Origin of the sequence: Nocardia sp. alder85J, from assembly GCF_020176955.2 — a bacterium.
GTDB lineage: Bacteria > Actinomycetota > Actinomycetes > Mycobacteriales > Mycobacteriaceae > Nocardia.
In genome coordinates, this window is record NZ_JAIUCZ020000013.1 from 223,901 (window position 1) to 279,071 (window position 55,171).

Below are 55,171 nucleotides of genomic sequence, written 5' to 3' on the forward strand. Positions count from 1 at the left end.
TGAACCGGTGTCGCGGCCTGCGGGTACGTCCGGGTCCGAGGCGGCGCCGGGCGCGCCGCGGTCCGCTGGTACATCCACGTCGGATGCGGCGTCCAGCGCGCTACCGTCCGCGTCGCTGGTGGCGTCGGGGTGCGCGGCTCGGGGCTGGACCGGGATGCCCAGGGCGACGGGGTCGGCGTGGACCTGGTCGAAACCCCAGGCGGGGGTGGTGTCGACGGCGCAGGTCACCGCGCCGAGCCGGAAGGTCGCGGCATTCAGGTCGAAACCCAGTGCCTGCCAGGACTTCTCGTCACCGGGCAGGCCGATGCGGTCCAGCAGCGGGCTCACAGGGTGGCCGCCACTCGGGTGCCCTGTTCGATGGCGCGTCCGGCATCGAGTTCGGCGGCCAGTTCGGCGCCGCCGATGAGGTGGGTGGTGACGCCGGCGGCTTCCAGGGGGGCCACCAGGTCGCGGACGGATTCCTGTCCGGCGCAGAGGATCACGTTGTCGCAGTCGATCACGCGGGGGCGCTGCCGGCGTTCGCCGAAGCTGATGTGCAGGCCGCGGTCGTCGATGCGTTCGTAGTTGACGCCGCCGAGTTGTTCGACGCCCTTGGCTTTCAACGCGGCTCGGTGTACCCAGCCGGTGGTCTTGCCGAGGCTCTTGCCGAAGGTCGTCGATTTACGTTGCAGCAGGACGACTTCGCGGGCGGCGGGGGCGGGGCGGGGGGTGGTCAGCTGGCCTGGGGCGTCGGGATCGTCGGCGGTGACTCCCCATTCCTCCTTCCACTCGTCGAGTTTCAGGGTGGGGTGGCCCTCGACGGTGAGGAATTCGCTGACGTCGTAACCGATTCCGCCGGCCCCGATCACGGCGACCTTGCGGCCGACCGGTTTCCGCTCGCGGACCAGTTCGGCGTAGGTGAGGACCTTCGGGTGGTCGATGCCGGGGATGTCGGGGATGCGGGGGCGCACGCCGGTGGCGAGGATCACGTGGTCGTAGCGGCCTTCGACCAGTTCGTCGGCGGTGACGCGGCGGTTCAGGAACACCCGGACGCCGGTGACCTCCAGTTTGCGGGTGAAGTAGCGCAGGGTTTCGGCGAACTCCTCCTTGCCGGGGATGCGGCGGGCGATGTCGAACTGGCCGCCGATCTTGTCGTCGGCCTCGAACAGGTCGACCTTGTGGCCGCGTTCGGCCAGGGTGACCGCGGCCGACAGACCGGCGGGGCCGGCGCCTACGACCGCGACGCGCTTGCCGCGGCGGGTGGGCAGCAGCAGGAGTTCGGTTTCGCGGCCGGCTCGGGGGTTGAGCAGGCACGACACCGTCTTGTGCACGAAGGCGTGGTCCAGGCAGGCCTGATTGCAGGCGATGCAGGTGTTGATCTCGTCCTCGCGGGTGGCGAAAGCCTTGTTCGCCCACTCCGGGTCGGCCAGCAGCGGCCGGGCCAGCGACACCAGGGCGGCCTCGCCGCGGGTGAGGATCTCCTCGGCGGTCTCCGGCATGTTGATCCGGTTCGACGCGCACACCGGAATGCTCACTCGCGCGGTGATCTTCGCGGTGAACTCGGTGAACGCGGCGCGTGGCACCGAGGTGACGATGGTCGGCACCCGGGCCTCGTGCCAGCCGATGTCGGTGTTGATGATCGAGACCCCGGCCTGCTCCAATTCGCCTGCCAGCGCCAGGATCTCGGTCTCGGTCTGGCCGTGCTCGACGAATTCGGCCATGGACAGCCGGAATACGATGAGGAAGTCGTCGCCGACGGCGGCGCGGATGCGGCGCACGATCTCCAGCGGGAAGCGGCGGCGGTTCGCCGCGCAGCCGCCCCAGCGGTCGGTGCGCTTGTTGGTGCGGGGCGCGAGGAACTGGTTGATCAGGTAGCCCTCGCCGCCCATCACCTCGACGCCGTCGTAGCCGGCGAACTTCGCCAGCCGGGCGCAGCGTACATAGTCGTCGATGGTGCGTTCGACGCCGCGGTCCGACAGCGCGCGGGGCCGGAAGGGGTTGATCGGCGCCTTGATCGCGGAGGCGGAGACGCTGAACGGCACGTAGGCGTAGCGGCCGGCGTGCAGGATCTGCAAGGCGATGCGGCCGCCCTCGGCGTGCACCGCGCGGGTGACGGCCCGATGCCGGTACGCCTCCGACCGATTGGTGAGTTTGGCGCCGAACGGCAGCAGCCAGCCCTCCCGGTTCGGGGCGTAGCCGCCGGTGATGATCAGGCCGGTGCCGCCGCGCGCGCGTTCGGCGAAATACGCTGCGAGCCGGTGGATGTCCCAGGCCCGGTCCTCCAGGCCGGTGTGCATGGAACCCATCACCACGCGGTTGCGCAGGGTGAGGTGCCCGACCGGCAGCGGCTCGGAGAGGTGTGGATAACGGTTCACTGCTTCACCTTTCGACACGAGGGCCGTCCTGTCGTGATGCCGGGCCCGGCCGTGCGGGGGCGCCCGGCCGCACCGTGGCGCGCGGCCGGACCGCGAGGGTGCGGGACAGGGCGGCGAGGACTTCGTCGCACCATTCCACGAAGCCCGCCTCGACCCGGATACCGCCGCGCAGCACCAGGTATTGGTGCAGGGCGGTGCCGGACAGGGCCGCCGGATCCGGGAAATCCCGCTTCTCGATGAGGCGGTAGACGTCGAGGCGCTGCGCGTGCGACTCGCGGTGCCGGGCCACCTCGGCCCGCAGCGCCGCCTGATCGCCGTGCGCGGCGCCCCGGATCTTGACGCCGAGTTCGCTGCGCAGCGGCCCGAGATCCTCGGAGGGTTCGGCGATCCAGCGGGCCAGCTCCGCGCGCCCGGCCGGGCTGACGGTGTAGACCTTCTTGTCCGGCCGCCCGGACTGGGCCACGGCCTCGCCGCTGACCCAGCCCTGCTCCTCCATGCGCTTGAGCACCCGGTAGATCTGCTGATGGGTGGCGCTCCAGAAGAATCCGATGGACCGATCGAAACGCCGGGCCAGCTCGTAGCCCGAGCCGGCCCGCTCGCTCAGCGACACCAGCAGCGCGTGCTCGAGGGCCATGGCGCCGAGGTTAGCCGACGGTTCCACATGTATGCAACCAGGTGCATAGGGGAGATTGGTAGACGTTCGGTATCATCGGCTCCGGTGCTCGCACCATCTCGGATACGAGGAGGGGCGCCGGACGGATCCGGGAGATCCGTGCGGCGCCCTTCCGCCCGTTCCGGGGTGGTTCAGCGCACGGCGCGCACCGCCAGCGCCGCCGCGGCCAGCACGGTGACGCCGATCGCGGTCGCGGTGACGCCGATGGCGTGGGTCGCCGCGGCGGCGGTCGTCCCGGCCAGCGACAGGAACACCGAGCCGAAACTCGCGACCCCGATCACGATGCCGAGTTGCACGCAGGTCACCAGGATGCCGCTGGCATCCGAGGCCGCCGCCGCCGGCACCTTCGACAGCGCGCGAGTTGTCAAGGGGCTGAACGAGACCGCGAATCCGAGCCCCATCGCCGCGTACACCACCAGCTCCGGCACGCCCATGCCGTGCCGGTCGCCCAGCCGCACGCCGAGGATCACCATGGTGGCGGCGCCGAGCAGCAGCCCGGACACGATCATCGCCGGATGCAGCCGAGCCGGCACCCGCGACCAGGTCATGCTGGCGATCGCGAACACCGTGCCCATCGGCGCTCCGACCAGTCCGGCGTGCAGCGCGCTGTAGTGTAGTGCGCCTTGCAGATACAGCGAGATCACGAACATCCAGCCGCCGAAGGTGCACATCACGACCAGTAGATTGGCCGCGGTCGCGAGCAGGCCGGGCGCGCGCAGCACGGCGTCGGCGAACAACGGCTCGCCGCCGCGCCGGTGCACCCCGCGTTCGACCAGGACGAAGCCCGCGAAGGCCAGCGCCGAGCCGGCCAGCGCCAGCCAGGTCCACAGCGGCCAGTGCTGTTCGTGCCCCAGCACCAGCGGCAACACCAGCAACAGCACGGCCGCGGTGAGCGCGGCCAGGCCCGGCAGATCCAGTCGCCGCCGGGTGCGCACGGTGGCGGGCAGCACCCCGGGCGCCGCCGCCAGCAGTACGAGCCCGATCGGCACGTTCACCAGAAAGACTCCGCGCCAACCGGTTCCGCCGACATCGCCGGTGACGATGAGGCCGCCGACGATCTGCCCGGCCACCACGCCACCGGAGATCACGGCGGCGTAGGCCGACAGCGCGCGGGCCCGCGCCGGACCGGTGAAGGTGCGCTGGATCAGCGTCATCACCTGCGGCACCATCGCCGCGGCGCCGATGCCCTGGAGGAATCGGAACACGATGAGCACGACCGCATTCCAGGCCAGCCCGCAGGCCAGCGAGGCGATCGTGAACCAGATCAGACCGGCCAGGAACATGGTGCGCTGGCCGAACCGGTCGCCGAGACGAGCGCCGGTGACCAGCAGCACCGCGTAGGCGATGACGTAACCGGAGACGATCAGTTGCAGCGCGGAACCGGTGGCGCCGAGCGAGGTACGGATGGACGGGATCGCGACGTTGACGATCGAGGCATCGAGGACGGCCATGAACTGGCCCAGCAGGACCACCGCGAGGACGCCGAGAGTTCGTGTGCGAGTAAGAGGTGAGAGCACGGCCGGGGCCGGTGACGAGGACAGCGTGCGTGTCATGGCAACGACACTGCGCCGCCTCGGATCCCGGTAACAGGAGCCTGCCGATACTGGTAGTACCACCACCTGGCTACCGAACGGATTTTCGATCACGATGGAACCATGGTGGAGATGAGTGCGGGCGCGCGGTCCCGGATGCTGCGTGAAGCGCGTCGCGGGGAGCTGAGCGCCTTCCTCAAGACCCGCCGGGCCCGGATCACACCGGCGGATGTCGGGCTGCCCGCCGGTCCGCGCCGGCGCACCCCCGGCCTGCGGCGCGAGGAGGTCGCGCAGCTGGCCGGGGTCGGGGTCACCTGGTACACCTGGCTCGAGCAGGGGCGCGACATCAATGTCAGCGTGCAGGTGCTCGACGCCATCGCGCGGGCCCTCGCGCTGGACGCCGCCGAGCAGGCGCACCTGTACCGGCTCGCCGATGTGCCGACGGTGCCCACTGCACATCTCGAGGAGTCGATTCCCGAAGAGCTGCAAGTGATTCTGGATCACCTGCTGCCACTGCCCGGAGTGCTGCTGTCGTCGCGCTACGACGTGCTGGCGCACAACGAGGGGTTCGCGGCGCTGTGCCCGCTGTTCCTGTCCGGCGAGCGCAATGTGATCCGTCACGTGTTCCTGACCCCGGCGTGCTGCAACCCGTACGCCGTCGGCGCCCCCGAAAAGCTTTCGCGCATGGTCGGTTTCCTGCGCAGCGCCTATGCGAAGCATCTGCGCGATCCGGAGTGGATGCGATTCATCGAGGATCTGTGCGGCCGCAGCCCGCAGTTCGCGGCGCTGTGGGAACGCAACGACGTCGCGGCGCCGCCGGTCCGCAACCGGGTCATCCGCAATGTCGCCACCGGGGACGTGGAGATGATCCAGACCAGCATGTCGCTGCCGAGTATCGCCGGCGCCTGGGTGCAGATCTTCACCCCTGCCGACGAGGCCGCCTGGGTGCAACTGCGGGCCCTGCTCGCGATGACACCGGAGGAGCGCGCACGGCCCTGGCGTGAGCACCTGGAACGGGATCACGGCCGGGTCAGCGCGTGATGGCGGTGCCCTCGCCTCTCAGCGGTCGGCGGAGCGCCAGGCCGCCATGCCGAGCGCGATCAGCCGGACCCGGCCGACCGTGAGTGTGACGAGCGCGTCCCGGTCGGCGGCGCCCGCGGTGACGAATCCGGCGATGTGCTCGGCGACGGTGTTCACGATGAGACCGGCCGCCAGCTCCAGATCGTCGGTGGACCAGCTGTCCAGCGCGCGGATCCGGGACAGGTCGACCACCAGTTCCCTGGTGATCAGCTGCATCTCGACCGAGATCGCCTCGCGCAGCGCGGCCGAACCGCCGTGCCGTTCCCGGATCAGGAAGCCGTACAACGCTTCCCGGCCCGTCACCTGATCGAAGACGAAGTGCACCGTCTCGGCCAGCCGGGCGTCCGGGGTGCGGCGCAATTGCCTTAGCGCCAAACGCATCTGGCGCACCCCCTCGTCGACGAGGACGGTGCCGAGTTCGTCGAGCGAGGCGAAGTGCCGGTAGAAGGCGGTGGGGACGATGCCGGCCGTGCGGGCGATCTCCCGCAGGCTCAGCGCCGCGAAGCCGCGGTCCGCGGCGAGTGCGAGGGTGCCGTCGAGCAGGGCCTGCCGGGTGCGCTCCTTGCGCTCGCCCCTGGTCTCCACCGCCTCGCTCATGTCGGTGAGCATACATCCGTTCACGAACTGCCTTCCCGCTGGAATGTTGTGCCGGTCACAACCAGGATCGGTTGATTAAAGGGCCGCGATCGGGGCACACTGAGTGAGTGTACAGATGTGCACCGAAATATCGGGCAGTAGCCGCCCGGGTCTCGGTGACACGACCCGGAGACTGGGGGATACCGCATGGTGGGACTCGTCGACCTGGTGCAGACGCTGACCACGCCGCACCCGCTCGATCGCTATCTGGAGCTGATCCGGCCGTCGCTGACGGTGCGTGATCTGCGCGCCGAGATCGTCCGGGTCCGGCACGACGCCAACGGTTCGGTGACGCTGCGGCTGCGGCCGACCCGGCGCTGGGCCGGGCATCGGGCCGGACAGTACGTGTCGGTCTCGGTGGTGATCGACGGGGTCAAACACACCCGGTGCTATTCCCCGGTCACCGTGGAGGGGGCGGGCCGGGAGCTGGAACTCACCGTCCGGGCGCACCCGGACGGGCTGGTGTCGCGACATCTCTGGCGGAATGCCCGCGCGGGTATGGTGCTGGATCTGACGCCGGCGGCCGGAACCTTCGTGCTGCCCTCGCCGCGTCCGGAGCGGATCGTCCTGATCAGCGGCGGCAGCGGCATCACGCCCGTGTTGTCGATGCTGCGCACGCTGGCCGCCGAGGACCATCGCGGCGACGTACTGTTCCTGCACTACGCGCGGTCGCCGGAGTCGGTGCCGCATCGGGTGGAACTGGACGCCGTCGCCCGTGCCCATCCGCGCATGCGCATCGAATTTCGTTATCCGGGTGCGGAATCCGATCGGCACTTCGATCGGGACACGCTCACCGAACTGGCCCCGTGGTTCCCGGCGGCGCAGCTCTACGTGTGCGGCCCGGCCCGGCTGATGACCGCGGTGCGTGCGGTCGCGGCCGCCGAGGGAATCGAGAGTTCGGTGCACACCGAGGAATTCACGCTGTCGAACGCAGCCGTGGATCCCGCCGAGGTGTCCGGCGCCACCAGTTTCTCGGCCAGCGGGGTGCGATCGGAGAACACCGGCATCAGCCTGCTCGAACAGGCCGAATCAGCCGGCCTCACCCCGGAGTACGGCTGTCGCATGGGAATCTGCTTCTCCTGCACCGCGATCCGGCGGTCGGGCTGCACCCGGAATCTGCGCACCGGCGAACTCGACAGCGACCCGGACCAGCGGGTCCAGCTGTGCGTGAACGCCGCCGTCGGCGATGTCGACATCGCCCTCTGAACACCCGAGACATCCACAGGAGATGGGCATGACAACCATCGAACCCACAGTGACCGGACCCGCCGTACTCGCCGAGACCGCGGCCGGGCCGGTGGTGCTCGGCCCGGAGCAGGTCGAGGAGATCGGCCGGTACCTGGACGAACTGCGCGCCCGGATCGCCGCCGATCTCGGTCAGCGCGACCGCGACTACATCTACTCGATCATCAAGGCGCAGCGCGGTTTCGAGGTCGCCGGCCGCGGCCTGCTGTTCCTCGGCTTCCTGCCGCCGTGCTGGCTGGCCGGGGTCGCCGCGCTGAGCCTCGCCAAGATCCTCGACAACATGGAGATCGGCCACAACGTCATGCACGGCCAGTACGACTGGATGCGTGAGCCCGGGCTGAATTCCCGGGTCTTCGAGTGGGACAACGTGTGTCCGGCGGATCAGTGGAAGCACTCGCACAACTACATGCACCACACCTACACCAACATCCACGGCCGCGATCGCGACATCGGGTACGGCGTGCTGCGCATCGACGAGGGCCAGCAGTGGAATCCCTACTACCTGGGCAATCCGCTGTACGCGTTCGCGCTGATGATGTTGTTCGAGTGGGGCGTGATGCTGCACGACCTCGAGTTCGACAACATCGTGCGCGGCGAGCGTTCCTGGGGCGAGGTGCGGCGGCTACTGCGCGGGCAGGCCCGCAAGGCCGGCCGGCAGGTGCTCAAGGACTACCTCGTGTTCCCGCTGCTGAGCGGCCCGATGTTCCTGTCCACCCTGGCCGGGAACGTGACGGCCAATGTGGTGCGCAACATCTGGGCCTATTCGATCATCTTCTGCGGCCACTTCCCCTCCGGAGTACAGACGTTCACCGAAGAGGAGACCGCCGAGGAGACCCGCGGCGAGTGGTACGTGCGGCAGATGCTGGGCTCGGCGAACATCACCGGCAGCACGCTGTTCCACATCTTGTCCGGCAACCTCTCGCATCAGATCGAGCACCATCTGTTTCCCGATCTGCCGGCCAACCGGTATCCGGAGATCGCCCCGGAGGTGCGCGCGCTGTGCGAGAAGTTCGGGCTGCCGTATCACACCGGCCCGCTGCGCAAGCAGATCGGCGGGGTGTGGGCGAAGATTGTGCGGATGGCGTTGCCGCCTTCGCTGTTCCCGTCGAAGTCCGAGCCCGGTGTTATCGTGAGGCGCAAGCGGGAATCGAGCGAAGCGGACGGGTGATGTTCGGAAAATTCGAGCGCAACAAGGATTTGATCCAGGAATTGACATCGTCCGGGGCACGGCATGTCGGCAATATCGCAACGATCATCAGTGGCACCGTCGCCGAGGTCACCCGCGAGATCGGTGAATGGGTCACGGATGCGATCGAAATGCGGGAGGCGGCCGCCGCGGCCGAGGCCGACCGCCGGGCCGCCGCGCCGGTGAACGAGGGGCGCGAGGCCCCCGATGTGCTGATGGACGATCCGGCCCCGCAGACCGACCCGAGCGCGGTGCAGCCCTTCATCGACGCGGAGACCGTGATCATCGACCCGGACGAGCACTGAGCGGTCGGCAGCGGCTCGGAACACCCGGCGGCGCGGGACATCCGCCGCCGGTCCGGCATACCGCGCTCAGAACACCGGCAACCGGCGGCGGCGCTCGATGACGTCGGTGATCAGATCCCGGTAGCCGTCGACGAGTTCGGCGAGGCGCACCCAGTGCAGGCGCGCCTCGCCGTCCACGCCGTGGTGCCCGATCGTCGTCCGGCGCGGCCGGATATCGGTGCGCGGCTCGGGCGGCGGCTCGACCCCGTCCGTCGGCAGTCCCAGGGCCTGTTGGGCCGCAACCCATTTCGCCGCGAGTCGGTCGATCACCGCGCCGAGGGTCTCGGTGTGCAGGGAGGCGCCGGCGCGATGCGCGATGTGCTCGGCCACCCAGCCGTCGATGCGGGCCACCTGCTCCGCACGATCCCGGTCGATGTCGTCGAGCAGTTGGCTGCACCCGGCCACCCGCACATCGGACACGTCCGGCGCGTGCGCGGCCTGCTGGGTGCGCAGCCGCAGTTCGTGGCAGCGGGCCAGCCGCCGGGCGGCATCCAGGACCACATCCTCGGGCCGATATCGATCGCGGGAGGCACGGAAGGCGTGCAATACCTCCGTCGTAGACGGCAGCTCACCGATTCCGGCGCGCACGCCGGGATGCTCGGTCGCCATGATTTCCCACCCTCGCGAGCCAGCGATCGATTGGATACGCCAGGGCCGAGGAGGTTTTCAGGGGAGGGGCGCCCCTCGGCTCCGGCGTAGTCCCGCACGGTCCGGACACAGCGACACCCACACACGCTCACGGTGAGGAAACCGGGAATTCCGCGACGATGCGAGAGACGTTCCGTCATAGCAGGACATAATCAGGAAAGCGCGTCGCACGGGCCCGCGCAACAGCCGACCGGCGGAAAAGCCGAAGCTGCCGGGCAATCGTTATAGTCCATTACGACGCGGTCACATGATCGCCACCATCGGAGATCATCGTCGGGCGAGTCCTCGCAGGATTCCCCGGCACGCCGCCGTCGAAACCCGGTTTCGCTCGGCTCGTCCGCTCCGGCGGTCCGATAGCCTCGATCCTCGTGCCCGCCTACGTGTCCTCGCCGGAATTGAGTTTCGGCTTCCTGTTCGCACTGGAGGATCCGGATCGGATCGCCGAGGTGGTCCGGACTCTGGTGGAACGCCGCACGGTGTCGGTGTTCCGCCTGGCCCACATGTCCGGCGCCGACGGACCGCCCGAGCGCTATGTGGTGAATTGGGCGGCCATCCCGTACATCTCGATCACCACCGTCGCTCCGGCGTCGGAGGAGCTGTCGGCGCGCGGCACCATGCTGGTCAACGCATTCCTGGGGGAGAACGGGGAGATCAGCCTCTACTCCTCGGACGGGCCCGGCGGTCGCTGACTCAGGTGCGGACTCCGGTGGTGCCCGACAGGCGTTGCAGCAGTACCTGTTCCAGCAGCGCCACCAGTACCTGCTTCACCGATTCCCGGCTGCGGGCGTCGCATTCGACCAGGCACAGGTCGTCGTCGAGATCCAGCGCCTCCCGGACCTCGTCGAGATCGAAGCGCGCACCGCCCTCGAACTTGTTGACCGCCACCACGAACGGGGTCTTGCGGTGTTCGAAGAAGTCCAGCACCGGATAGCAGTCCTGCACCCGGGAGGTGTCGACGATGATGACCGCGCCCAGCGCGCCGTCGGCCAGGTCGTCCCAGAGGAATTCGAACCGCTCCTGACCGGGCGTTCCGAACAGGTACAGCACCAGCGTGCGGTCCAGGGTGATCCGGCCGAAGTCCAGCGCGACCGTGGTGGTGGTCTTGTTGGCCAGCATGCCCGGATCGTCGACGCCGACCGACACCTCGGTCATCGCCGCTTCGGTCGCCAGCGGCTCGATCTCCGAGATCGCCCCGATGAAGGTGGTCTTCCCCACACCGAATCCGCCGCTGATGACTATTTTGACCGACGACGTCGTCGGCTGTGGTGGGGGGCTGTCAGAGTGCCCGTACAAGGTCCCTGATCCTCTCGATGGCATCGATGGACAATTCGTCGGCGGCGCTGACCGACACATGTCCGGTGGTCACCAGATCGCTGACCACGACGCGGGCCACACCGATCGGAACGCGGAGCGCCGCGGAGATTTCGGCTATGGAGTGCGGCTGCTGGCACAGTCGCACCACCGTGTGCTGTTCGAACCGCAGCGGCGCCGAGAGCGCGGCGGGGGCGGCCGAGACCATGGTTTCCATCCGCAGCCCGTCGACCAGCGGAATGGTCCGGCCACCCGTCATCAGGAACGGGCGGACCACCGGCCCCTGTTCCCCGGCGCCACGCGCATACTCGTCGTCCTGATCCGAGGCGCCGGACCAGGATTCGGGGTGACCGGGTGGAATCATCCGGGGATCGGACAGCCGGGGTGGCTCGGTCATCTGCGCAGGGACTCCCGCAGCTCGGTGATGAGCGCTGGGGTGAGCAGTGCGCCCGCGCGGTCGGCCAGGACGGCCATCTGATAGCCGATCAGGCCGACATCGCCCGCGCTGTCGGCGATCACGCCGATGCAGCTGCCGTCGGCGATCGCGGACACCAGCAGGAAGCCGCGCCGCATCTCGATCATGATCAGTTTCAGGCCGTCGAACTCGTAACTGCGCGAAGCGCTCCGGCCGAGGCTGACCAAACCGGACACCATCGCCGCCAGGCGATCGGCTCCGGTGCGGTCCAGGCCGTCCGACATGGCCATCAGCAGGCCGTCCGAGGAGACCGCGACCGCGTCGCGGACTCCGGCGGTGGTACGGACGAAATCGGCCAGCAGCCAGTTGAAGGTGTGCGGGCCGGAGTCCTGGAGGTGCGTGGTCACCTGGTTTCCTCCTGGGTCGTCGAAGCAGGAATCCATTGCCGTTCATCGGCATTCGTGTCGGGCGCACCGGTGCGTTCGCCACGTTGGTGACCGGCCCGGAAGTCCGCCAGCATACCTCGAATCTGCTCGGGCGAGCGATCCGCGGCGGGATTCACCGGCGGTCTGGGCGTCCGCACTGTCCGGTCGGTCTGTACGGTATCGCGATTCTTCTTGGCGCGCTTGACGAGACCGTTGCGAGTTCGTTCCACGCCGCCGAGGCCGGGATCACCCGGGTGGCCGTGGGTGAGGTCGACGGCCGGCCAGGAACCGGTACGCATCGATTCGGCCTCGTGCCGCTGGGTGGCGGCGGCTTCCAGAAGATCCTTGAACGGTCCCGCCGGCATGGTCGGGAACGGATCGGGGCGGGGGCCGCGATCCGGATGAGCGTGTCCGTTGGTCACGGGCACGGTGTCCTTCCGTGGTCGGTCCTGCGCTTCCTGGTACGACCGATCCGCCCGCGGCGGTGCATGATCCGGTACGCGGTGGATGGCCTCGTCGTGCACGGTGAATCCGGTGGCGTCGATCACCATAGCCTCGGCGGGCACGGGCGCCGCGGCCTGGGGTTCCGGTGCCGGGGGCGGGGCCGCGGCGGCCGCCGCCTCCGGCACCGGGGATATGCCGACCGGCGGGGGCACCGACCCGCCGAGGGACACCGGGCCCAGCGCGCTCAACGGGCCCAGCGGCTTCACCGGGTCGAGCGGCGGTATGGGGCCGAGCGGAGTCATGGGGATACCGGCGCTCATCGGAACCGGCTCGGGTGCGGGCGGTTTCGGCGTCGCCCGCACCTGTTCCGGCTTGGGCGCGGCCGGCAGCGGCGCGGCCTTGGGCGCGGCCCGTAGCTGTTCCGCCTTGGGCGCGGCCCGCAGTTGTTCCGCCTTCGGCGCCGCCGGCAGCGGCTCGGCCTTCGGCGCCGCCCGCAACTGCTCGGCCTTGGGCTTCGCCTCCGGCATCGCGGCCTGTTCGGCGAGGATCTCGGCGGGCAGCAGCATCCGGGCCACCACGCCGCTGACCGGCGACACCGTCAGCTCCACCTCGACCTTCAGCCGCGCGGCCAGGCGGCCGACGACGTAGTGGCCGAGGTAGCGGGTCGGCGCCAGCAGGAAGTCGGTCTCGCCGCGCAGCCGGGAGTTGGCCGCGGCCAACTGCTCCGGCGGCATGCCGACGCCGTGGTCGACGACGGCGAGCATGTACTGCTTGCCGAGCCGGCGGCCGTAGATCTCCACCTCCAGATCCGGTGGGGAGAAGGCCAGCCCGTTCTCGATGAGCTCGGCGACCATGTGCGCCAGCTCGCTGACCGCCGAGCCCGCGACCGGCACGTCGTCGACGCGGCGCAGGATCACCCGGCGGTAGTCCTCGACCTCGGACAGCGCCGCGCGGATGACGTCGGTGAGCGGAATGGCCTCGGTCCAGCGCCGGGGGCTGGCCTCGCCGACGAGCACCAGCAGGCTTTCGGCGTTGCGGCGCATGCGCGTTGCGAGATGGTCGAGCTCGAACATGTTGGCCAGCGCCTTGGGATCGAGCTCCTCCTGCTCGAACTGGCTGATCAGGCCCAGCTGCCGGCGGACCAGATTCTGGTTGCGCCGTCCCAGATTCGCCAGCGACTCCGAGGTGTTGTGCCGCAGCAGCGCCTGCTGCGAGGCGAGTTCGAAGGCGGTGGTCTGCACCCGGTCCAGCGCCTGTGCCACGGATACGATCTCGGCGCCGGCGCGGTGCTCGGTGCGGATCGGTTCCGGCGGCGCGGGTTCGGAATCGGCCTGCCAGGCGGTGATCAGCGCGGGCAGGCGGCGGCCCGCGACCTCGTCGGCCTCGGTCGCCAGCGCGGTCAGCGGCCGCGCGATCCGCCGGATGGTGGCCACGGTGATCGCGATCTGCGCCAGCAGAGCCAGCAGCGCGGCGACCAGGCAGCCGATGAGCTGGATCTCCGCCTCGTCACGCAGGTGCTCGGCGCGATCGACGGCGTCGGCGGCCACCGACCGCTGCACGTCGCGCTCGGCGTCGATCAGCCCGGTCATGTTGGCCCACCAGATGTTCGGGTCGATGGACCTGGTCAGCGGGCCGTCGGAGGAGGCGATCGCCACGCCCTCCGCGGCGGCGGCGCGGGTGGCGTTCTCGGAGCGGAACACGGTGTCCAGCTGCGTCCGCTGCGCGGAGGTGGCGTCGCGGACGAAGGCGGCCTGGGCGGCCTGCCGCAGCCCGCGGATATCGCTGAACTGGATGTACTCGTTCCCGTCGAATTCGTCCTTGACGAAGATGCCGTTGAGGAAGCCCCGGGTCTGCCCGGTGTACTCCTTCAGATCGCCGAGGGCGTAGAGCGTCTGCAGGTCGCGCCACAGCTCGGGGTCGCGGGCCAGGTCCACGCCTGGCCGCACCCGCTGCACGGCGGTGATGGCGTCGGTGTAGAAGCGGAAGATCCGCCCGGCGTCGATGCGGTGGGTGTCGAGATCGGCGCGGGTGGCGGTGAGGCCGGCGAACTGCTGCAAGGCCGTGCGCACCTCGGCGCTGCCGGGTATGCCGCCGTCCGCGAGGGCGTGGTCCAGGGCGCGGCGGGTGGTGTCGACGGCGCCGCGCTCGGTGATCAGCTGATCGCGCATCGAGCCCTGCCCGTTCGCGACGCCGACCGACAGCCCGCGCTCGCGCTGCGCCTCGTGCACGAAATCCTGCACCGCGGACGCCAATCCGATCGCGCGCACCGTGTCTTCCGAGGCCCGGTACCGGCCGACCACGTCGTAGACGATCACCGCCAGCAGGGCGAGTACCAGCACCACCGAGACCAACAGCATCCGGGTCAGCTGCCCTCGGATGGTGGACGCGCGCCCCCGCCGACGGTCGCCATCGCCCGGCAACAGAGGTGCTCGACGGAATTGCACGTGTTCTCCTTGTTTCCCGCTGACGCACGGCCTCCGGTCGCCCGGTCCGGAGAATCAGAAGCAACCTGACACATGCGGGTCGAATTTGCAAGACAGGCACCTCTCGTACGCCGAAGGCCCATGTGACACACGGAACTCGACACGCCGGTGGGGCGGGGTCCGGCGCGGCGCCGACTGCCGCGCTCCCGGCGTAGTGCCCGGGGAATGCGAAACAATTGATTTTGCACGGGGGTTCGGTATCGGAAACTCCTGGCGGAGTGTGATCCTCCCACCCGGCAACGCCGTCCGACCGATGCGCTTCCGACGTGATCGGGATCCGCCGCGCGCACATCGGCAATGGACCGCCGAGTGGATTGCGGCTATTCCGCACATAGTGGTTCTGTTTTTCCGGCCCGTCGCATAGTTCGCGATCGCCTTCTTCGCGATTCTGTTCACCGGTTCGTCACCCGCGTGGGCTATTCGACTTCGATGTGGGAGTGTGCCGCCGCGGTGTCGGCCGAATGACGGGATTTCCGCGGAGTCGGCGCGTTCCGCGCCCCGGTTCGGCGAGGCACGGTGTGCGGTCGCGGCGGTGGGTTCAGCCGTGGCGCCGGCCCGGCGAGCGCAGCGGGATGCGGGCCGGGCCGGTCGACGGCCGGAAGGGGCGGGGCGTATGCGATCCGGGGTTGCGCGATTCGTAGAGACGCCGCACCACGTCCTCGATGTCGGGCTCCTCGATGGACAGATCGCGGACCTCGGCGCGCGCCGAGACGGCGGTGAGAAGCTGTGCGGCGGTGGTGGCCTGGGCGTCGAACGCCAGCCGCTGCCGGACGCCGCCGCCCTCGGTGGCCAGCAGTTGCGCGCCGGGCAGGCCGTCGAGTTCGGCGGTGGGACCGGCCAGATCGACCACCAGCACCCGGCGCACGCCGACGGTGGCGGCCAGCCCGGTCAGCGAGCCGTCGTAGACCAGCCGGCCGTGGTCGGCCACCAGCACCCGCTCGCACAGCCGCTCGATGTCGCCCATGTCGTGGGTGGTGAGCAGCAGGGTGGTGCCGCGCTGGATCCGCTCGTAGCTGAGGAACTCCCGTAGTCGTTGCTTGGACAGCACGTCCAGTCCGATGGTGGGCTCGTCCAGGATCAACAGCTCCGGTGAATGCAGCAGTGCCGCAGCGATTTCCGCGCGCATGCGCTGCCCCAGCGAGAGCTGGCGGACGGGGGTGTCGAGGGTCTCGGCCATCTCCAGTTGCTCGACCAGTTCGTGGGTGCGCTTGCGAGCGCCGTCGGGTTCGAGCCGATGGATGGCGGCGAGGATGGTGAACGATTCGCGCAGCGGCAGATCCCACCACAGCTGCGAGCGCTGGCCGAACACCACCCCGATCCGGCCCGCCAGCTCGCGTCGCTGCCGCACCGGTTCCAGCCCGCACGTGTGCACGGTGCCGGAGGTGGGCACCAGGATGCCGGTGAGCATCTTGATGGTGGTGGACTTGCCGGCGCCGTTGGCGCCGATGTAGCCGACGGCGGCGCCGGATTCGACGGTGAAGCTCATCCGATCCACGGCCGTGATGGTTTCACGCCGGCGCAGCCGGCGGCCCTCCTCCCTTCGACGCAACACGAATTGTCTGGTGAGTTCGTCGATCTCGATCGCGTTCATCCGCCGCCTCCCTGATAGTGTCGTACACCCAGCTGCCAGAACGTCAGGGCAAGAGCCCAGATCCACAGTGCAGCACCCGGAGTCGCCCACGCCAGTCCCGCGGGCAGCCAATCGGGGCCACCGTGACCCAGTAATGCGATCGTGGGCAGGTAGGCGACGAAGGCGACCGGGACGGCGAAGCCGAACAGTACCTGTAGTGGCAGGCCGAACACCGCGGTCGGCTGCTGCGCGGCGAACGCGCCGCCGTAGGTGAAGCTGTTGGTCAGCTCGGAGCCGTCGATCAGGAAGAATTGCAGGCCCGCGGCCGCCACGAACAGGCCGGCGAAGATCGCCACCCCGGCCGGGAGCGACAGCGCGAGCAAGGCGAATTTGGTTGTGGTCCAATGGATGTTGTTCTCCACCAGGCCGGCGGCCAGCACCGCCGCCGCGACCGCGGCCCGGGTGAGCCGGCGCAGCGAGATATCGCTGGTGATCAGTTGCAGCAGCAGCGGTTGCGGTCGCAGATGGAAGGCGTCCAGAGTGCCCAGCCGGATGTAGGTGGGCAGGGTGTCGGTGTGGCCGACGGCGATCTGCGCGATCGCGAACGTCACGTTGCTCAACCCGAACAGCAGCAGCATGGCGTGCATGTCGAGTCCGCCGAGCACCCGGACGTTGTGGTAGATCACCCACACCTCGGCGAATTCCACGACGCCGACCAGCAGCGAGGAGAGCATGTCCGCGGCGAACGACAGCGGGTAGGCCTGCTGTGAGCGCATCCGGGAACGGAGCACCGCGCGATAGGGCGTGAACCAGTTGCCGTACGGGGCCGCCGCCGATTCAGCCACCCTGCACCTCCAGTTTGCGGCGGCCTGCGCGCAGCAGCGCACGGCCGAGGGCGAGGGCAACGATCACCCAGAATGCCTGCACGGCAAGGATTTGCACGACCTCGCCGCCGGTGGCGTGGCCGGACAGCACGTCGATCGGCCCCTGTAACTGGGAAGGGAACGGGCTGAGGTTTGCCAGTGTACGCAGCCACTCGGGGAACAGGTGCACGGGTACGAAAAGTCCGGCCAGGAAAGTCGCGACGATCTGATAGAGCAGCCGGATGCCGCGGGTCTCCACCAGCCAGAAACCGGCCAGCGCCACCGCGAACAGCAGCAGGAACGAAATAGTCACTGCCAGTACGACACTGACGGCGCCGAGTACATACGGCAACGCCTCGTGTGGTGGCTCCAATTCGAGGAACAGCATGCCCGCTGCCACGCTGGGCAGTCCTCGCAACAGCAGCGTGCATCCGGCCCGGCCGAGATCACCGGCCAGATAGCAGAATTGGATGTCGATCGGGCGCAGGAAGTCGATGGCCACATCGCCGTTACGGATGCGCTCGACCAGATCCAGCGGCGGGCCCATCACGCCGAGGGCACCCAGCAAGCCCTGCGACAGCCAGACGTACGCGCCGATCGAATCGGGGGTGTATCCGCCGAATCCGGCGGAGGTCCGGACCGCGGCCAGCATCACCGAGGCGCGGACCAGCCCGAACACCACATTGGTGAACATGCCGGCGAACATCGCCAGCCGATAGTGCCATTGCCTGCGGAAACCTGCTTCGGCCAACCGGAAGTAGACGTCTGAGCGCGCGCGCACAATCACACCACGCTATGGTGCTCGCCTCTCGTTCACAACCGGTTCCGCGAATCACGAATGTTCCGAAAGTGATACCGAGCGGTTGCCGGGGTGCGATCCTGGCGGTTCGCCGAAACTCTTGTGGGCATGCCCGGTTCGATGTTAGAAACAGGTACATTTCAGATTATTGGGGGCCGGGCCCCGGCTCCCGCTCGGCGAAGGGCCGCCATGACCACAGTCTTCGAAGCACTCGAATCGAACGTGCGCAGTTACTGCCGGGCGTGGCCGACGGTCTTCGACACCGCGCGCGGCGCCTGGTTGCGCGACGAGAACGGCCGGGAATACCTGGACTTTTTCGCCGGAGCCGGTGCGCTGAACTACGGCCACAACAACCCGGTGCTGAAATCGGCCCTGCTGGAGTACCTGTCCGGCGACGGCGTCACCCACGCACTGGACATGTCCACCACCGCCAAACGCGATCTGCTGATCGCGTTGCGCGATCTGGTGCTGGCGCCGCGCGGGCTGGACTACAAGGTGCAGTTCCCGGGACCGACCGGGGCGAACGCGGTCGAGGCGGCACTGAAGCTGGCGCGCAAGGTGACCGGCCGCACCGCGATCTGGAACTTCACCAACTCCTTTCACGGCGTGAGCCTCGGCGCCCTGGCCGTCACCGGCAACGCCGCCAAGCGCGCCGCCGCCGGAGTGCCGCTGGCCCATGCCGTCCCGATGCCCTACGACGGCTACCTCGGCGCCGACCCCGAGGCGGGCCCGGCCTGGATGCGGAGGGTGCTCGACGACGCCGCCTCCGGTCTGGACAAACCCGCCGCGGTGATCGTGGAGACCGTGCAGGGTGAGGGCGGGGTGAATGTGGCCAGTACGCGCTGGCTGCGGGCGCTGGCCGAATTGTGCTCGGCCCGAGGCATTCTGCTGATCGTCGACGATGTGCAGATGGGCTGCGGACGGACCGGCCCGTTCTTCTCGTTCGAGGCGGCCGGGATCACCCCCGACATCGTGACGCTGTCCAAATCCATCGGCGGGTACGGGCTGCCGATGGCGCTGGTGCTGCTGCGGCCGGAATGGGACCAGTGGGCGCCGGGGGAGCACAACGGTACCTTCCGTGGCAACAATCCGGCGTTCGTCACCGCGCGGGCGGCGCTCGAGCATTTCTGGACCGGCGCGGGCCTGACCGCCTCCACCCAGCGGCTGGGGGAACGGGTGCACACCGCGCTCACCGAACTCGCCGGTCGGTACCCTGGCGTGTCGGCGCGCGGCCGCGGCCTGGTGCACGGGCTGGCCTTCGCGGATGTGTCGGTGGCGGGCAAGGTTTCCCGGCTGGCCTTCGAACGGGGGCTGCTCGTCGAGACCTCCGGCTCCGACGAAGAGGTGGTCAAACTGCTGCCGCCGCTGACCGTCACCGACGACGAACTGACCCACGGCCTGACGGTACTCACCGCGGTCGTGGACGAGATCTGCGCAGGCCGATCGGCGGTCACCGAGACCGCCGCGGCGGGGTTCACAGGTGGCAGCTAGGTTCGCCACAGCTGGAAGAGAAGCTGCTCGGGCACAGTCGGCAGGCCGCGGCAGTGTGCCGGGCAACCGCTTCGCATCCGGCTCGGCTGAAGGACTCGCTCTCATGGCCAGATACTCCAATGGTGAATCCGTGCTCTCCCGGCTGGCTCGGTTGTTCGACGCATTCGGACCGGAAACCCGGTCGTCGACGGTGTCGGAGCTGTCCGAGCGCACCGGAATCCCGCTGCCGACGGTGTCCCGCATGGTCGCCGAGCTGGTCGAGCGCGGCTGGTTGCAGCGCGATGCGGAGCGGCGGGTGTGGATCGGCGTGCGGATGTGGGAGATGGTCAGCCGCGCCGCGCCGATGCGGGAGCTGTCCCGGACCGCGATGCCGTTCATGACCGAACTGCACGCCCGCATCGGCCAGCACGTCCACCTCGGCGTCCGCGAGGGGCACGAGGTGCTGATCGTCGAGCAGCTCTCGGCGCCGATCGCGGTGCGCAGCCTGATCTCGACCGCGAGCCGGTTGCCGCTGCACGCCTCGGCGCCCGGTCTGGTGCTGCTCGCCCACGCATCGGCCGATGTGCAGGAATCCGTGCTGGCCGAACCGTTGCGGGGTTACACCCCGCACACCGTCACCGATCCGCGCGCGCTGCGGATGGTGCTGAGCCGGGTGCGCCGGGCCGGCGCGGCGTACTGCCCGGGACTGATCGATCCGATCGCCACCTCGATCGCCGTGCCGTTGCGGGCCGCCGACGGTCAGGTGATGGCGTCGTTGTCGGTGGTATTGCCGAATACCGAGGCCGCCATGGCCGTAATGCCCGCGGTGCGGGCCGCCGGGTTGCGCATCTGCCGGGCGCTGGCCGATCGCCGGGTGTCGGAACTGGCTGTGCTGACGGAGGATCCGCGCCCCCTGCGCACCGGCACATTGTGAGCTGGACCACACTGTTGCATAATTGTGATGTCCGTTTCGGCGTCGGTCGCATATGTTGTTGGCTACAACATAATGGCCGGCGTCACTCCCGTACCCGACGGGCCGGCGTTTCGGTCGCCAGTTCGAAAGGTGCATCTGATGAGGACGAAAGCGCTCGGCGTCGTTGCCGTGGCCCTGGCCGGTCTGCTGACCATGACCGCGTGTGGTTCCAACTCCTCCTCCGGTAGCAGCTCCTCCAGCGGTGGTTCCGGTGGCGGTGGCGGGAACGGCACCGTCGGTGTCATCCTGCCGGAGACGGCGACCTCGGCCCGCTGGGAGGGCTTCGACCGCCCGATGCTGCAGAAGGCGTTCAAGGCACAGGGCTTCGACGCCGACATCCAGAACGCCCAGGGTGATGTGCAGAAGTTCAGCAGCCTCGCCGACGGCATGATCGCCAAGGGCGTGAAGGTCCTCGTCATCGCTTCGATCAACAGCGAGGTCGGCACCGCGGTCGCCAACAAGGCGAAGAAGGCCGGCATCCCGACCATCGACTACGACCGGCTCAACCTCGGCGGCTCCTCGGACTACTACGTGTCCTTCGACAACGTCGGCGTCGGCCAGTTGCAGGGCCAGGGCCTGGCGACCGCGCTGAAGGACAACCGCGGCGCCCAGGTGATCGAGATCGAGGGCGCGCCGACCGACAACAACGCCACCCTGTTCCACGACGGACAGGAAAAGGTGCTCAAGCCGCTCTACGATTCCGGCGCGCTGAAGCTGGTGCACAGCCAGCCGATCGACGAATGGGACAATCAGAAGGGCGGCCAGGTCTTCGAGCAGCTGCTCACCGGTAACGGCGGCAAGGTCGACGGCGTCGTCGCCGCCAACGACGGCCTGGCCGGCGCCATCATCACCGTGCTGAAGAAGAACGGCCTCAACGGCAAGGTGCCGGTCACCGGCCAGGACGCCACCGCCGACGGGCTCAGGGCGATCCTGCGCGGCGACCAGTACATGACGGTGTTCAAGCCGATCCAGGACGAGGCCGACGCGGCCGCGAAACTGGCCGCCGCCCTGGTCAAGGGCGACAAGGCGGGCGCCGACGCGCTGGCCACCGCGGTCAGCAAGGACACCAAGGGCAACCGCGACGTGAAGTCGGTGCTGCTGACCCCGCACCTGGTCACCAAGGCCGAGGTCAAACAGGTCGTCGACCAGGGCTACATCAAGGCCTCCGAGCTGTGCTCCGGGGACGTGTCCGCCGCCTGCGGTCAGCTCGGGATCTCCTGAGCCGCAACGCATCCGGCTTTCGGTATCCCGGCCTCGAGGAAGATCATGAGCGAACCGCTGTTGCAGATCACCGGGCTCAACAAGAGTTTCGGTGCCGTCCACGTCCTGCACGACGTCGAATTCACCGCTCCCGCAGGGGAGGTCACCGCACTGGTGGGTGACAACGGCGCCGGCAAGTCGACCCTGGTGAAATGCATCGCCGGTATCCACCCCGCCGATTCCGGCACCATCCGGTTCAACGGGGCCGAGGTACAGATGCGCGGGCCGAAGGACGCGTCGGCGCTGGGTATCGAGGTCGTCTACCAGGATCTCGCCCTGGCCGACAACCTCGACATCGTGCAGAACATGTTCCTCGGCCGGGAACGCGGCAAGCCGTGGTTCCTGGACGAGGCCAACATGGAGGACGCGGCCCGGCGCACCCTCGCCTCGCTGTCGGTGCGCACGGTGAAATCCGTGCGCACGCCGGTGTCCGCACTGTCGGGCGGACAGCGGCAGACCGTCGCGATCGCGAAAGCGGTGCTGTGGAACAGCAATCTGGTGCTCCTCGACGAACCGACCGCGGCGCTCGGCGTCGCCCAGACCCGGCAGGTGCTGGATCTGGTGCGGCGCCTGGCCGAACAGGGCCTGGGCGTGGTGCTGATCAGCCACAACCTCGCCGACGTGTTCGAGGTCGCCGACCGGATCGCGGTGCTGTACCTGGGACGGATGGCGGCGCAGGTCCGCACCGCCGATGTCACCCAGAACCAGGTCGTGGAACTGATCACCGCGGGACGCTCCGGCGAACTGGGCCTGGCCCGGCCCGAGTCCGCGGTGCTGTAGCAGGAAAGACAGTGTGATGACACAAGTTTCGGCCACGGGCTCGAACACCAACGGAACGCCGGCGGAGCATGCCGGAACCGACCAGGCGATCGCCGATTTCGGCATCGACACCACCACCGTGTCCACGGCGGAGGCCGTGCGCGCCTATCTCGCCCGAGTGAGGGGCGGCGAGATCGGCTCGCTGCCGGCGATTCTGGGGCTGGTGGTGCTGATCGTGCTGTTCAGCCTGCTGTCGGATGTGTTCTTCTCGCTGAACAACATCGCCAACCTGCTGGCACAAGGCGCGGGCCAGACCATCATCGCGATGGGCATCGTGTACGTCCTGCTGCTCGGCGAGATCGACCTGTCCGCCGGCACCGCGTCCGGCGTGGCCGGCGCGGTGCTGGCCATGCACTTCGTCGACAACGGAAATCTGTTGTCTGGCATGGGCAATACCGTCTTCGTCATCTTCAACGCGCTGCTGGTGCTGGCGGCGGTGCTGGCCGGGTGGCTGCGGATCTGGCCGGGTGTGGCGATGTCGCTGCTGGGAATCGTGCTGACCGTGTGCGGATTTCATGCCAATCCGTGGATCGAGATGCTGCTGGCGGTGTGTGTGGGCACCGCGATCGGCTGCATCACCGGCTTCCTGATCGCCCGCATCGGGATGCCGTCGTTCGTGGTGACGCTGGCGCTGTTCCTGGCCTGGCAGGGCGCCATCCTGCAACTGATCGGGCAGGGCGGCGTGCTGGGCATCAGCTCCTCGCACGTGCTGGACGAGGTCGCCAACGGGAATCTGTCGGTGACGGGCAGCTGGGTGTTGTTCGTGGTGGCCGCCGGTGGTTATGCCGCGGTCACCCTGATCGGGCACTTCCGCAGGCGGGCAAAGGGTCTGGTGACGCAGCCGACGGTGCTGGTGGTGGCCAAGGTGTCGGCGGTGGGCGTGCTCGCCGCGGTGGCCACGGCGCTGCTGTCGGTGAATCGCTCACCCAGCGCGCTGATCCGGATCTCCGGGGTGCCGTACGTGGTGCCGATCGTGCTGGTGCTGCTGGTGGTCGGCACATATGTGCTCAACCGCACCACCTACGGCCGTCATCTCTACGCCACCGGCGGCAACAACGAGGCGGCGCGGCGGGCCGGTATCAACGTGGTGCAGTTGCGCGCCAGCGCTTTCGTGATCTGCTCCGGCGTCGCGGCGGTCGGCGCGATCGTCTACTCGTCCAAGGTGGGTTCGGTGGATCCGCAGGCCGGTGGGCTGAACACGCTGTTGTTCGCGGTGGGCGCGGCGGTGATCGGCGGTACCTCGCTGTTCGGCGGCCGCGGCCGGGTGGCCGACGCGGTGATCGGCGGTGCGGTGCTCGCGGTGGTGTCCAACGGGCTCGGGCTGTTGCGGCAGCCGGCGGCGGTGGTCTCGATCGTCACCGGATTGGTGTTGTTGCTGGCGGCCACGGTCGACGCGCTGTCACGACGGCGGGCCGCGGCTGCCGGGCGATGAGGGTGTGGACGGCGGGACGGCCGGATGCGGCGGGCGGCGATTGCCGTACCGTGCCGAATCCGGCCGTCCCGGTCGTTCGGCTGCGTTGTCCCGGTGGTGTTTTCGCTTCCGCGACGGCGCGACGCGACCGGTCGGTTCGGCGCGAAACCGGTGCTCGCGGCGGTGGCGGTGGTGAGATGAGGGGCCCGCAGTGCTATTGATGAGGCCATGACCGTCGCCCGTCCGGACGAGGTGCGCCGTTTCAACCGAGCCAGTCTGCTGCGCCTGTTGCACGTGGACGGCCCGGCGACGCGTGCTGCGCTGGCAACGGAATTGGGCCTGAACCGGTCCACGATCAAGATGCTGGTGGACGGGCTGGCCACCGACGGCGTGGTGGAGGAGCGGGTGCCGCGGCTGGCACAGGGTGCGGGCCGGCCGTCGCTGCTGGTACTGCCGCAGGCGCAGTCGGTGGTGGTGCTCGCCGCCGACGTGCAGGTGGAGCATGCCGGGGTCGCGCTGGTCGGGCTCGGCGGTCAGATCCTCGGCCGCAACAGCTGGAATCTGCACGGGCGGCAACGTGATCCGGAGGAGGTCGTGACCCACGTGGCCGAATCGGCCGCGCTGCTGGTCAGCGACCTGGGTGTGCGGCCGGTGGCCGCGGGCATCTCGGTGCCGGGCGTGGTACGCCGCGCCGACGGGCTGGTGCACGACGCGTCGAATCTCGGCTGGACGGAAGTTCCACTGGGCGAACGGATGCGCACCGCGCTCGGGGTACCGGTGGTGGTGGGCAACGACGCCGAATTCGGCGCGCTGGCCGAATATGTGCGCGGGGTCGGCCGCGGCGCCTCGGACGCGGTGTTCGTCTCCGCCGACGTGGGTGTCGGCGGCGGCATCATCGCGCAGGGCGGGCTGCTGCGTGGTTCGGCCGGCTACCTCGGTGAGATCGGGCATATGACCGTGCATCCCGGGGGCCGGCGCTGCCACTGCGGCAACGAGGGCTGCTGGGAGACCGAGGTCGGCGAGGCGGCGCTGCGGCGCGCGCTCGGCCTGGACGCGGCCGCCCCGCGCGGTGCGATCGTCGCGGAAATGCGGCAGCTGCAACGAGATTCCGACCCGGTCGGGCGGCTCGGCGAATACCTCGACTGGCTGATCCTGGGACTGGTCAACGTGGTCAACATCCTCGGCCCCGAACTGGTGGTGCTCGGCGACCTGTTCACCACCCTGCCCGCCGCCGTCGTGACCCACGCCGAACAGGAAGTGCACCGGCGCAGCATGATCAGCCGGGCCATCGGCGGCGTGCGCATCGAGAAGTCCTCCCTCGGAGCCGATCTCAAGATCCTCGGCGCGGCCGAGGCGGCCTTCGAGGACGTCCTCACCGCGGTGTGAGCCCGCACCTCGTCCGCGAGTCGGCCCGGCTCCCGGCGCCGCCCCGCCACCGCAGCGCCGAACAGCCCTGCGCCACCGGGGCACAGGGCTGTTCGTCGAGGGTCGGCTACTGGCCGGGCGGCGGCGGGCATCCCGGCGGCGGGCCCTGCGGATCACCCGGCGGGGGACCTTGCGGAGCACCGGGTGGGGGACCCTGCGGAGCACCCGGCGGCGGGCCCTGCCCGTCACCGGGTGGCGGCGGGCACTGCCCCTGCGGCGGCGGGCCGCCGGGGCCGGGATCGGCGTTTGCGACAGCGGCGCCGAAGCCCAGCGCACTGAGCAAGACGCCACCGGCGACGACGGTCTTCACCAACTTCGCCTTCACAGCCATATACGTCCTCTCCTCGATCGGACCGGGTCCGAGTCCGCCGGCCGACCACTGTCGACCGGCGAATCCAGTGTGTTAGCGGGATGTCGGCCGATGGTTGGTACCGGCTGTGGACCGGTTATGAGCCCCGGTGAATCCTGTGGCCAGCGGTGCGGGCCGTCCCGGCTGTATGAAACGTGGTGCTGCGAATCAGAACTCGAGTTCGGTCCACGAAATGTCGAGGGGGAAGGGGAAATCGACTGTGATGCCATCGGTATCGGCGCTGCACCACTCGCCCGCGAGGACAGAGAAGGCGGGATGCAGCGGCGTGACTCCGGCAGGCAGATCCTTCGGCCCGTGCCCGAGCGCCCAGGCCCGCACGATCGCGATGCGTCGAGGGTCACGGCCGATCTGGACTTCCCAGTACCCGGTAGTGGTCACCATGACCGCTGGTCACGACGTTTCCGGCTGACGCACCCGTTGCGGTGTGCGGTGCGCCGGTCGATCGCGGACGGGCCGGCTCAGCCGGCGGCCATGGGCTGGCCGCCCGGCGGCAGGGTCTGGCCGTTGCTGTTGAATTGGCCTGGGCCGCCGCCGTTTCGGCCGCCGGGGCCGCCGAATCCGCCCTGGCCGCCCGGCCCGCCTTGCCCGCCGAACCGGCCGCCGGAGTCGGCCAGGCCGCCGGTTCCGGTGCGGCGGCCGGTGCCGCCGCCGGTGGCCGTGCTCTCGGAAATGGTGGTGGCGATGGCCGTATCGCCGGACTGGGTGGCGAGGATACGGACGGTGTCGCCTACCTTGACCGCGGAGGCGCCGGTGGTGGCGGCGACGATCGTATAGGTGTGGGTGTAGTCGTCGGTGCTCTTGGCGGTGATCGAATCGGCGGAGACGGCGGTCACCGTGCCGAGCTGGGTCAGTTCGGTCATGTAGCCGTTGCTGCCGTCGGCGATCGTGAACTGGCCGTGCAGGGCGGCGGCCGGGCCCGCGCCGGCGCGGCCGGTCTCGGCCCGACCGTCGGCGCCCTGCCCGCCGCGCTGGGACTGACCGCCGGGACCGCCGTTCACGGCCATCCCGGGGCCGCCAGCCGGGCGATGCTCGCCGGAGGAGTGGCCGGAGGCGGCGTAGATCACGCCCGCGCCGCCCGCGGCGATCACGGCCGCGATGCCGACGGCGGCCAGGGACTTCCTCGTGGTCCACGGCGAGGGCGCCTGCTGCGGCGCACCCCAGGCCTGCTGGTCGAACGGCGGCGGCGCGGCGATCGGCTCGGTCGGGTGGGTACGGTCGTACTCCGGGGTGCCGGGTCGGGGCTCGGGGCCGGACGGATCGGCCGGAGGCTGGGTCATGATCGGTGTGCTCCCTCGGTTGTCGGACTGTCGCGGCGGCGGCCGCGCTTGGTCCCACCGTCGGGGCCGAAGCTTCGGGGGCGCTGTGCCGGTAGTCCGGGTTGACTGTGCGCGCCTGAGGGTTCGCTGTGCGTGTGGCATTCTGAGCTGAGCTCGATGTCACCACCAGGTATTTCACAGGTTGGGCACAGGTCCGGCCAAGCTGGCGCCGAGCTCGCACATGAAGGATGTCCCGGTGCCCACGAGCAGTACCAACACCCAGACCGAACGAACCGTGATGCGCCGCGCCGACGGTAGCCCGATCAGCGTCCTCGTCGTCGACGACGAGCCCATGCTGGCGGAGATGTTGTGCATGGCCCTGCGGTACGAGGGATGGGAGACCGCGAGCGCCGGAGACGGGCGGTCGGCGATCTCGAAGGCCCGTGACCTGCGGCCGGACGTGGTGGTGCTGGACGTGATGCTGCCGGACATGACCGGCCTGGACGTGTTGCTGCGGCTGCGCAAGCACATCCCGCACCTGCCGGTGCTGCTGCTCACCGCCAAGGATTCCGTCGAGGACCGCATCGCCGGGCTGACCGCCGGTGGCGACGACTACGTCACCAAGCCGTTCAGCATCGAGGAGGTCGTGCTGCGGTTGCGCGCGCTGCTGCGGCGGACCGGCATCAGCGGTCACGACGCCGGTGTCCAACTGGTCGTCGGTGACCTGGTGCTGGACGAGGACAGTCACGAGGTGACCCGCGCCGGCGAGCCGATCCAGCTGACCTCCACCGAATTCGAACTGCTGCGCTTCTTCATGCGCAACCCGAAGCGGGTGCTGAGCAAGGCGCAGATCCTGGACCGGGTGTGGAGCTACGATTTCGGCGGCCGATCCAACATCGTGGAGCTCTACGTGTCCTATCTACGGAAGAAGATCGACAACGGCCGGGAACCGATGATCCACACCTTGCGCGGGTCCGGCTATGTGCTCAAGCCGGCCGGCTGAATCCGGTCGCCGCCGCGGATTCTGGCGGCCGCGGCACTGGTCGCTGCGCCTGCGGCTGCTGGCGGGGCAGGTGCTGCTGCTGGTCGCCGTCGTGACGGGGGTCGGTGCGGTCACCGAGATCGCGTTGCAGCAGTTCCTCGTGCATCAGCTGGACGTCCAGCTCTACGACCTGCAGAACCCGTCGCTGGTGGATGTCGGTGGCGGGCCCCGGCTGGGACCGCGGCCGACCGAGCTGCCCTGGCCGCCGGCTCCCGCCGCCGAAACCCAGACCGCGACGATCCCGCCGGTCGCATCGCCGACCGCGGCGCCGGACACTTCGTCGGAGGGCGCCGAACCGGGGTCGCCGCCGCCGGGTGGCATGCTCCGGCAGCCGCCGATCGGGGGCGAGGATTTCGGCAACGGGCCGCCCGGGCCGCCCGATCCCCCCGGCGGGTGGTCCGGTGACGATCCGCCACTCCAGACGCGCGGCGGTTCGCCGCCGGGCGGCACCGGCGGTGGCAACGGTACGGGTGGCGGCGGTACCGGTCCCGGCGCAGGCGGCGGTGGGACCGGTACTGGTGGCGGTGGTTCCGGCGCCGGCACGGGACCTGGTTCCGGCACCGGGCCGTCCGGGCCGACCGGCTTCGGCACCGGACCAGGACCGGGCGGAGTGGGTCCGGGCCTGGGCGTACCGCACGGGATGCCCGGCGGCGGCATGCGGGGCGCGAGTATGGACTCGATGTTCTCGGCCCGCACCCGGCCCGCGCAACTGTCCCCGGACCCGGAGCCCACCGATCAGCCGTCCTCGCCCCTTGCTTCCACCCCTGCCCCGACTCCGGCTCCCCGGCCCGCGCAGCAGCCGAGGGTCAGCACCGCGGGCCCGTCGTTCCTGCATCGCGGCGGCATCCAGTCCGGTTCGCTGGGCGCGATCATCAACCACGGCGTGGTCACCTCGGCCGGGCGCATCGCTGTCGACGGCACCCAGGCCGACCTGTCGGCGCTGGCGAAACGGCAGCTGGCCGAGGTGCCGGCCGACAGCGTGCCGGTGACCGTCGGTCTCGACGGCGCCGGCCGCTACCGGGTGATCGCCGATCCGACCTGGGACGGCACGGTGGTGGTCACCGGTCTGCCGATGGCGGGTGTGGACGCGATCCTGATGCGCGCGCTGGTGGTGACGGTGGTCGTCACCGCGGTCGCGCTGAGCATCTCGATCACCCTCGGCGTCTGGCTGATCCGCCGTTCGCTCAATCCGCTGACCCGGGTCGCGGTGACCGCCGCGCGGGTCGCGGACCTGCGGCTGGATCGCGGCGAGGTGGCGCTGCCGGTGCGGGTGCCCGCCGGTGATGCCGATCCTGCCACCGAGGTGGGCCGGCTCGGCGAGGCCGTCAACCGGATGCTCGATCACATCGCCGACGCGTTGTCGTCGCGGCACGCCAGCGAGACCCGGGTCCGGCAGTTCCTCGCCGACGCCAGTCACGAACTGCGCACCCCGCTGGCCGCGATCCGCGGCTACACCGAACTCGCCCAGCGCGACCGCCACGACATGTCTGCCCAGGCCGCGGACGCGATGGCCCGCGTCGACGCCGCCGCCCGCCGGATGTCGGCGCTGGTGGAGGACATGCTGCTGCTGGCCCGCCTGGACTCCGGCCGATCCCTGGAACGCGAACCGGTGGACCTGACCCAGCTGACCGTCGACGCCATCAGCGACGCCCACATCGCGGGCCGGGGCCATCGCTGGGATCTGGACCTGCCCGACGAGCCGGTGGTGGTGGCCGGGGACAGCGTCCGCCTGCATCAGGTGCTGTCGAACCTGCTCACCAACGCGCGTGTGCACACCCCGCCCGGCACGACCGTGACGGTGGGTCTCGACTTCGACGGCGACGGCGCGGTCTGGCGGGTGTGCGACGACGGGCCGGGCATCCCGAAGACCCTGCAACACGAGGTGTTCGAGCGTTTCGCCCGCGGTGACACCTCGCGGTCGCGGCAGGCGGGCAGCACCGGGCTGGGCCTGGCGATCGTCGCCGCGGTGGTGAAGGCCCACGACGGCACCATCGACGTGCACAGCGTGCCCGGCGCCACCACCTTCACCGTCCGGTTGCCCGGCCGGGCCGCCCCGGTGGCCGGGTCCTGATCGGGGCCAGGCTCCCAGCCAACACACAGCCCCGGTGCAGGCCGGGCGCATCCAGCGCCAGCAGGATCGGGAATGTGACGACGACTGTATTGGAACCCGTGACCGCGCCCGCCGGCCCGCCGCAGCCGGCCAGGGACCGCTCGGCGGTGTGGCGGCGGCTGTCGCTGGCGGCGCTGCTGGTGGCGACCGCGGCGTTGTATCTGTGGGACCTCGGCGCCGGTGGCTGGGCCAATCAGTTCTACGCCGCGGCCGTGCAGGCCGGGTCGTCGAGCTGGAAGGCGATGCTGTTCGGGTCCAGCGACGCGGCCAACGCCATCACCGTGGACAAGACACCCGGTGCGCTGTGGGTGATGGACCTCTCCGCGCGGATCTTCGGATTCAACGCGTGGAGCCTGCTGGCGCCGCAGGCCCTGGAGGGCGTCGCGGCGGTGGCCGTGCTCTACGCCGCGGTGCGGCGGGTCGGCGGGCACGGCGCCGGGCTGATCGCCGGCGCGGTGCTGGCGTCGACGCCGGTGGCGGCGTTGATGTTCCGCTACGACAACCCGGATGCCCTGCTGGTGCTGATGCTCACCGTGGCGGCCTACTGCGTGCTGCGAGCGATCGAGAAGTACGCCGCCGCCTGGTGGTTGCCGCTGGCGGGCGCCGCGGTCGGCTTCGCCTTCCTGGCCAAGATGATGCAGGCGTTCCTGGTGCTGCCCGCCTTCGCGGTGGCGTATCTGCTTGCGGCGCACGGAAGTTGGGGCAGCAAGCTGCGGCGATCGGCGGCCGCGCTGTTGGCGCTGGTGGTCTCGGCGGGCTGGTTCCTGGCGCTGGTGGCGCTGTGGCCGGCGAGTTCGCGGCCGTACATCGGTGGCTCCCAGCACAACAGCGTGCTCGAATTGGCACTGGGCTACAACGGCGTCGGCCGGATCACCGGCAACGAGACCGGCGGTCTGGGCAACACCAATTTCGATGTCGGCTGGGACCGGCTGTTCGGCGACCAGATGGGTGGTGACATCGCCTGGCTGCTGCCGGCGGCGCTGATCCTGGGCGTGGCCGGGCTGTGGGCGTTGCGCACGGCGCCGCGCACCGATGCGGCACGGGCCGCGCTGGTGCTGTGGCTGGGCTGGCTCGTCGTCACCGGTGCGGTCTTCAGCTACGCCAACGGGATTCTGCATCCCTACTACACCATCGCGCTGGCGCCCGCGATCGGCGGTGCGGCCGGTGTGGGTGCGAGCCTGATGTGGCAGCGGCGCAACGATATTCGTGCCACCGCGGTGCTGTCGGGCACGATGGTGGTGACCGTGATACTCGCCGATGTGCTGTTGCGCCGTACGCCGCAATGGAATTCGTGGCTGGTGCCGGTGGTGACGGTGGCCGGGGTGGTCGCGGCCGTGGCGCTGCTGTTCGCCGGACGGCTGGCCCGGCCGGTGGCCGCGGCGGCGGTGGTACTGGCCGTCGCGGCGGGACTGGCCGGGCCCGTGGCGTATTCGATCGCGACGGCGGCGACCAGCCACGGTGGCGCCATCCCGTCGGCGGGCCCCGGCGGCTTCGGCTTCGGCGGGCACGGGCCGGGTGGCGGTGGTGGTAACCGGAACGGCGGTGGGGCAAAGGGTTCCGGTGGTTGGCGCAACGGCGGGGGAGCGCCAGGTATGCCCGGTGGTGGTAACGCCGGATTCGGCGGCAACACCGGTGCGGGTGGTAACGCGGCGCCGGGTAACCGCGGTGCGGGCGGGACCGGTCGCGTGGGTGGCAATTCCGGTTCCGGAGGTACTGCCGCGCCGGGTAATGCCGGTGCGGGTGGGAACGCTGCGGGTGGAAATGCCGGTCCCGGTGGCGCTTCCGGTCCGGGTGGCAATGGTGGTCCGGGTGGATTCGGCGGGATGTTCGGGGAATCGTCCGCCAGTGCGCAGGTGGTCACCGCGTTGCGGGCCGATGCCGGGAACTACACCTGGGTGGCCGCCACGATCGGCTCCAACAATGCCGCCAACTATCAGCTGGCGACCCGGGATCCGGTGATGGCGATCGGCGGCTACAACGCCACCGACCCCGCGCCCACCCTGGACCAGTTCCGGAACTACGTGGCGCAGCACAAGATCCACTACTTCATCGACGGTTCGGTGATGGGCGGGATGCGAGGCGCCAACAGCGGCGGCAGTACCGCGGCGACGGAGATCTCCGCCTGGGTGAAGGCCGATTTCACCGCGCAGACGATCGACGGCGTCACCGTCTACGACCTCACCACGGGATCCTGACCGGCGGATCGGAACATGCGAGCGGCCCCGGAAGCATCGAGCTTCCGGGGCCGCTGTGTGAGCGGATGACGGGATTCGAACCCGCGACCCTCACCTTGGCAAGGTGATGCGCTACCAACTGCGCTACATCCGCGTGTCGCCTTCTGGCAACGCGAAAGAACAATAACCCACGCCCGCGTGAAACTGCGAATCCCCAGGTCGCGTGGTTCTCAGCGAACTCTCGGCGTGGACAAATCTCCGCTGCAAACGGCGGGCCGACGATGGAGTCAACCCAGGAGAGGACCTGACATGACGCTCATCGAAACCCCCGTCCGGCGGGCTGTTGCCGCCGAGCCGGCGCCGCCGCGGCCGGTGCGGCCCCGCAACCGATGGTGGTTCGGGCCGCCCGATCAACCGCGCTGGGTCCGCCCGTCGTTCTGGGGGCTGATCGTCACCAGCGCCGTGCTGTATCTGGTGGGTTTCACCCGAAATGGTTGGGGCAACGACTATTACGCGGCGGCGGTGCAGGCCGGGACGAAGAGCTGGAAGGCGCTGCTGTTCGGCGCGCTGGACGCCGGCAACTCGATCACCGTGGACAAACCGCCCGCCGCGATGTGGATGATGGGCTTGTCCGGGCGGCTGTTCGGCTTCAGTTCCTTCTCCATGCTGCTGCCCGAGGCGCTGATGGGTATCGCCTCCGTCGCCCTCGTCTACGCCACCGTGCGGCGCTGGAACGGGCCCGCCGCCGGCTTGCTGGCCGGTAGCCTGCTGGCGCTGACTCCGGTGGCCGCCTTGATGTTTCGATTCGACAACCCGGACGCACTGCTGGTGTTCCTGCTGTGCGCGGCCGCCTACTGCACCGTGCGCGCCACCGAGACCGGTAGCGGCCGCTGGCTGACCCTCACCGGGGTGGCGCTGGGCTTCGGCTTCCTGGCGAAGATGATGCAGGCGTTCCTGGTGCTGCCCGCCTTCGGCCTGGTGTTCCTGATCGCCGCGCCGATCGGGCTGTGGAAGCGGCTGGGCAAGCTGGCGCTCGCGACGGTGGCGCTGATCGTCTCCGGGGGCTGGTTCGTCGCCCTGGTCGCGCTCTGGCCGGCGGCCTCCCGGCCCTACATCGGCGGCTCCACCAGCAACAGCCTGTGGGAACTGGCCATGGACTACAACGGTCTCGGCCGGGTGTTCGGCGGGTCCGGCAATCACGGCGGTGGTGGCGGAGGCGGTGGCAGCTTCGGCGGCGGCACCGGCCTGACCCGCCTGTTCGGTGACCAGATCGGCACCGAGATCTCCTGGCTGCTGCCCGCCGCGCTGATCGGCCTGGTGGCCGGACTGTGGTTCACCCGGCGCGCCCCGCGCACCGGACGCACCCGGAGCGCGCTGGTGCTGTGGGGCGGCTGGCTGCTGGTGACCTTCGTGGTGTTCAGCTACATGCAGGGCACGATGCACCCGTACTACACGGTCGCGCTGGCCCCGGCCATCGCCGCGGTGCTGGGTATCAGCCTCACCGAATTGTGGCGTGGCCGTGGCACTATCGCCGCTCGCGTGGTGCTCGGCGTGATGCTCGCCGCCACCGGCATCTGGAACTACGTGCTGCTGGACCGCACCCCGGACTGGTATCCGGCGCTGCGCTGGATCGTGCTGATCGGTGCGATCGTGGTCGCCGCGGTGACGATCGTGGGCCTGCACCAACTGGGCCGGACGACGGTCATCGTGGCCGCGGCCGGGCTGCTGTTCGGGCTGGCGGGGTCGACCGCCTACACGATCGACACGGTGGCCACCGTGCACACCGGTTCCATCCCGTCGTCGGGCCCGAGCACCGGGCACGGTTTCGGCGGCCCCGGCGGCGGTATGGGCGCGCCGGGCGGCGGTTCCGCTGCCGGCGGCACGAAGTCCGCTGCGGGCGGCACGAACTCGGCCTCGGGCGGCGCCGACTCGGCTGCGGGCGGCACGAACTCCGCTGCGGGCACGAACTCTGCCGGGAACGGTACGAATGCGACGGCGGGCACCGCGAATGCGACCGGCTCGGGTGACGCGACCGGCGATACCGCGAACCACGGCGGCGGGTTCGGTGGCCCGGGTGGTAACAGCGACAATGCCGAGGTGCGGCAGTTGCTGACCGATTCCAGCGGGTACCGCTGGGCGGCGGCGGCCGTCGGCGCGCAGTCCACGGCGTCACTGGAGCTGAACACCGGAACCTCGGTGATGGCGATCGGCGGCTTCACCGGCAGCGACCCGTCGCCGACGCCGGCGCAGTTCCAGCAGTACGTGGCCGACGGCGACATCCACTACTTCATCGCCGGTGGTGGCATGGGCCCGGGTGGCGATTCGGGTTCGGCCGCGCAGATCAGCACGTGGGTGCAGCAGCACTACCAGGCCACGACGGTCGGTGGCACCACGGTCTACGACCTGACGGCGCCGATCTCCTGAGCCGCCCGGCCCGAGACGACACGAGGCCCGGTGCTCCGTCGCGGAGCACCGGGCCTCGTGCCGCGGTGGATCAGAAGGGCAGCGGAACCCAGGCGCCGAACAGGTTGAAACCGTGGCCCTGCTGGCCCGGCTGCCCCGGCTGCACCTGCGGCTGGGACTGGCCCGGCTGGTTCTGGGCCTGCGGCTGGTTCTGCTGGGCCGGTGCCGACTGTTCCGGCGCCGGATCGGCGAGGGCGATGCCCGCCCCCATCCCCAGGGCCGCCGCCGTCACGCCACCGGCCAAGGCGGTCCGGGCAAGCGTCGTCTTCACCTTCATGCACACGCTCCTCTTCGTCAGTTGGACGTTCACAGCTACGGATGAGCTAGGTGCCGATTGTGCCGATACGAGCCGCATATCCGGCGCAACTCGCCGAAGCGCTGGTAGCCGACGTAGCGATCTGCGTCACAAAAAGGTAACGGAAAAGCTTCGATTGCCGAATACTTGCCAGAGAGTGCCGGTAGAGGCTCGGTCCGCCGGTGCACCGAGAACGTCACACCGCACGGGTCGATTTTTCCGCCTCCGGAGTGTCTGCCGCGGCGTGTTGAAGTGAAAGGTCGACGTACAGATGCGAATGGGGAACTCCACACGGAGAGGGATGGCACCCGGATTGCGGGCCTGGGTGTACGCGGCGGTGCTGGCGATGCTGGTGCCGGTGACCACGGCGCTGGTCGGTTCGGGCACGACCCTGGTGGGTGCGGGCACCGCCGCGGCCGCGCTCGACCCGGACGGCTTCGACTTCTACGTCGATTCCGCCATGGGCCCGATCAAGTCCCGGGTGTTCCGGGCCGCCGACGGCAACACCAGCCGCGTCGTCTACGCCCTGGACGGTATGCGGGCGCGCGAGGATCTCAGCGGCTGGGAGATCAACACCGAGATCGCCCGCACTCTGACCGCCTCGAACATCAACGTCGTCATGCCGATCGGCGGCCAGTCCAGCTTCTACACCGACTGGAACGCGCCCAGCAGCTTCCTCGGCACCGGTTCCAGCAGCGGCTCCTCCGGCGGTTCCGGTAACGGCTCCTCCTCGGGGTCGTCGTCGGGCTCCGGCGGTTTGCAGCTGCTGTCGAACAAGGGGCCGGGCAAGTCCTACACCTACAAGTGGGAAACCTTCCTCACCCAGGACCTCCCGGCCGCGCTGGGGTCCCGGCTCGGCTTCGCGTCCAGCCGCAACGGCATCTTCGGCCTGTCCATGGGCGGTAGCGCCGCGCTGACCCTGGCGGCCTACCACCCGGCCCAGTTCAGCTACGCCGGTTCGCTCTCGGGCTACCTCAACCTGTCCGCGCCGGGCATGCGCGATGCGATCCGGACCGCGATGATCGACGCCGGCGGCTACAACGTCGACTCGATGGCGCCGCCGTGGGACAAGAAGTGGCTGCGGATGGATCCGTTCGTCTTCGCACCGCAGTTGATCCAGAACGGCACCCGATTGTGGGTGTCGGCCGCCAGCGGCCTGCCCGCCGCCGGTGACGGGCCCAACCTCAACACCGTCAACGGCATGGGCCTGGAGGCGCTGGCGCTGGTGAACACCCGGGCCTTCCAGGTGCGGATGAGTTCGCTGGGCGGGTCGAACGTGACCTACGACTTCCCGGGCGCGGGCATTCACGAGTGGAACAACTGGGAGGGCGAGGTCAACCGGATGCTGCCGGATCTGTCGGCGCACATCGGCTGACCGCCCGCACGGCCGTCGCGAACCTCCGCCCGCCGCATCCCCTCCGGTGCGGCGGGCGGAGGACTCGCGTGCGCCTCAGACCGGGACACCCGTGCGCACTGCCGGCCGGTCCGGGGCCACGGCCTCGTCGTCGAGTTCGGTGAAGCCGCGGCGGGCATGCCAGCGGGCCAGGCCCATGGCCACCGCATGCCGGTTGTCCGCGGCGGTGCGGCCGGATCGCGACCATTCCTCCCGCATCCGCGAGAGCACGAAAACCTCCTATTCCATGGACAATCCGTAGGCGAGGCAGACCAGCAGCGGCAGCATCGCGTAGTTGTAGGAGCCGGTGGCCACGGTGCGGTGCCCAGCCCGGCCGGGCGCCCGTCCTGGAAGATCCAGATCATCACGCCGAAGGCCGCCGTCAGCGACAGCGCGTTCATCGGCAGCAGCACTGCCGGTTCAGTTCGTACTGGGCGATCGCCTCGCCACCGGCTCGGACCGTGACGCCGTCGCGGTCGCGGTCGCCGACCAATCCGGCGGACATGTCGTGGGCGCGGCGCATCGCGGTCGTCACCGGCCACCTGCGCCACCACCAGCGCGGTGGTGCGGTCGTGGCCGAGGAGTGATCCGGCGAACTGTGGCACCGTATCCCCCGGCGAGCAGTTTCGTGGTGACGGGGAGTCCGAATGCCGCCGCTGCCACGAACAATGCGAATACCACCATGGCGACGCGGCGCGGCGACCGCAGGGGGAGTTCGGCCGCTTTCGTCGGCACGGCATTCCCTTTCCGGGGCGGTGGCGGCTGCTGCGACGTGGGGATCGTCTGCGCGCCGGCCCGGGCGCCGATGCAGGTTCCGCGCAGAACTCATACTCGGAGTATGTGAGATTACTCAGTGCAGGTCAATGCTCGACCGATGGGTATGCTTGAGCGGTGTCGAACGTCAAGAGTCGTCGCGAGCTCTACTCCGAGGCCACCCGGGAAGCGCTGCTCGACGAGGCCACCCGGTTGTTCGCCGAGAAGGGGTTCGCCGATACCTCGCTCGACGAGATCGCGACAGCCGGCCTGCTCACCCGGGGTGCGGTGTATCACCACTTCGCAAGCAAGAAGGCGCTTTTCGAAGCGGTGCTGGATCGGCTCGGTACCGCGGTCGTGCAGCGCGTCGTCCTGGTGGCGGCGCAATTCCAGGAGCCGATGGCTGCGGCCACGGCGGCGCTGGACGCATTCCTCACCGAATCGTGCGATCCGGTGTACGGGAAACTGGTCTGGCAGGAGGGGCCGCTCGCGCTGGGCTGGGAGGGCTGGCGCCGCTGCGAGCACGAACATTCGTACGCCCTGGTGGAGTCGTTCGTCATGGCGTTGATGGAGAGCGAATACCTGGAGCGGAAAGCCGAGACCACCACGATCCGGTTGTTCTACGAGATGATCGGCGGCGCCGGCCTCGCGATCGCCGAGGCGGATCCGGCCGACAAGGAGCGGGTTCGCGCGGAGTGCTCGGACGTGTTGCTCCGATTGCTGGCGGGACTGCGCCGCACCGCCTGAACCGCGACACATTACGCTGCGGCGCAACGCGTTTCGTGGTAGCGGGGGGTGGGTGCGGTACTGTTTTCAGGAGAAGACAGGAGCTGCCCGTGGTGAGCCGTTGGTTATCGTTGTTGGTCTTCGTCTGGCTCGTCGTCGGCCTGGTCGCCGCGTTACAGCGCGGATACCTCACCCATCCGTCCGAGAGCTGCCTCGATTTCGCGACCATTCTGGTGAATGTGGCTGCGGGGCCGCTGAATTACCTTGGTCTCGATCCCAAGGTGTCGGATTGCGTGCTGCCGCAGCCGAGTAGATGATCACCACATAGTGACTGCGGCGATGCTGCGCTTCGCGGCTGCGGTGCGGCGGCACCGCGACGAGGCCGGAGTGGGACGTTCGACGGCACCGAGGTCGAATTCGTCCCGGCGGCAGTCACTTCCGTGCCGGGTGGGGCGCCGGACCGAGACCGCCGCCACCGTCACTGCGGCCGGGCGCCGGCGCGCGGGCCGGTGACCGCGCGTTGCAGCAGGCGGTACAGCGTAAGTTGTTCGTCGTGGCTGAGCAGTTGCAGCGGTGAGTCCTGGACCAGCAGGGCCAGCAGTTTCGCGCGCAGGGCAAGGCCGTCGGCGGTCAGTTCGAGCTGTTTGGTGCGCCGGTCGCGGGGGCTGGGGCGGCGTTCGACGAGGTTCTTCTCCTCGAGGCGGTCGACCACGAAGGTGGCGTTGGAGGGTTCGCAGCTCATCCGGTCGGCCAGTTCCCGCATCGTCATGGGGCCGTTCAATTCCCGCAGGGCCACCGCCTGGGCGGCGGTGAGGCCGAGCGTGCCGGCGTGATCACGCACGTGCGCCTCGATCTGCCGGGCCATCGCGTTGACCAGCCCGCACAGCTCCCGTTCCGAGGTGTCCGGCTCGGTGTCGGATGCTCGTGTGTTGCCCTCGCCCATCGGGCCAGCATAGACCGATTTCGAGCTGAAACTATTGCAACTTGAATGGTTATAGCTTTAATGTTCTGTCGTGGATCGACCACGTATTCATCGTTCCGACAGCCGAGGTGCGCGACCATGACCACTGACATTCCTTCCGCGACAAGCGATTCCGTGCTCGACCGGGCGCGGTGGCGACGCCCCGCGAGCACCCGGTCGATCCGGCTGGGTGAGCTGACCATCACGTATGTGCCGGACGGTGCGGTCGGGCTGAAACCGCGTGGGTGGCTGCCGGATTCCACCGGCGACGACTGGCGGGCGCATGCCGATCACCTCGACGAGCGCGGCCTGCTCCCCGCCGGAATCGGTGGTCTGCTGGTCGAATACGGGGAGCGGGCATTGCTGATCGATGCCGGGATCGGGCCGGTCGCGGCGCCGGACGATCCGGCGAATGCGGAGATCGGGCCGATCGGTGGTGGTGCGCTGCCGGACAATCTCGCCGGGCTCGGCCGCGCGGCCGGCCGCATCGAGGCCGTCGCGTTCACGCATCTGCACGTCGACCACATCGGCTGGGCGCATCGGTCGCTGCCCGATGGGTCGTCCGCCTTCGGTGCGGCGGAATATCTTGTGGTGCAGCGGGAATGGGATGGCCGGGAGCCGGGCGCGAACGGCGTGCCCGCGACGGCGTTCGACACCATGGCGCCGCGGCTGCGGATCGTGCCGGACGGGGCGGAGATCTTTCCCGGGGTGCACGCGGTGGAACTCGCCGGGCACACGATCGGGCACACCGGATTCTCGATCTCCTCGGGCGGGCAACGATTGCTGGCCTTCGGCGATGCCCTGCACACGCCGTTGCAGATTCGCCACCCGCACTGGTCCGCGGTCGTCGATCGCGACCCCGTCGCGGCGGCGGAGGTGCGCAGGCGAGTGATCGACGACCTGGCCGACACCGGTGATCTGGCCTTCGGTATCCATTTCGCGGATGTGGCGTTCGGCACCGTCACCCGGGACGGCGACGGTGTCGCGCAGTGGATCCCGCTGCCCTGAAACACTTTCGCCGCGAGAGCGGTCAGTGCGGCCAGGGCGGATCGCCGTTGCGGATACGCCGGGCCGTCCGGTCGAGCCAGCCGGCGTCGTGCCGTAGACGCGACAGTAGATAGTGCGCCTCGATCATGTGTACCTCGGGTCCGGATATGTCCTCGAGGATGCGCTCGAGTCGGCGGCATTCCGCGGCAACGAGTTTCCGGCGTCGGGTGAGCAGCTCGGCGGCTTCCTCCCGCGGCAGGATGCCGAGATAGGCGAGGGCGGTGACGAACGCCGGGCCACCGGTCGGGTCGGCCGTGCCGATCTGTCGCCGCACCTGATCGGCCAGTGTGGCCACGCCCGATTCGGTGACCGTGAGCGTGGCGCGCTCGTCGCCTTCCGTGGCCGCGATCCAGCCTTCCGCGGTCAGGCGCTCCAGCAGGGTGTAGACGGTCGCATTGCGTACCCGGAGGTAGTCGTAACGCTGCCTGAGCTCGCTGAACAGTGCGTAGGCGTGGCGGGGTCGCTCGACCAGGAGGCCGAGGAGGGGGAGCACCAGGGGGTTGTCGAGCGCGTTCTTCGGCACGATCGAAGAGTAGCCGATAGCCGTATACGGCTATTGCCGCTACGGTGGTAGCCGTATACGGCTATATGGAGGTGTTCATGCTCTTCGGAATCTGGCCCGGCGTCGTCACCGCCGACCTCGTCGATCTGAGTCCGCTGGAAACCCCGCCGGAAGATCCGGCCGCCACCCTCGCGGCCCTGCGTGAGTTGCAAGGGCCCGCAAGCGATTTCCATGTCCGCTGTTATCGGCATTTCGGCCCCGGGACGAGTGGTCGGCTGCGCACACCACCGCCGACCCCGGCCCGGCCGGAGCTGTACGCGGGCGAGGGCCGGCGGATCGATCTGGTCGCGTGTTATCAGAGCCCGCGCCCGGATGCGAGCGGATTCGCCGAGTTCGTGCGCCGGGCCGTGCGGGACGTCGCGGCGTGGGGCGGTGGCAAGGTGCAGGTCGGTGAGGAGCTGAATGTGCCTGCGCCACAGGACGGTGGCAGCCCCGGATGTTTCGAGGCCGTCGCCGCCGGGGTCGCCGCCGCGTTCGACGAACGCGCGCGGCTCGGCGCGCCGGTCGAGATCGGCGTGAATTCGGCGGGTCTCGCCGACCCGGAATTCTGGCGGCGGATGGCGGATGCCCTCGGACCGGACCTGCTCGCCGCGCTCGACTACGTCGCTCTCGACGCGTTTCCCGATGTGTTCCACCGCATTCCGCACGACCGGCTGGCCGGGTCGGTCACATTCCTGGTGCAGCGATTCCGTGCGGTCACCGCCGAGGTCGGCGTCCCGGTGCGCACACCCGTGCACATCACCGAGACCGGCTGGCCGACCGGACCCGATCGAGACGAGGCCACCCAGTGCGAGGTGCTGCGGACCGTGGCGGACGCGGTGCTCGCCGCGAACGCCGGCGTCGCGGTGTACGAGTTCTTCGGGCTGCGGGACGGGCGCGGCGACGCCGGCTGGACCAACGGATTCGGGCTGCTACGAGACGATTACACGCCGAAGCCCGCCTTCGGAGTGGTGCGGGACCTCATCGCCGCCCGATCCTGATCGCGGACCTGCCCGGCCGGGCCGTCGCTCGCCGCTGTGCGTGGCTCGGCCGCTGGTGGACCGCGATCGGGGTGCCCCGGCCGGGCTGCGGATCGGCGTCGTGCGTGGCTCGGCTGCCGGTGGACCGCGATCGGGGTGCCCCGGCCGAGCGAAGGTCCGTCCCGCAATGGTGGCGCGGCCGGGCCGCTCAGTCGGGTGGCAGGCCCACGGCGGCGCGCATGGCGGCGCGGCCGCGGGCCGCCGCGCCGGGATCCTCGAGCAATTGGATCTCCTGGTTGATCGCCATCGCGAGGCCGATCAGCGTGGTGGCGACCTCGTCCGGTGGCCGGTGGGTGGTGAATTCGCTTCGGGCGGCGCGGTATTCGTCCGTCAGCTGGGTGCGCCAGGCGGTGACCGCGGTGCGTACCTGATCGCGCAGCGGCCCGGGGCGGCCGTCGAGTTCCGTAGAGGCGGCGGTCACGAAACAGCCGCCCGGGAACGGACATTCGGCCAGATAGCCGATCCAGGCGTCGATCAGCCGGGCCAGCCGGTCTGCGCCCGGCGGTACTCCGTCGAGCGGATCGACCACGGTCGTCCGGAAGATCCCGCCCGCGTGCCGGAGGGCCGCGGCCTGCAATTGCTCGCGGGAGCCGAAGGGGCCGAGCACGCCGGACTTGCTCATGCCCAGTCCGTCGGCCAGGGAGCCGATGGTCAGGCCCTCCAGTCCCACGCGCGACGCCTCCATGACGGCGAACAGGACGATCCGGTCCCGCGTGCGGGACGCGGTCCCGGCAGCACGCTCAACGGCCCGGACGGGGTGTACGCGCCCCGGCTGGCGGAGGATGCGACGCGACCGGCGATGGACAACATCGCCGCGCTGCTCGGCCGCGACCCGAGCCGGCGGGTCGGCGAGGCGGTCGGCTAACGGCCCAGCGCGCGCCGGAACAGGCCCTGGGCCGGGGCGGCCGAACCGTCGTGACCGGGGCACCATTGGTCCGCGGGTACGCCGGCACGGACCTGGTCGACGTGCTGGCCGCAGCCGGACCAGGTGGTCTTGCCGCAGGTGGTACAGCGAACGGGTTGGCACATGGGGGAGTCCTCTCGGTTCGGCCGGGCCGGGGTGGCCGGGTAGGCGGTGTCTCCGGCACAGCCTCGCACGGTCTCCGGGACAGCCTTGCACACGAGTCCGACACGAATCGTGCGCCGGGTGTGCATCCGAGGCCGCCGAGTCCCCCGGCCGGGAGATCACATGCCCCGGCACTCCACCAGCGGCGGCGGATAGGACGGCGCCGCCAGCGGCGCCCGCCACGGCCGGTGCACCGTGGCGGCGGGCACCTCGGCCAGTTCCGGAATCCAGCGGCGGACGTAGGCGCCGCCGGGGTCGTGGCGTTCGGCCTGGAGGATCGGATTGAGCACGCGGTTGGGGCGGGTGTCGGTGCCGGTGCCCGCCACCCACTGCCAGTTCAGCTGGTTGTTGGCGACATCGGCGTCGACCAGCCAGTGCAGGAAGTGCCGCGCGCCCACCCGCCAGTCCACGCCCAGGGTCTTGACCAGGAAACTGGCCGCGATCAGCCGCGCCCGGCCCGGCATCCAGCCCTCGGCCCGCAACTGCCGCAACCCGGCGTCGACCACCGGATAACCGGTGCGGCCGGCGCACCAGGCCGCCGCCGCCTTCGGATCGTCGCGCCAGCGGGTCTGCCGCGGCCGGTAGTCGTTCCAGCCCGCGTCCGGCCGCGCGCACAGCAGTTGATGGTTGAAGTCACGCCACGCCAGCTGCCGGATGAACGCCTCCGCGCCGGGCTGGGCGGTATCGGCGCGGTGGACGATCTCCGCCGGCGACAGGCAGCCGAAATGCAGGTACGGCGACAGGCGTGAGGTGGCGTCGGCGCCCAGTTCGTCGCTCTGCGTGTCGTAGTGCTCGACCGGCCCGGACAGCCAGTGCCGCAACAGTTTACGGCCGGCCTGCTCGCCACCGACCTGCAGTTCGGGCGAACTGTCCTCGGCGCTGTCGGCGAAATCCGGTAGCGGATCGGAGGCGATCGGCGGCACCACGATGTCGTGCGGCGGGCGCAGCGGCTTGCGCAGCGGGATCTCCCGCCAGCGCCGGTAGTACGGGGTGAAGACCGAGAAATGATCCCGGCCGGTCGCCGGGGTCAGCTCGGAGCGGTCGACCGCCGTGATCGAGGACGGGTGGGTGTGCACCAGGCAGTCGTGGTGCTCCAGCCGCTCCCGCAGCCGCCGCTCCCGGCGACGGCTGTACCAGCTCACATCGGCGGCCACGTGCACACTCTCCGCGTGCGCCTCGGCGGCGACCTTCGCGACCACCTCGGCGACCTCGCCGTGCCGCACGATCAGGCGACCGCCGAGCGCTTGCAGTCCGGCGTCCAGTTCGGCGAGTGCGGCGCCGAGGAAGCGCATCCGATTGGGGGCGGCGGTGCGTTTCAGCAGATCCTCGTCGACGACGAACAGCGGGACCACGGCGGCGCCCTCCCGGCACGCCGCAGTCAGCATCGGGTTGTCGTGCACCCGCAGATCCCGGGTGAACAGGGCGATGGTCACGCACATCGACGTACTTCCTTCCGCGGATCGCTGTGCGGCCGGGGGCGGGTGATCGTGACGCGGATCCTGCGCCGCCGGACGCGGTGGACCGATCTCTCCACCACCATACCGCACTATCGATGCACAAACGATGCGCCTGGTCGGCGTACGGACGGCCGGGCTACGGGCACAATGAAGGTATGCCCGCGGGACCCGTGTCAGATCCTCGCGCCGGGTACACCGTCGGCGCGGTCGCCGAGCGGCTCGGCGTCCCGACGGCGACGCTGCGCAGCTGGACCCAGCGGTACGGCATCGGCCCGTCGGGGCATCAGCCCGGCAGGCACCGCCTCTACACCGAGACCGACATCGCCGCGCTGGAACGCATGCTCGAACTCGTCCGCGCCGGGGTCAGCCCGGCCGGGGCCGCCGGTGCGGCCCGGGGCCCGCAGGCGGCGTTCGGCGATTCCGCCCGGTTGCTGAGCGCCGCGTTCGCCCTGGACTCCGACGCGGTCACCGGACTGCTCACCGCCCACCTGCGCGCCCACGGCGTGGTCGCCACCTGGGACGAGCTGTGCCGCCCCGCTTTCGCGGAGATCGTCGCCGAACAGGAGCGCGGCACCGGCTGTATCGATGTCGAGCACCTGTTGTCCTGGTGCATCGCCGCGACCCTCCAGCAGGGCTACCCGTCACCGGCCGCGCGGGCCACCGCCCTCCTCGCCTGCACCAGCGGCGAAACCCATTCCCTGCCTTTGGAAGTACTGCGTTCCGCGCTGGCCGAACGCGGCGTCGCGGTGCTCATGCTCGGCGCGAACGTCCCGACCGCCGCGTTGCGCGACGCCCTCGGCCGCACCCCCGCCCCGGCCATGGTGGTGCTCTGGTCCCAGCAGGAGTCCACGGCCCTGGTCTCGGCCGTCCGCGCCTGCACCGACGCCGGCGCCCGGGTCCTGGTGGGCGGACCGGGCTGGTCGACGGCCCTGCTCCCCGACGACGTCCGGCCGCTACCCAGCCTGACCGACGCGGTGACCGAACTGCTCCGAGTCGGCCCCCGGTGAAAGTGCCCGTTCCGAATTCGCTTGTCCGCAGCGAGATGTCGTTGCCGCGGTCCGTCCTCGACCGATCCTGAGGCCGAGTCGCGGTGAGTGGCCTGCCTGCCGGGATGGCACTGACCTCGTGCTCGGCGATGCACGAATTCGGGTGTCCGGCACACGGCACGGTGGTCGGCGACCGCACGGTGTCGCGGCGGCGAGGCTGTTGTCCACTGTGAACCGTTGCGGCTTCCCGCTTGTCGACGCCGAGGTCGAGATGCGCTGAATTCGCCTGTCCGGCACGGGTTGCCGTCGTCGATGACTGCTCCCGGTTGCCGTAGCCGATCTGTCCCGGGCCGAGGATTCGGCACGAGGACGAGCAGCGGTCAGCCCGAGGTGCGGCCGAAGAGGTGGCGCAGTGCCGGTTCGAGGTCGGGGGTGCGGAAACGGTGGCCGGCGGACTGGAGGCGGGTGGGCAGTACGCGCTGGCTGGCGGTGGCGAGTTCGGTGGCGCCCTCGGCGCCCAGCAGGAGGGCCGGGGCGAAGGACGGGATCGGTAACAGGGCCGGCCGGTGCAGGACTCGGGCCAGGGTGGCGGTGTACTCGATGTTGCGGACCGGGTGGGGTGCGACGGCATCGACAGGGCCACTGAGGTTTCGGTCCCAGAGGGCGCGGTGGTAGATGTCGACCAGATCGTCGAGGCCGATCCAGGGTAGCCAGCCGCGACCGCTGCCGATGCGGCCACCGAGGCCCGCGCTGAACAGCGGGCGCAGCAGGCGCAGGGTGCCGCCGCGGGGCGATTGCACGATGCCGGTGCGTACCTTGACGATTCGCGCGGCGCCGGCCGCGTCGGCGGCGGTCTCCCAGCTGTCGACCAGGTCGGCGACGAATCCCTCGCCGCGGGAAGAGGTTTCGTCCAGGGTGTCATCGCCGCGGTCGGCGCCGTAGTAGCCGACCGCCGAGGCGCTGACGAAGACCGGGACGTCCGCCTCGGCGGCGCGGGCCGCCAGGCGTTCGGTCGGGGCGATGCGACTGTCGGCCACCGCGCGCTTGTGGGCCTCGGTGAAGCGGCCCGCGATCGAGGCGCCGGCCAGGTGGACCACCGCGTCGATGCCGTCGAGCAGGCCGGGGGCGGGGGCGTCCGGATTCCAGTGGCGTTCCCCGGGACCGGCGGGTCCGCGGACCAGGGGGACGACCGTGTGGCCGCCGGTGCGGAGGAATGCGGTCAGGGCGGTGCCGACCAGGCCGGAGCTACCGGTGATCGCGATGGTGGCCGGGGTGTAGCCGTGGGCGGTCGCGTCCCGGTGCGCGGCGAGGTCGGCGATCAGCTGGCGGTGGCGGTAGTCGAACAGGGGGCGCAGCATCGCGGCGGGGATCGGTGTCTCGACGCGATCGGAGACCAGGGTCCGGTTCGGGCCCTGCTCCTCGAAGTCGTGGATGTGCCGCCAGGGCAGCACGCCGATGGGGGCGGAGGCCAGACCGTGCGTGACCAGGCGGTCGGTGAACCGGTGCGGCGGATCGTAGTCCGCGGCTTGATGTTCGGCCACCCACCGCAATCCGCCGGGCAGCCGCAGCACCGCGACGCCGTCGGCGAGCGAGGTCGCCTCGGACTCGATGCGCACCGGTTGCCAGGGCGGAGCCAGCCGGGTGAAGGCGCCCGGGCGGCTGTGCCAGGCGAACACCTCGGTCCGGGGCGCCGCGACGGCGCAGCAACATTCGATGCCCACGGGTCGACTCTAGCGCCGACCGAGGGTCTTGAATCGTTTCTGCATCGATGGATGCCGATTCTTGATCATCCGCAGCTCAGCCGGGTGGATCGCGGACGATCAGATCGGCGGTGAAGACCTCCGAGGGCTGCGTGACCCCCGTCCGCAGCCGGGCGATCAGCATCCGGGTCGCGGCGACGGCCTGCTGTTCGCGCTTGGTGTCGACCGCGGTGAGTGGGGGGTGGTGCAGGCGGGCGATCATGCCGTCCGCGGTGATCAGGCCGACATCGCCGCGACCGGCGTCGGCCAGGGCCGCGGCGACCCCGTGCGCGATCGAATCCAGCGGGGCGTACACGCAGTCGGTGTCCGGAAAGCGGTGCAGCAGTTCGGTGGTGGCCCGTCGTCCGGCCTCGCTGCGGGCGCGGTCGGCCTCGGCGACCGCCACCCGCGGCGGCGCCTCGTGGCGGGCGCACCAGTCGAGGTAGGCCCGATGGGTGCCGGCGGCGGTCTGGCGGCGGCTGGAGTCGACGACCAGGGCCGGGCGGGACCGGCCGCGGGCCAGGAAATGGCCGAGCGCGCACTCGACGGCGCTGTCGCGATCGAGCGAAACCGTTGCCACGTCCGGTCTTCCGGAGTCGCCGCTGATCACCACGACGGGCAGGCCGCGATCGGCGAGCAGGTCGACCAGGCCGTCGTCGGGGTCGGGATCGACGAGCAGTACGCCGTCGACGGCCAGTCCGGGCACCCAGCTCTCCGGATCCGACGGCGGGACCAGGGTGAGGGCGTAGCCGGCGTTGATGCTCTCGGTGGCGGCCGCGGCCGCCGTGCGCATGTACCAGTCCAACCGGCCGTCGTGATCGGTGTGCTCGTCGGACATCAGCGAGGCGACGATGCCGAGCGTGTTGCCCGAACCGGTGCGCAGGGCGCGGGCGCGCGGGTCGGCGCGATAGCCGAGGTCGGCGGCGACCCGCAGAATGCGCTCGCGAGTGCGCTGATCCAGCCTGCCCTTGCCGTTGAGCGCGTGCGAGACCGTGGCGACGGAGACACCCGCGACTTCGGCGACATCACGGATGGTCGGGCGTGCGGTGGCCAGCGTGTCTCCTCATCCTCGGGCGTCCGGGCCTCACGCCGATGCTACACGCTGCGGTAAAACGTTTTGGCAACACGTTCTTAAAGCGCGTTCACGCCGACGCAACCCGGGCCGTGCACGCTGTGTCCATCCGATGCCGAAACGTTTTGGCAGAGATGGAGGCACCCGATGACCGGCCGCACCGTATTCGCCGGTGGCGTTCTGTTCCCCGTGCACGATCCCGATCGCGATCCGTACCGCGGCTGGTTCGCCACCGATGCGGCGGGGACGATCGTCGAGATCGGCGCGGGCGAGGCTCCGCGCGGTGGTGCGGCGGAGACCGTGGTGGATCTCGGCGGCACCCTGGTGCTGCCGGGTTTCGTCTCCGCGCACAGTCACCTGTGGCAGAGCGTGTTCCGCGGCGTCGCCGACGGCCACGGGACGATGGCCTGGATCGAACAGCTGCACAAGCGATTCGGGCCCGCGCTGGAACCCGGCGACATGTACGCCTTCACCAGGCACGGCCAGCACGATCTGCTGCGGCACGGCATCACCACGGTCTGCAACCACACCCACGAATTCGGTGGCGGACCGGCCGAGCAGTGGCAGGCGACACTGGACGCGCCGCAGCGCATCGCCTATTCGTTCTCGCCGCCGCTGTGGCTGTCGGCCGCCGAACGGCTCAGCGAACTGGACAAATTCCTGCATCTGATCGCGGGCGACCGGCACCGGGTGGCCGCCCTGTCGATGAATACCACGGGGCCGCACAGTGTCACGGAGATGCGGCAGGAGAGCGCACTGCTGGCCGAACTCGGGATCGGCCTGCACGCGCACTATCTCGAGGATCCGAGTGTGGCCGCCGGGCAGCAGGACGGCTTCGACGATCTGGTGGCGGGCGGGCGGATCGGGCCGGACACGGTGCTGGCCCACTTCATCCACACCACCCCGCACATCCGCGACACCGCCGCGCGCGCCGGGGCGGCGATGGTCTGGAATCCACTGTCCAACGGCCGCTTGGGATCCGGGATCGCCGACATCCCCGGCTATCGCGCCGCCGGGCTGCGCATCGGGATGGGCGTGGACGGGCAGGCCAGCGCCGACACCCCGGATCCCTTCCAGAACATGCGCACCGGGCTGTACCTGCTGCGCGCCGCGCGGTGCGACGCCGCGATCCTCGACGCCCGCGCGGTGCTGCGCATGCACACCCTCGACAGCGCCGCGGTATTGGGTGTCGCGGGGCTCACCGGAAGTCTCGAGGTCGGCAAGGCCGCGGATTTCGTCGTCTGCGATCCGGCGACGCCGTGGGCGGATCTGCCCGCGCCGCAACTGTGGCCGTTCGCGGTGCTGTCGATGTCGGCGTCCGACATCACCGGCGTCTACGTCGGCGGCCGGCGGCGCGGCGGCGGGCCCGGCGATCGCGATCGCGACCTCGAAACCGACTGCCGCGCCAGGGTTTCCCGCCTGTATCGCGCCGCCTGAAGACCTTCGCACCCGCGACAAGGAGAGAATCATGTCCGAACCACTGGGCCCCGAGCCGATCCGGGCGCTCGTCGCCGACCTCGGCGACATCGAGCATTCGGTGGACGACCGCGTGCTGCGGGCCAAGAGCCGGGATCGCTTCGCGCAGAGCCCGCTGCTGCGCGAGGTGATGCGCGGCAGGCTCGCCGACGTCTACATCGTCCCGGCCACCAAGGACGAACTGCGCACCGCTGTGGCTTCCTGTGCGCGCCAACGGATTCCGATCACCGCCCGCGGTGGCGGCACCGGGCAGTTCGGCCAGGGCGTGCCGTTGACCGGTGGCGCGGTCATCGACGTCACCGGGATCACCGGGGTGGTCGGGCAACGGCTGGGCACGGTGCGGGCGCTGTGCGGCACCCTGATCGCCGACATCGACGCCGAGATCCGGCCCACCGGCTGGGAATTGCGGATGCACCCGTCGACCACCCGCAAGGCCACCATCGGCGGCTACCTCGCCGGTGGGCACGCCGGTATCGGCAGCTGCCAGTGGGGGATTCTGCGCGACCGCGGCAACATCACCGCCCTGGAGGTGATGACGGTGGAGGAACAGCCGCAGCTGATCGAACTGACCGGTGACGACGTCAACATCGTGCACCACGCCTACGGCGCCAACGGCATCATCACCGAGGTGGAACTGCCCACCGCGCCGGCGTGGGACTGGCAGGAACTGGTGATCTCCTTCCCGGAGTTCGCGCAGGCGGTCCGGTTCGCCGTCGACGTCTGCGAGAGCGAGGGTGTGCTCAAGAAAGTGGTGTCCCCGCAACAGCATCCGCTGCCCACGCTGTATCCCGATCTGGCGCCGCTGATTCCCGAGGGCGAGTCGATGGTGCTGATGATGGCCGCCGAGCAGAGCATGCCCAATGTCGAGGATCTGGTGGCCGGCAACGGCGGGGTGATCCGGCATCGCTGCGCCGAGGGCGCGGGCCCGTACCGGCTGCCGCTGTACGAGTACACCTGGGGGCATTCGATGATGCACTTCCAGCGCACCAACCGCAACCTGATCGGCCTGCTCGCGCTGTACCCGAAAGACGATCTCTACCGGTCGATCATGCGGGTCTGCGACGAGTTCGCGGAGCTCGGCCCCACGCACATCGAGATGAAGCGCATCGACGGCGGCCTGGCCGCGCAGGGCTCCCCGGTCTGGGACTTCGCCGGGCAGGAGCACCTCGCCGGGATCACCGCCCGGTTGCAGGAACTGGGCCTGACCATCGCCAACACCCACACCCCGACCCTGCTGGCCGGCGGCATGAAACCGTGGGCCCGCGCGGAGGCCGAGCTGAAACGCCGGGTCGATCCGTACGGCCTGCTGGCACAGGGCAAATCCGACGACCAGACCGACAACGAGGTCACCCGGGCCACCGAGTTGCCGAACAGCGGCTGGTCCTACCGGCTGACCGGCAGCGAGCAGAACGAGGAGGCGCTCCGATGAGAGCCCGCAAGATGGTGGCGGCGATGACGGCGGCGATCGGAATCGCCTCGCTCGCAGCCTGTTCCGATCCCGCGCCGGCCACCTCCGGCTACACCGGCGCGATCGGCCCGGTGAACCTGCGCGAGGTGTGCCCGGCGAAGATCGTGGTGCAGGCGGGCTGGAATCCGGAGGCGGAATTCGGGTTCCTGTTCGATCTGATCACGAAGCAGCCGCGCATCGACGCCGATCACAAGACCACCAGCGGCCCGCTGTTCTCGCACGGCGAGTACACCGGGGTCGACATGGAGATCCGCGCGGGCGGCCCGGCGATCGGCTTCCAGCCGGTGACCTCGCGGATGTATCAGGACCAGGACATCCTGCTCGGCAACCTGGACACCGAGCAGGCCATCGTCTCCTCCGCGACCGCCCCGGTGACCAGCGTGCTGGCCCCGATGGCGAAGAGTCCGCAGATGATCATGTGGGATCCGAAGACCTATCCACAGGTGCACACCATCGCCGATCTGAAGGCCACCCACGTCAAAGGTGCTGTACCAGCAGGGTGAGGCGTACATGAGCTACCTGATCGGCGCCGGCATCCTGGACAAGGATCAGGTCGACGCCAGCTATGACGGCAGCCCTTCGTATTTCGTTGCGGCGGCCGGCAAGGCGGCGCAGCAGGGCTTCGCCAGCTCCGAGCCCTATACCTACGAACATCAGGTATCGAGCTGGGACCGGCCGGTGGTCTATCAGCTCGTCGCCGACACCGGATTCGACACCTACAAGTCGACGCTGGCGGTCCGGACCGGTGATCTGGCCAAGGATTCGGCCTGCCTGAAGCGACTGGTCCCGGTGTTGCAGCGCAGTACGGCCGACTATCTCGCGGCCCCGGACGCGGCGAACACGCTGATCGTCGACTCGGTCGCGAAGTACGACACCGGCTGGTCCTACGACGCGGACAACGCGCGATTCGCGGTGCGCGCCATGCTCGATCAGGGCATCGTCGGCACCGGTCCCGGATTGGGAGGCTTCGATATGGCCAGGGTGGCGCACATCCTCGACCTCACCCGGCCGATCTTCGCCGCGGGCAAGGTGCAACCGGCCGCCGACCTTACCCCGGATCGCCTGGCCACCAACGAGTTCATCGATCCGGCGATCACGCTGAGCAAGTGAGCGCGCCGGTCCCGGGTCAATCGAAGGTGCAGCCCGGGACCGGTTTTCCGTCGAGCCGGTCGACGAGGTATGAGATCGCGCCGTTGGCGCCGTACCCGTCGATCAGCTCCGGCCCGAAGTGATTCGGAATGGTGAAGCCCGGCAGGATCGGCGGCAGCTCGTTCGTGCGGAAGGTGACGGTGGCGCCGCTGCCGCACCATTCGGTGGCCAGCTGCCGCGCCTGTCCGTAGGGCACCGTGTCGTCGTTGCGGCCGCTGGTGATCAGCACCGGCGCGGTGGGGGTGAGGCCGCCGATGCGCTGCTGCCGCAGGATGTCCTCGGCCTCGGGCACATCGTGCAGTACGTCGAGCAGCGGCCGGTGGTCGAGGCTGAAATCGGTGGTGTGCTGGAAGGGGTGCTCCAGGATGACATCCCCGATGCATTCGCCCTGCAACTCCCGCAGCAGCCCGCTCGCCGCGGGCGTGATCCGCTTGTCCAGCTCGGGCCGCAGATCCGGGTAGCGGGCCAGGAATCCGTTGAGCGCGAAGCCGATCACCCCGCCGATCAGATTCCCGTCGACCTGCCGCAGCACCGCCTCCAGGTCGGCGACCGGGGCGCCGGCCCAGACCCCCTTCAAGGACAGTTCGGGGGCGTAGGAGGGCTGGAGTTCCGCCGCCGCGGCGCTGGCCCCGCCGCCCTGGGAATAGCCCCAGATGGCCAGCGGTGTCTCGGATCCCGTGCCGGAGAGGGTGTCCGCCGCGCGGGCGGCGTCGAGTACCGCGTGCGCCTCCTCGACCCGGTTGACGTAGGTGTGCACGCCGGGTGCGCCCAGGCCGATGTAGTCGGTCACGAAAACCCGGGCGCCCAGCGCATTCCACGCCAGCGCCGACAGCGCCTCCTGATTGACCGAGAGCGTGGGCCCGGTGATGTCGGCGTAGAGCCCGGTGGCGAAGGCCAGCGACGGGGCGCACTGGCGGCCCTGCCCGACCGTGCCGGGAGCGATCACGATCGTGGGCCGCGGCCCGGCGCCCGCCCACGGACGGGTCGCGTCGATATACGTGCCGGTCACCGCGACCGGGACATCGTCCTGCGTGCGGGAGGTGTACATCACCTTCTGCGCACTCAACGGCCACGGCCCGATACCGGGCGGCGCCACGAACACCGGCATGGGTTCGGTGCGCACCACCGCGCCGGGTGTGGTCGCGAATTGTGCTGGGGGAGTGTAGAAGTCGTCGATCGGCGCCGCCGTGCCGGGAACGCCGGCCACGCAGCTCAGCGCGGCGCCCGCACAGGCGGTGACTCCCGCCGCGAGGGTCCGGCGCAGGCGGGCCCGCCGCGGCCGGGGGGAAGGGGATACCGCTGTGCTGCTCGACCGTCCCGATCGTCTGGGCATGTCACGTCGCTCCGTTGCGTCGATCGAAGCCGCCGAAGTTACTCGGCGGTAGGAATTGTGGGTAACGTAACGCCGCCCCGACTTGGATACCAATCGGTTCGTAATATCCGACAATGTGGTCCCCGCCGGGGTCGTGGCACGCCACAATCCGGTCGTTCAGCCCCGCTTCACCGACGTCGTAGCCGATCTGGGCGATCGCAACCCTCGGATCGGGCCGGGGGCGGGCCTAGCCTTTCGGGGAATGATCCGAACGGCTGGAAATCAGGTGAGGTGCAATGACAACCGCTGCGGCCCAGAAGGTTTCATCAGAATCCGCGATCACGGTGATCCCGCAGGCGGGGTACATCGGCGCGGAGATCGCGGGGGTGGATCTGTCCGCTGAGCTGTCCGACGCGGTCGTGGCGGAGATCCGGCAGGCGCTGCTGACCTGGAAGGTGGTCTTCTTCCGGGACCAGACCATCGGTCACGCCGAGCAGATCGCCTTCGCGCGCCGGTTCGGCAAGGTCACCCCCGCGCATCCGTACGAGGAGAATCCGCCGGCGGGTTTCCCGGAGATCCTGCCGATCGACAGCCGCCGCTACGGCGTGCAGTACGGGCGGAAACGGACCTCGTACGACAGCAGCTGGCACACCGACGTCACCGCGCTGGTGAATCCGCCCGCCTTCTCCATCCTGCGGGCGGACATCCTGCCCACCCACGGCGGGGACACGGCGTGGACGAATCTCGTTGCGGCGTACGAGAATCTGCCGGAGACGGTGCGGGCCTTCGCCGACACCCTCGATGCCGAGCACACCTTCGAAAGCCGTGCGGCACAGGGCAGTGCGCGGGCCGAGACGATCGCCCGCAAGCCGTTGCGCACCTTCCATCCGGTGGTGCGGGTGCATCCGGAGACCGGTGAGCGGGCGTTGTACGTCAGCCCCGGCTTCACCCGAGCGGCCCGCACCATCCGCGGACTGGGTCCCCGCCTGAGCGCGCATGTGCTCGACGCGCTGTGGGAGGAGGCCACCCGCGCCGAGTACACCGTCCGATTCCGTTGGCAGCCCGGCAGCGTCGCGTTCTGGGACAACCGGGCCACCGCGCATCTGGCGATCCCGGATGCCGGGCATCTGGATCAGGACCGGGTGCTGTACCGGGTCACCATCGAGGGGGATGTGCCCCGTGGCGTGGACGGGCGGCTGTCGGAATCCGTCGAGGGCGATCCCTTCTACGGTTCGTAGCCGCCCGCCGCGTGCCTCATGCGGGGTCCGGCGCGAGATCCGTGGCGGCGGTGCGGGTTCGATCGATCAGCCCCTCGAGATCGAGCTCGCCGTCGCGGGTCTGGGCGCCGGCGTCGAGCACGGCGGAGAAGCGTTGCCGCGCATCGGATCCGAGGAACAGTGGCAGCAGCAGTTCGGACTCGAACGCCAGTCCCTCGGCCAGCGGCAGGTCCGCGGCGGCGTGTACGGCGCGCTTGGCGGCCGCGACCGCCGCGGGCGGCTGCTCGGCGATGCGGCGCGCGAGATCGTCCACGAAGTCGTCGAGTTCGCCTGCGGGCAGGGCGCGGTCGACCCAGCCGTAGCGCTCGGCGGTGCGCGCGTCGTACAGGCCCGCGCCGAGTATCACCTCCAGGGCCCGGGAGCGGCCGATCAGCCTGGGCAGCAACTGGGTTCCGGTGCCGCCGGGGAAGATGCCGAGGCCGACCTCGGGCTGGCCGAGCCAGGCCCGATCGAGCGCGGCATACCGCATGTCCAGCGAGAGCAGGAATTCCGCGCCGCCGCCGCGGACCCGGCCGGTGATCTTCGCGATGGTCGGTTGCGGCAGTTCTCGGAACCGCTGGAACAGACCGGGTCCCGGCCCCGCCGCGTAGTCCTGGAGGGCCTGCGGATCGGTGACCAGGCCCATTTCGCCG

Annotated in this window: 54 protein-coding genes, 1 tRNA gene and 2 pseudogenes (2 of these 57 cut by a window edge); 27 read left to right on the forward strand and 30 right to left on the reverse strand. The window is 70.0% G+C overall.

Annotated features, from left to right (window positions below):
- The 4 genes from LBW94_RS37835 to LBW94_RS37850 form a co-directional block, all read right to left on the reverse strand.
- Positions 1–327: the start of a VOC family protein gene (locus LBW94_RS37835; protein ID WP_266273084.1), read on the reverse strand. Its footprint begins 384 nt before the window's first position; 327 of the gene's 711 nt are visible here — the first part of the coding sequence; the start codon lies at positions 325–327; its stop codon lies beyond the left edge, outside the window.
- Positions 324–2,354 carry an NADPH-dependent 2,4-dienoyl-CoA reductase gene (locus LBW94_RS37840; RefSeq protein WP_225058510.1) on the reverse strand — a complete coding sequence of 677 codons (2,031 nt, stop codon included), beginning with the start codon at positions 2,352–2,354 and terminating at the stop codon, positions 324–326. The genes LBW94_RS37835 and LBW94_RS37840 overlap by 4 nt, the downstream gene beginning before the upstream one ends.
- Before the next feature lie 4 nt (positions 2,355–2,358).
- Positions 2,359–2,988: a PadR family transcriptional regulator gene (locus LBW94_RS37845; RefSeq protein ID WP_225058509.1), complete on the reverse strand. Its 630-nt coding sequence runs from the start codon at positions 2,986–2,988 to the stop codon at positions 2,359–2,361.
- Between the two features lie 170 nt (positions 2,989–3,158).
- Positions 3,159–4,580 carry an MFS transporter gene (locus LBW94_RS37850; protein WP_225058508.1) on the reverse strand — a complete coding sequence of 474 codons (1,422 nt, stop codon included), beginning with the start codon at positions 4,578–4,580 and terminating at the stop codon, positions 3,159–3,161.
- Positions 4,581–4,682: 102 nt separating this feature from the next.
- Between LBW94_RS37850 and LBW94_RS37855 the strand changes: the two genes are divergently transcribed.
- Positions 4,683–5,600, forward strand: coding sequence for a helix-turn-helix transcriptional regulator (locus LBW94_RS37855; protein ID WP_225058507.1), 918 nt, complete (start codon positions 4,683–4,685; stop codon positions 5,598–5,600).
- Between the two features lie 18 nt (positions 5,601–5,618).
- Here the strand turns inward: LBW94_RS37855 and LBW94_RS37860 are convergent, their stop codons facing one another.
- Positions 5,619–6,236: a TetR family transcriptional regulator gene (locus tag LBW94_RS37860; protein ID WP_225058506.1), complete on the reverse strand. Its 618-nt coding sequence runs from the start codon at positions 6,234–6,236 to the stop codon at positions 5,619–5,621.
- A gap of 186 nt (positions 6,237–6,422) precedes the next feature.
- Here LBW94_RS37860 and LBW94_RS37865 point away from each other — a divergent pair, with 186 nt between their 5' ends.
- The 3 genes from LBW94_RS37865 to LBW94_RS37875 are packed head-to-tail and all read left to right on the forward strand — an operon-like array spanning position 6,423 to position 9,011.
- Positions 6,423–7,481, forward strand: coding sequence for a ferredoxin reductase (locus LBW94_RS37865; RefSeq protein ID WP_225058505.1), 1,059 nt, complete (start codon positions 6,423–6,425; stop codon positions 7,479–7,481).
- A 28-nt stretch (positions 7,482–7,509) separates the two neighbouring features.
- Positions 7,510–8,688: a fatty acid desaturase family protein gene (locus tag LBW94_RS37870; protein WP_225058504.1), complete on the forward strand. Its 1,179-nt coding sequence runs from the start codon at positions 7,510–7,512 to the stop codon at positions 8,686–8,688.
- On the forward strand, positions 8,688–9,011 hold the full coding sequence (locus tag LBW94_RS37875; RefSeq protein WP_225058503.1) for a hypothetical protein: 324 nt from the start codon (positions 8,688–8,690) through the stop codon (positions 9,009–9,011). The genes LBW94_RS37870 and LBW94_RS37875 overlap by 1 nt, the downstream gene beginning before the upstream one ends.
- Before the next feature lie 66 nt (positions 9,012–9,077).
- On the opposite strand, the gene LBW94_RS37880 is transcribed toward LBW94_RS37875, so the two are convergent.
- Positions 9,078–9,659 (reverse strand): DUF4254 domain-containing protein, encoded by a 582-nt coding sequence (locus LBW94_RS37880; RefSeq protein ID WP_225058502.1) that lies wholly within the window; start codon positions 9,657–9,659, stop codon positions 9,078–9,080.
- A 407-nt stretch (positions 9,660–10,066) separates the two neighbouring features.
- Here LBW94_RS37880 and LBW94_RS37885 point away from each other — a divergent pair, with 407 nt between their 5' ends.
- Positions 10,067–10,387 carry a hypothetical protein gene (locus tag LBW94_RS37885; protein WP_225058501.1) on the forward strand — a complete coding sequence of 107 codons (321 nt, stop codon included), beginning with the start codon at positions 10,067–10,069 and terminating at the stop codon, positions 10,385–10,387.
- Between the two features lies 1 nt (position 10,388).
- Here LBW94_RS37885 and LBW94_RS37890 read toward each other — a convergent pair whose 3' ends face one another.
- The 4 genes from LBW94_RS37890 to LBW94_RS37905 are packed head-to-tail and all read right to left on the reverse strand — an operon-like array spanning position 10,389 to position 14,650.
- Positions 10,389–11,015: a GTP-binding protein gene (locus tag LBW94_RS37890; protein WP_225058500.1), complete on the reverse strand. Its 627-nt coding sequence runs from the start codon at positions 11,013–11,015 to the stop codon at positions 10,389–10,391.
- Entirely contained in the window at positions 10,975–11,406 is a 432-nt protein-coding gene (locus LBW94_RS37895; protein ID WP_225058499.1) for a DUF742 domain-containing protein, read from the reverse strand. The genes LBW94_RS37890 and LBW94_RS37895 overlap by 41 nt, the downstream gene beginning before the upstream one ends.
- A complete protein-coding gene (locus LBW94_RS37900) occupies positions 11,403–11,831 on the reverse strand; it encodes a roadblock/LC7 domain-containing protein (protein WP_225058498.1) in 429 nt (142 codons plus the stop codon). Before LBW94_RS37900 ends, LBW94_RS37895 begins: the two co-directional genes overlap by 4 nt.
- Positions 11,828–14,650 carry a nitrate- and nitrite sensing domain-containing protein gene (locus LBW94_RS37905; protein WP_225058497.1) on the reverse strand — a complete coding sequence of 941 codons (2,823 nt, stop codon included), beginning with the start codon at positions 14,648–14,650 and terminating at the stop codon, positions 11,828–11,830. The genes LBW94_RS37900 and LBW94_RS37905 overlap by 4 nt, the downstream gene beginning before the upstream one ends.
- A gap of 379 nt (positions 14,651–15,029) precedes the next feature.
- Here LBW94_RS37905 and LBW94_RS37910 point away from each other — a divergent pair.
- A pseudogene (locus LBW94_RS37910) lies at positions 15,030–15,222 on the forward strand (DUF4389 domain-containing protein); the annotation flags it as partial.
- A 92-nt stretch (positions 15,223–15,314) separates the two neighbouring features.
- Here the strand turns inward: LBW94_RS37910 and LBW94_RS37915 are convergent.
- From LBW94_RS37915 to LBW94_RS37925, 3 genes are read right to left on the reverse strand one after another with little or no spacing between them, the layout of a single operon-like run.
- On the reverse strand, positions 15,315–16,367 hold the full coding sequence (locus tag LBW94_RS37915; protein ID WP_225058496.1) for an ABC transporter ATP-binding protein: 1,053 nt from the start codon (positions 16,365–16,367) through the stop codon (positions 15,315–15,317).
- Positions 16,364–17,191 carry an ABC transporter permease gene (locus tag LBW94_RS37920; protein ID WP_225058495.1) on the reverse strand — a complete coding sequence of 276 codons (828 nt, stop codon included), beginning with the start codon at positions 17,189–17,191 and terminating at the stop codon, positions 16,364–16,366. Before LBW94_RS37920 ends, LBW94_RS37915 begins: the two co-directional genes overlap by 4 nt.
- A complete protein-coding gene (locus LBW94_RS37925) occupies positions 17,184–17,990 on the reverse strand; it encodes an ABC transporter permease (protein ID WP_225058494.1) in 807 nt (268 codons plus the stop codon). Before LBW94_RS37925 ends, LBW94_RS37920 begins: the two co-directional genes overlap by 8 nt.
- Before the next feature lie 207 nt (positions 17,991–18,197).
- Here LBW94_RS37925 and ectB point away from each other — a divergent pair, with 207 nt between their 5' ends.
- The 6 genes from ectB (at position 18,198) to LBW94_RS37955 (ending at position 25,327) form a co-directional block, all read left to right on the forward strand.
- Positions 18,198–19,499: a diaminobutyrate--2-oxoglutarate transaminase gene (gene ectB, locus LBW94_RS37930; RefSeq protein WP_225058493.1), complete on the forward strand. Its 1,302-nt coding sequence runs from the start codon at positions 18,198–18,200 to the stop codon at positions 19,497–19,499.
- A 103-nt stretch (positions 19,500–19,602) separates the two neighbouring features.
- Positions 19,603–20,412 (forward strand): IclR family transcriptional regulator, encoded by an 810-nt coding sequence (locus tag LBW94_RS37935; protein WP_225058492.1) that lies wholly within the window; start codon positions 19,603–19,605, stop codon positions 20,410–20,412.
- Positions 20,413–20,550: 138 nt separating this feature from the next.
- Complete coding sequence (locus LBW94_RS37940; protein WP_225058491.1) at positions 20,551–21,672, forward strand: sugar ABC transporter substrate-binding protein; 1,122 nt, start codon at positions 20,551–20,553, stop codon at positions 21,670–21,672.
- A 45-nt stretch (positions 21,673–21,717) separates the two neighbouring features.
- Positions 21,718–22,491, forward strand: a complete 774-nt coding sequence (locus LBW94_RS37945) for an ATP-binding cassette domain-containing protein (RefSeq protein ID WP_225058490.1) — start codon at positions 21,718–21,720, stop codon at positions 22,489–22,491.
- 16 nt (positions 22,492–22,507) lie between these two features.
- The gene (locus LBW94_RS37950; RefSeq protein ID WP_225058489.1) at positions 22,508–23,962 is read left to right on the forward strand and encodes a sugar ABC transporter permease; all 1,455 of its coding nucleotides are present in this window, start codon (positions 22,508–22,510) and stop codon (positions 23,960–23,962) included.
- 207 nt (positions 23,963–24,169) lie between these two features.
- A complete protein-coding gene (locus LBW94_RS37955) occupies positions 24,170–25,327 on the forward strand; it encodes an ROK family transcriptional regulator (RefSeq protein WP_225058488.1) in 1,158 nt (385 codons plus the stop codon).
- A gap of 106 nt (positions 25,328–25,433) precedes the next feature.
- On the opposite strand, the gene LBW94_RS37960 is transcribed toward LBW94_RS37955, so the two are convergent.
- The 3 genes from LBW94_RS37960 to LBW94_RS37970 all read right to left on the reverse strand — a co-directional run bounded on the left by LBW94_RS37960 (position 25,434) and on the right by LBW94_RS37970 (position 27,013).
- Complete coding sequence (locus LBW94_RS37960) at positions 25,434–25,697, reverse strand: hypothetical protein (protein ID WP_225058487.1); 264 nt, start codon at positions 25,695–25,697, stop codon at positions 25,434–25,436.
- Between the two features lie 186 nt (positions 25,698–25,883).
- Positions 25,884–26,117: a hypothetical protein gene (locus tag LBW94_RS37965; protein WP_225058486.1), complete on the reverse strand. Its 234-nt coding sequence runs from the start codon at positions 26,115–26,117 to the stop codon at positions 25,884–25,886.
- A 77-nt stretch (positions 26,118–26,194) separates the two neighbouring features.
- Entirely contained in the window at positions 26,195–27,013 is an 819-nt protein-coding gene (locus tag LBW94_RS37970; RefSeq protein ID WP_225058485.1) for a hypothetical protein, read from the reverse strand.
- Positions 27,014–27,233: 220 nt separating this feature from the next.
- On the opposite strand from LBW94_RS37970, the gene LBW94_RS37975 reads away from it, so the two are divergent.
- The 3 genes from LBW94_RS37975 (at position 27,234) to LBW94_RS37985 (ending at position 32,339) form a co-directional block, all read left to right on the forward strand.
- Positions 27,234–27,995, forward strand: coding sequence for a response regulator transcription factor (locus LBW94_RS37975; protein ID WP_323138031.1), 762 nt, complete (start codon positions 27,234–27,236; stop codon positions 27,993–27,995).
- On the forward strand, positions 27,973–30,105 hold the full coding sequence (locus tag LBW94_RS37980; RefSeq protein WP_225058484.1) for a sensor histidine kinase: 2,133 nt from the start codon (positions 27,973–27,975) through the stop codon (positions 30,103–30,105). Before LBW94_RS37975 ends, LBW94_RS37980 begins: the two co-directional genes overlap by 23 nt.
- Positions 30,106–30,179: 74 nt before the next feature.
- Positions 30,180–32,339 (forward strand): ArnT family glycosyltransferase, encoded by a 2,160-nt coding sequence (locus LBW94_RS37985; RefSeq protein WP_225058483.1) that lies wholly within the window; start codon positions 30,180–30,182, stop codon positions 32,337–32,339.
- 60 nt (positions 32,340–32,399) lie between these two features.
- Here LBW94_RS37985 and LBW94_RS37990 read toward each other — a convergent pair.
- Positions 32,400–32,472, reverse strand: a tRNA-Gly gene (locus LBW94_RS37990).
- 155 nt (positions 32,473–32,627) lie between these two features.
- On the opposite strand from LBW94_RS37990, the gene LBW94_RS37995 reads away from it, so the two are divergent.
- Entirely contained in the window at positions 32,628–34,742 is a 2,115-nt protein-coding gene (locus LBW94_RS37995) for a glycosyltransferase family 39 protein (protein WP_225058482.1), read from the forward strand.
- 70 nt (positions 34,743–34,812) lie between these two features.
- Here the strand turns inward: LBW94_RS37995 and LBW94_RS38000 are convergent, their stop codons facing one another.
- Positions 34,813–35,058 (reverse strand): hypothetical protein, encoded by a 246-nt coding sequence (locus LBW94_RS38000; protein WP_225058481.1) that lies wholly within the window; start codon positions 35,056–35,058, stop codon positions 34,813–34,815.
- Between the two features lie 364 nt (positions 35,059–35,422).
- Here LBW94_RS38000 and LBW94_RS38005 point away from each other — a divergent pair, with 364 nt between their 5' ends.
- Complete coding sequence (locus LBW94_RS38005; protein ID WP_225058605.1) at positions 35,423–36,451, forward strand: alpha/beta hydrolase; 1,029 nt, start codon at positions 35,423–35,425, stop codon at positions 36,449–36,451.
- 75 nt (positions 36,452–36,526) lie between these two features.
- Here the strand turns inward: LBW94_RS38005 and LBW94_RS44305 are convergent, their stop codons facing one another.
- Together LBW94_RS44305 and LBW94_RS38015 are read right to left on the reverse strand one after the other, a co-directional pair.
- Complete coding sequence (locus tag LBW94_RS44305) at positions 36,527–36,700, reverse strand: hypothetical protein (protein WP_323138032.1); 174 nt, start codon at positions 36,698–36,700, stop codon at positions 36,527–36,529.
- Between the two features lie 166 nt (positions 36,701–36,866).
- Positions 36,867–37,004 carry a hypothetical protein gene (locus tag LBW94_RS38015; protein ID WP_225058480.1) on the reverse strand — a complete coding sequence of 46 codons (138 nt, stop codon included), beginning with the start codon at positions 37,002–37,004 and terminating at the stop codon, positions 36,867–36,869.
- A 356-nt stretch (positions 37,005–37,360) separates the two neighbouring features.
- Here LBW94_RS38015 and LBW94_RS38020 point away from each other — a divergent pair, with 356 nt between their 5' ends.
- Both LBW94_RS38020 and LBW94_RS38025 read left to right on the forward strand, forming a co-directional pair.
- On the forward strand, positions 37,361–37,969 hold the full coding sequence (locus LBW94_RS38020) for a TetR/AcrR family transcriptional regulator (protein WP_225058479.1): 609 nt from the start codon (positions 37,361–37,363) through the stop codon (positions 37,967–37,969).
- 89 nt (positions 37,970–38,058) lie between these two features.
- Positions 38,059–38,265 (forward strand): hypothetical protein, encoded by a 207-nt coding sequence (locus LBW94_RS38025; RefSeq protein WP_225058478.1) that lies wholly within the window; start codon positions 38,059–38,061, stop codon positions 38,263–38,265.
- Between the two features lie 161 nt (positions 38,266–38,426).
- Here the strand turns inward: LBW94_RS38025 and LBW94_RS38030 are convergent, their stop codons facing one another.
- Complete coding sequence (locus LBW94_RS38030) at positions 38,427–38,891, reverse strand: MarR family winged helix-turn-helix transcriptional regulator (RefSeq protein ID WP_225058477.1); 465 nt, start codon at positions 38,889–38,891, stop codon at positions 38,427–38,429.
- Between the two features lie 117 nt (positions 38,892–39,008).
- On the opposite strand from LBW94_RS38030, the gene LBW94_RS38035 reads away from it, so the two are divergent.
- Positions 39,009–39,917 carry an MBL fold metallo-hydrolase gene (locus tag LBW94_RS38035; RefSeq protein WP_225058476.1) on the forward strand — a complete coding sequence of 303 codons (909 nt, stop codon included), beginning with the start codon at positions 39,009–39,011 and terminating at the stop codon, positions 39,915–39,917.
- A 22-nt stretch (positions 39,918–39,939) separates the two neighbouring features.
- On the opposite strand, the gene LBW94_RS38040 is transcribed toward LBW94_RS38035, so the two are convergent.
- Complete coding sequence (locus LBW94_RS38040) at positions 39,940–40,479, reverse strand: PadR family transcriptional regulator (RefSeq protein ID WP_225058475.1); 540 nt, start codon at positions 40,477–40,479, stop codon at positions 39,940–39,942.
- Positions 40,480–40,556: 77 nt separating this feature from the next.
- Here LBW94_RS38040 and LBW94_RS38045 point away from each other — a divergent pair, with 77 nt between their 5' ends.
- Complete coding sequence (locus LBW94_RS38045) at positions 40,557–41,498, forward strand: hypothetical protein (protein ID WP_225058474.1); 942 nt, start codon at positions 40,557–40,559, stop codon at positions 41,496–41,498.
- Positions 41,499–41,685: 187 nt separating this feature from the next.
- On the opposite strand, the gene LBW94_RS38050 is transcribed toward LBW94_RS38045, so the two are convergent.
- From LBW94_RS38050 to LBW94_RS38060, 3 genes are all read right to left on the reverse strand, one after another.
- Positions 41,686–42,222 carry a TetR/AcrR family transcriptional regulator gene (locus LBW94_RS38050; RefSeq protein ID WP_225058473.1) on the reverse strand — a complete coding sequence of 179 codons (537 nt, stop codon included), beginning with the start codon at positions 42,220–42,222 and terminating at the stop codon, positions 41,686–41,688.
- 176 nt (positions 42,223–42,398) lie between these two features.
- A complete protein-coding gene (locus tag LBW94_RS38055) occupies positions 42,399–42,566 on the reverse strand; it encodes a hypothetical protein (protein ID WP_225058472.1) in 168 nt (55 codons plus the stop codon).
- Between the two features lie 156 nt (positions 42,567–42,722).
- Positions 42,723–44,042, reverse strand: a complete 1,320-nt coding sequence (locus LBW94_RS38060; RefSeq protein WP_225058471.1) for a cryptochrome/photolyase family protein — start codon at positions 44,040–44,042, stop codon at positions 42,723–42,725.
- Positions 44,043–44,215: 173 nt separating this feature from the next.
- Between LBW94_RS38060 and LBW94_RS38065 the strand changes: the two genes are divergently transcribed.
- On the forward strand, positions 44,216–45,067 hold the full coding sequence (locus tag LBW94_RS38065) for a MerR family transcriptional regulator (protein ID WP_225058470.1): 852 nt from the start codon (positions 44,216–44,218) through the stop codon (positions 45,065–45,067).
- Between the two features lie 359 nt (positions 45,068–45,426).
- On the opposite strand, the gene LBW94_RS38070 is transcribed toward LBW94_RS38065, so the two are convergent.
- The 3 genes and pseudogenes from LBW94_RS38070 to LBW94_RS44595 all read right to left on the reverse strand — a co-directional run.
- Positions 45,427–46,767, reverse strand: coding sequence for a TIGR01777 family oxidoreductase (locus LBW94_RS38070; protein WP_225058469.1), 1,341 nt, complete (start codon positions 46,765–46,767; stop codon positions 45,427–45,429).
- A gap of 76 nt (positions 46,768–46,843) precedes the next feature.
- Complete coding sequence (locus LBW94_RS38075) at positions 46,844–47,623, reverse strand: substrate-binding domain-containing protein (protein WP_225058468.1); 780 nt, start codon at positions 47,621–47,623, stop codon at positions 46,844–46,846.
- A gap of 78 nt (positions 47,624–47,701) precedes the next feature.
- Positions 47,702–47,839: pseudogene (locus LBW94_RS44595) on the reverse strand (LacI family DNA-binding transcriptional regulator); the annotation flags it as partial.
- A gap of 165 nt (positions 47,840–48,004) precedes the next feature.
- On the opposite strand from LBW94_RS44595, the gene LBW94_RS38080 reads away from it, so the two are divergent.
- From LBW94_RS38080 to LBW94_RS38095, 4 genes are read left to right on the forward strand one after another with little or no spacing between them, the layout of a single operon-like run.
- The gene (locus tag LBW94_RS38080) at positions 48,005–49,294 is read left to right on the forward strand and encodes an amidohydrolase family protein (protein WP_225058467.1); all 1,290 of its coding nucleotides are present in this window, start codon (positions 48,005–48,007) and stop codon (positions 49,292–49,294) included.
- Positions 49,295–49,325: 31 nt separating this feature from the next.
- Positions 49,326–50,762: an FAD-binding oxidoreductase gene (locus tag LBW94_RS38085; protein WP_225058466.1), complete on the forward strand. Its 1,437-nt coding sequence runs from the start codon at positions 49,326–49,328 to the stop codon at positions 50,760–50,762.
- The gene (locus tag LBW94_RS38090) at positions 50,759–51,304 is read left to right on the forward strand and encodes a hypothetical protein (protein WP_225058465.1); all 546 of its coding nucleotides are present in this window, start codon (positions 50,759–50,761) and stop codon (positions 51,302–51,304) included. The genes LBW94_RS38085 and LBW94_RS38090 overlap by 4 nt, the downstream gene beginning before the upstream one ends.
- Positions 51,305–51,311: 7 nt before the next feature.
- The gene (locus LBW94_RS38095; RefSeq protein ID WP_225058464.1) at positions 51,312–51,911 is read left to right on the forward strand and encodes a hypothetical protein; all 600 of its coding nucleotides are present in this window, start codon (positions 51,312–51,314) and stop codon (positions 51,909–51,911) included.
- A gap of 16 nt (positions 51,912–51,927) precedes the next feature.
- Here the strand turns inward: LBW94_RS38095 and LBW94_RS38100 are convergent, their stop codons facing one another.
- Positions 51,928–53,283 (reverse strand): lipase family protein, encoded by a 1,356-nt coding sequence (locus LBW94_RS38100; protein ID WP_225058463.1) that lies wholly within the window; start codon positions 53,281–53,283, stop codon positions 51,928–51,930.
- 275 nt (positions 53,284–53,558) lie between these two features.
- Here LBW94_RS38100 and LBW94_RS38105 point away from each other — a divergent pair, with 275 nt between their 5' ends.
- Positions 53,559–54,500 carry a TauD/TfdA dioxygenase family protein gene (locus tag LBW94_RS38105; RefSeq protein WP_225058462.1) on the forward strand — a complete coding sequence of 314 codons (942 nt, stop codon included), beginning with the start codon at positions 53,559–53,561 and terminating at the stop codon, positions 54,498–54,500.
- A 16-nt stretch (positions 54,501–54,516) separates the two neighbouring features.
- On the opposite strand, the gene LBW94_RS38110 is transcribed toward LBW94_RS38105, so the two are convergent.
- Positions 54,517–55,171, reverse strand: partial view of an enoyl-CoA hydratase/isomerase family protein gene (locus LBW94_RS38110; RefSeq protein ID WP_225058461.1) — the 3' portion only. 197 nt of this gene lie beyond the right edge of the window; the window shows 655 of its 852 coding nt (coding positions 198–852); the start codon falls outside the window, past its right edge — the gene reads right to left on this strand; the stop codon is at positions 54,517–54,519.

Excerpts from the sequence above, each read along its gene's own strand:
- LBW94_RS37895 (WP_225058499.1), bottom strand. The coding sequence starts at position 11,406 with ATGACCGAGCCACCCCGGCTGTCCGATCCCCGGATGATTCCACCCGGT.
- LBW94_RS38095 (WP_225058464.1), top strand. The coding sequence starts at position 51,312 with ATGAGCTACCTGATCGGCGCCGGCATCCTGGACAAGGATCAGGTCGAC.
- LBW94_RS37935 (WP_225058492.1), top strand. The coding sequence starts at position 19,603 with ATGGCCAGATACTCCAATGGTGAATCCGTGCTCTCCCGGCTGGCTCGG.
- LBW94_RS37915 (WP_225058496.1), bottom strand. The coding sequence starts at position 16,367 with ATGAACGCGATCGAGATCGACGAACTCACCAGACAATTCGTGTTGCGT.
- LBW94_RS38045 (WP_225058474.1), top strand. The coding sequence starts at position 40,557 with ATGCTCTTCGGAATCTGGCCCGGCGTCGTCACCGCCGACCTCGTCGAT.
- ectB (WP_225058493.1), top strand. The coding sequence starts at position 18,198 with ATGACCACAGTCTTCGAAGCACTCGAATCGAACGTGCGCAGTTACTGC.
- LBW94_RS37950 (WP_225058489.1), top strand. The coding sequence starts at position 22,508 with ATGACACAAGTTTCGGCCACGGGCTCGAACACCAACGGAACGCCGGCG.
- LBW94_RS38065 (WP_225058470.1), top strand. The coding sequence starts at position 44,216 with ATGCCCGCGGGACCCGTGTCAGATCCTCGCGCCGGGTACACCGTCGGC.
- LBW94_RS37845 (WP_225058509.1), bottom strand. The coding sequence starts at position 2,988 with ATGGCCCTCGAGCACGCGCTGCTGGTGTCGCTGAGCGAGCGGGCCGGC.
- LBW94_RS37970 (WP_225058485.1), bottom strand. The coding sequence starts at position 27,013 with ATGACCCAGCCTCCGGCCGATCCGTCCGGCCCCGAGCCCCGACCCGGC.
- LBW94_RS37940 (WP_225058491.1), top strand. The coding sequence starts at position 20,551 with ATGAGGACGAAAGCGCTCGGCGTCGTTGCCGTGGCCCTGGCCGGTCTG.
- LBW94_RS38105 (WP_225058462.1), top strand. The coding sequence starts at position 53,559 with ATGACAACCGCTGCGGCCCAGAAGGTTTCATCAGAATCCGCGATCACG.
- LBW94_RS38000 (WP_225058481.1), bottom strand. The coding sequence starts at position 35,058 with ATGAAGGTGAAGACGACGCTTGCCCGGACCGCCTTGGCCGGTGGCGTG.
- LBW94_RS37995 (WP_225058482.1), top strand. The coding sequence starts at position 32,628 with ATGACGCTCATCGAAACCCCCGTCCGGCGGGCTGTTGCCGCCGAGCCG.
- LBW94_RS38030 (WP_225058477.1), bottom strand. The coding sequence starts at position 38,891 with ATGGGCGAGGGCAACACACGAGCATCCGACACCGAGCCGGACACCTCG.
- LBW94_RS37945 (WP_225058490.1), top strand. The coding sequence starts at position 21,718 with ATGAGCGAACCGCTGTTGCAGATCACCGGGCTCAACAAGAGTTTCGGT.
- LBW94_RS38075 (WP_225058468.1), bottom strand. The coding sequence starts at position 47,623 with ATGTCCGACGAGCACACCGATCACGACGGCCGGTTGGACTGGTACATG.
- LBW94_RS37865 (WP_225058505.1), top strand. The coding sequence starts at position 6,423 with ATGGTGGGACTCGTCGACCTGGTGCAGACGCTGACCACGCCGCACCCG.
- LBW94_RS37965 (WP_225058486.1), bottom strand. The coding sequence starts at position 26,117 with ATGGTGACCACTACCGGGTACTGGGAAGTCCAGATCGGCCGTGACCCT.
- LBW94_RS37960 (WP_225058487.1), bottom strand. The coding sequence starts at position 25,697 with ATGGCTGTGAAGGCGAAGTTGGTGAAGACCGTCGTCGCCGGTGGCGTC.
- LBW94_RS37955 (WP_225058488.1), top strand. The coding sequence starts at position 24,170 with ATGACCGTCGCCCGTCCGGACGAGGTGCGCCGTTTCAACCGAGCCAGT.
- LBW94_RS38085 (WP_225058466.1), top strand. The coding sequence starts at position 49,326 with ATGTCCGAACCACTGGGCCCCGAGCCGATCCGGGCGCTCGTCGCCGAC.
- LBW94_RS38100 (WP_225058463.1), bottom strand. The coding sequence starts at position 53,283 with ATGCCCAGACGATCGGGACGGTCGAGCAGCACAGCGGTATCCCCTTCC.
- LBW94_RS38050 (WP_225058473.1), bottom strand. The coding sequence starts at position 42,222 with ATGGAGGCGTCGCGCGTGGGACTGGAGGGCCTGACCATCGGCTCCCTG.
- LBW94_RS37975 (WP_323138031.1), top strand. The coding sequence starts at position 27,234 with ATGAAGGATGTCCCGGTGCCCACGAGCAGTACCAACACCCAGACCGAA.
- LBW94_RS37870 (WP_225058504.1), top strand. The coding sequence starts at position 7,510 with ATGACAACCATCGAACCCACAGTGACCGGACCCGCCGTACTCGCCGAG.
- LBW94_RS38055 (WP_225058472.1), bottom strand. The coding sequence starts at position 42,566 with ATGTGCCAACCCGTTCGCTGTACCACCTGCGGCAAGACCACCTGGTCC.
- LBW94_RS38060 (WP_225058471.1), bottom strand. The coding sequence starts at position 44,042 with ATGTGCGTGACCATCGCCCTGTTCACCCGGGATCTGCGGGTGCACGAC.
- LBW94_RS37855 (WP_225058507.1), top strand. The coding sequence starts at position 4,683 with ATGGTGGAGATGAGTGCGGGCGCGCGGTCCCGGATGCTGCGTGAAGCG.
- LBW94_RS37880 (WP_225058502.1), bottom strand. The coding sequence starts at position 9,659 with ATGGCGACCGAGCATCCCGGCGTGCGCGCCGGAATCGGTGAGCTGCCG.
- LBW94_RS38035 (WP_225058476.1), top strand. The coding sequence starts at position 39,009 with ATGACCACTGACATTCCTTCCGCGACAAGCGATTCCGTGCTCGACCGG.
- LBW94_RS38090 (WP_225058465.1), top strand. The coding sequence starts at position 50,759 with ATGAGAGCCCGCAAGATGGTGGCGGCGATGACGGCGGCGATCGGAATC.
- LBW94_RS37890 (WP_225058500.1), bottom strand. The coding sequence starts at position 11,015 with ATGCCATCGAGAGGATCAGGGACCTTGTACGGGCACTCTGACAGCCCC.
- LBW94_RS37875 (WP_225058503.1), top strand. The coding sequence starts at position 8,688 with ATGTTCGGAAAATTCGAGCGCAACAAGGATTTGATCCAGGAATTGACA.
- LBW94_RS37850 (WP_225058508.1), bottom strand. The coding sequence starts at position 4,580 with ATGACACGCACGCTGTCCTCGTCACCGGCCCCGGCCGTGCTCTCACCT.
- LBW94_RS37980 (WP_225058484.1), top strand. The coding sequence starts at position 27,973 with ATGTGCTCAAGCCGGCCGGCTGAATCCGGTCGCCGCCGCGGATTCTGG.
- LBW94_RS37905 (WP_225058497.1), bottom strand. The coding sequence starts at position 14,650 with ATGCTGTTGGTCTCGGTGGTGCTGGTACTCGCCCTGCTGGCGGTGATC.
- LBW94_RS38080 (WP_225058467.1), top strand. The coding sequence starts at position 48,005 with ATGACCGGCCGCACCGTATTCGCCGGTGGCGTTCTGTTCCCCGTGCAC.
- LBW94_RS37860 (WP_225058506.1), bottom strand. The coding sequence starts at position 6,236 with ATGAGCGAGGCGGTGGAGACCAGGGGCGAGCGCAAGGAGCGCACCCGG.
- LBW94_RS38005 (WP_225058605.1), top strand. The coding sequence starts at position 35,423 with ATGCTGGTGCCGGTGACCACGGCGCTGGTCGGTTCGGGCACGACCCTG.